This is a genomic window from Blautia sp. 210820-DFI.6.14, assembly GCF_020558815.1.
GTDB lineage: Bacteria > Bacillota > Clostridia > Lachnospirales > Lachnospiraceae > Blautia_A > Blautia_A obeum.
On the sequence record NZ_JAJCKS010000003.1, the window covers coordinates 115,343 to 173,013 of the forward strand.

The window sequence follows — 57,671 nt, forward strand, 5'->3', positions numbered from 1 at the left end:
GCCAGTTTTCTGGTGAGCATGGTCATGGCAGTGTATTTTCTTGTGCGTTACTTTGCGTTTGGTGTGTCGGTTGAAGGCTGGACATCCCTGATGATGGTGATGCTGGCATTTTTTGGACTGATTCTTTTGTCGATTGGGATCATGGGAATCTATCTGATGAATATTCTGAACGAAGCAAAGAAAATGCCACATTATGTTGTGCGCCGGGAGGACACGGACTGATGAAAAAAGAAATCGGAGGCTATTTTGAGCTGGAAGATTTTGGAGGTAAAGAGTATTATCCGAATCTTTATAAAGTAAATCTGGGAAGAACAGCACTTCGGTGGCTTCTGGAAGGCCGCGGTTATACAAAAATATATCTGCCGGTATTCTTATGCGAGTCGGTAACGGAAGCCTGCGAGCAACATGGAATCCGGATCAGCCGTTATCAGTTGGATGCGGAGTTAAATGTTTTGCTTCCCCGGAAAAAACTGGGAGAAAGTGAATGTCTGTATCTGGTCAATTATTACGGTCAACTGACAGATGAGAAGATCCTGGCATATCAGAAGATTTTTGGAAATATTATTGTGGATCATACGCATGCTTTCTTTCAGAAACCGCTGAAAGGTGTGGATACCCTGTATTCCTGCAGAAAATTCTGGGGAGTCAGTGATGGAGCATATCTTTCCACAGATGCAGTGCTTCCGATGGATAAGCCAGTGGATCATTCCAATAAAAGAATGGGACATATCCTTGGGCGGTACGAAGAAAATGCAGGCGTCTACTATCAGGAGATGCTTCAGAATGCAGCTCGGTATGAAGGCATGGAGATTCGACGTATGTCCAGGCTGACAGAGAATCTTCTGGGAGCAATCGATTATGAGACGGGAAGACGTAAGAGAGAGGAAAATTATCGTATACTTTCCGAGGCACTTCCGTCAGAATTTATTTTTACCCGGGTGACACCGGAGGGGCCATTTGTTTATCCGTATTATCATAAAGAAGGCCTTAAGTTAAGACGCTGGCTTGCAGAACATAAGATTTTTGTACCGACCTACTGGAAAAACATTCTCGAAGAATGTACAGAGAGCAGTCTGGAATATCAGTGGGCGGCAGATGTACTGCCTCTGCCATGTGACCAGCGTTATGGAAAAGAAGAAATGCAATATATGGCAGAACGGATCAAAGAATGGGAGGCAGCCGGAGAATGAAGCACAGATTACTGATACTTGGTACACTGGGCGAATTTGTACAGCTTGTTAAAAAATCAAAAGAACGGGGATATTATACGATCGTCTGTGATGGTTACCCAGATGGACCGGCAAGACAGTATGCAGATGCATCTTACGTGATTCCTGTTACGGATATTGATGCAGTGGCAGAGCTTTGCCAGAAAGAAAAGGTTGATGGAATCATAACCTCTTTTTCAGATCTGCTCATGGAATGCATGGTCAAAATTGCAGAGAAAGCGGGATTGCCCTGCTATCTGAAACCGGAACAGCTTTGCTGGTACAGAGACAAATCAGCCTGTCGGGAACTGCTTTCGAAGCTGGGGCTTCCGACGCCTGGATTTGTGAAAGTACCGGCAGCAGAACAGAATGAATATAAACTTGCCGAAATAACAGCAGGGCTTAAATATCCATTGATCAGTAAACCGCTGGATAAATATGGTTCAAGAGGAATTTTCATCATTAAAGATCAGGAGCAGCTTGCAGGAAGTGTTCGTAAAACCGCAGAGTTTACAGATCTGGATGAAATTCTGATTGAAGAATATAATGATGGATTTGAATTTAATATGATGACCTGGGTTTCTGATGGAGCGGTGAGAGTCATCAGTATTGCAGACAGAGAGAAAACACAGTTTGCGGAGGGAGAGCTTCCGGAGAGCACACGAAATGTGTATCCGAGCTGCCTGATCGATAAGGTGGAAGAACCGGCGGTTTCCCTGCTGCAGTCGTATATTGAGTATACCGGACAGAAGGAAGGACCGCTTTCCATGCAGTTTTTCTGGAAAGCAGGAGAGGGAATCCAGGTCTGTGAGATTGCTGCACGTTTCTTTGGCTATGAGCATGAGCTGACTGATATGGTATATCGCTTTAACATGGAAGAACTTTTGCTGAATTATGTTTACGATAACGAGTATGTTACAAAGATGTTGGAAGCGCAGGATATCCGTAAACCATTGATGCATGGAGCTGTTTTGTATTTTCATGGGAGACTGAAACAGATTCAGGAACAACAGGCTGCATATGAACTCGCGGAAGATAAAGCGGTTGTAAAACCGTGGATTTTCTATGAGGCAGGAGAAGAAGTTGTGGCATACGGTCCGAACCCGTATCTTGCATTGTATTATATAGAGGCAGGCAGTCGAGAAGAACTTGATGAGATATCAAGAGATTTTTTTGAGAAAATGAGTATGACGGATCCGGATGGAGAAGAAATTGTTTTTCAGAATAAGATACCCAAGTATTCTTTATAAAGAAAAGTAGAGGAGTCAGATGATTTATTTTAACAGACCGGCACTTGTCGGTAATGAATTAAAGTATATTCAGGATGCAGTAGCGCAGGGCATGCTCTGTGGTGATGGAAAATATACGAAGCTTTGTTCAGCATGGATGAAAGAACGTTTCCAGGTAAATCAGGTTTTCCTGACAACATCCTGTACGCATGCATTGGAGATGGCGGCATTCCTGAGTGATATCCAGCCAGGGGATGAGGTCATCATGCCATCGTATACATTTGTTTCCACTGCGGATGCTTTTGTACTTCGAGGTGCAAAGATTGTATTCGTTGATATCCGTCCGGATACGATGAATATAGATGAAAATCTTATCGAAGATGCGATCACAGAGAAGACCAGAGCAATCGTTCCGGTCCATTATGCCGGTGTTGGCTGCGAGATGAATAAAATTATGGAGATTGCACGCAGACATAACCTGAAAGTTGTTGAGGATGCAGCACAGGGAGTGGATGCTTATTATCATGGAAAGGCACTTGGTACGATTGGTGACTTTGGCTGTTACAGTTTTCATGAGACAAAAAATTTCACTATGGGTGAAGGTGGTGCTCTGGTATTCCAGAAGAATGAATATCAGGAAAAAGCTGAGATCCTGCGTGAAAAGGGAACGGACAGAAGTAAATTTTTCCGAGGACAGATTGATAAATATCGATGGATTGATTATGGATCATCCTATCTTCCGAGCGAGATGAATGCGGCATATCTGTATGCACAGCTGGAAGAGTGTGATAAGATCAACAGGAAACGTCATCAGGTTTATGATGGATATCATGAGAGACTGGAAGATCTGGAAAAACAGGGAAAGATTCAGAGACCGGTCGTTCCGGAGGGATGTGTACACAATGCACATATGTATTACATTAAGGTGAAAGATATTGCTGTACGTACAAGACTGATCGCTTATCTCCGTGAAAATGGAATTGCACCGGCTTTTCATTATGTTCCATTGCATAGTTCTCCGGCAGGTGAGAAGTTTGGAAGGTTTCATGGAAAAGATGTTTATACAACGAAAGAAAGCGAACGCCTTTTGAGGCTTCCGATGTTCTATGATCTTTCAATGGATGATGTGGATTATATTGCGGAAAAGATCAGAGAGTTTGAGTTTTGATGGAGGAAGGTAAGTTGAAACGTAAGAAAATAAGTGCAGAGACAACTGTGGAAATCCTTTTTTTCCTGTTTCTGCTGGTGTTTTATCTGATGTGGGCACGTGTACAGCCTATGGGTGCCGGGCCGGATGAGCAGATGCGCTATCAGATTGCGGATTATATTTATAAGCATGGTTCACTTCCGGTAGGGGATGACCCGTCGGTACGAAATGTTGTATGGGGAATTTCTTATGCATTTTCTCCGATTCTGTCTTATATGATCGCAGCTGTTTTTATGAAAGCAGTAAGCCTTGTGACGACAGCACCGTTTGCGTTGCTTCTCGCAGCCAGATTTGTAAACATTCTGTTTGGACTTGGAACAGTTTGGCTGGTACTTGATATGGGAAAACGGTTGTTTGACCGTAGAAAAGCATGGATAGCTGCGGCTTTTGTAGGACTGCTGCCAGGTTCTTTGTTTGTATTCACTTATGTTAACTGTGATGCACTGGCGGTATTCTCAACGGCAGTGATCGTGTATGCATGGGTGCGGTATCTGGATGAGGGATGGATATACAAAAACTGTGTGATCCTGGCATTGGGTGTGGCAGCATGTGCATTGTCCTATTACAATGCGTACGGATTTATTCTCTGCAGCATCTTTTTCTTTGGGATAACTTTGTTTATGGAGGCGAAAAGGAAAGGAAAGTATACGGATTTTGTGAAAAAGGGACTTCTTGTCTGTGTGATCGTTCTGCTGTTGGCTGCATGGTGGTTCATTCGAAATGCAATTCTCTATGACGGAGATTTTATTGGTATGAATGCATCAACGATCTGTGCGGAAAAATATGCGAAAAAGAATTACAAGCCATCCAATAGACGTACACCGCAGATGGCTGGATATTCTTTACTGGATATGTTGAATTACGGTTTCCCGCAGGAAGACGGATTTTCCTGGGTAGAGCTTGTCAGTGGAAGCTTTGTCGGTCGTTTTGGAAATATGGATGTGTTTATGCCGAAATGGCTGATCAACAATTATCTGGACTTTATTAAAGCGGGATTTCTTCTGATATTCCTGCATCCGGTGAAGACTTTTGCAATCCGTGTGAAAAAACAGTGGAGTGTGAAGGGGATTTTCAACTGGTGCATGCTGGCTGCGATGATCATTCCGAATATATTGAATGCATATTATTCTTATGCATCGGATTATCAGCCACAGGGACGTTACAGTCTGCCAATGATCGTGCCGCTTACGTATTTCATGGTAATGGGATATGGAAATCTTTTTGATGTGCAGATTAAGAAAGAGAGCCTGCGTAAGAAGATTTATGCTGTAATCTGTGTGGCACTGGCTGTACTGGCAATTTTTGTGTTCTTTGGCGTGATCTGGCCGGAATATAAGGATGTGCCGTTCAGTATCAGGGCGTTTATATATGGTTCATAATGTATAAAGAATTCCCGGTGACGGGAAGTAAAATGATTGAACTCCAGAGAGGGATGAATTTTCTCTGTGAGTTATCCTCTGTACTTGTCTCAGTTCAGAACTTCTGAGATATCAGGATATACAAGAATTTTGCTAAGGGCGATACAGAAAAGAGCTGAACTCGCTGCGCTCAGACAGCAGCATTTTCTGTATCAACGCAAAATCGTGTATAATCCGATATCTTTACGAAGTTCTTCAGGCGAGACAGATACAGAGGATAATCACAGGCAGTTCTTCCTTTACTGGAGTTTTTTGTTTTTATTTCAATTTCACCGGACTTTATTGTGGGTAGTGTGGCGGGGGTCGAGATGGCAGTGGAAACAGGAAACGCGCAAAGTGCGAGGGATTAATTTTTTTTATAAAGTTTGTTGAAAAAATACAAGAACAAATAGTGCTATAACTGTAAAGCATAGTGAGGTAGAATTTTAGACAAAAAAAGAATGCAGGAGATGGGACTTGAACCCACACGATCTTGCGACCACAGGCACCTGAAGCCTGCGCGTCTGCCAATTCCGCCACTCCTGCATTTCATATATCAGATGTCATTCACGACAACTGCCTAATTAGAATACATCATATGTTACGAAATGTCAACAGCTAAATTCAAAATATTTGCAAAATAAAATGCTAACTCTGGACATGCGCCATTTTTCTTCTCCTGCTTATTATAAAGCAGGGGGGATGTGACTTGGAATATAGGGGAATTGATGTTTCTTCCTGGCAGGGAGTAATCGACTGGAAAAAAGTGGCTGATCATGGAACTGAATTTGCAATTATACGCATCACGGAAGTCGGAAATGCTATAGACCGTTATTTTGAACGAAATTATGCCGGATGCATGGAATACAGAATTCCAACAGGTGTATATAAATTTTCTTATGCATTGTCAATCGATGAAGTACGAAGAGAAGCAGAAAAGGTAATTGAAGTTTTAAAGGGGCGGAAATTACAGTTCCCAGTATTTCTTGATCTGGAATACAGCAATCAGCGTAGACTGGGAACAGAAATGATCGCACGTCTGGCAGAAGCATTTCGAAGGATCATTGTAGATGCCGGATATCGGTTTGGAATCTATTGTAATCTGGATTGGTATCGTAATGTGATCAGTGAAGAACTCAAAAAATATGATTTCTGGATCGCACGATATCCGGTGGATGATAATGGTACATTAATTGAGAGATACCGGCCAGATATAGGCGTAGGATGGCAGTATACCAGCAAAGGACGCATTCCGGGAATAGAAGGATATGTAGACAGAGATGTTTTTTACAAAAACTATGTAGCAGAAGAACCTTCTGATAAAGAAAAGCTGAGTAAAGAACCCAAATTTGTAGGGAAAGTTACAGCGTCTGCGTTGAATGTACGTACCGGAGCCGGAACGGAATATCCGAATCTAAGAGAATATCCACTGTTGAAAAGAGATAATCTTATAGATGTATGTGATACACGTGAGGCTATCGATGGAACAAAGTGGTATTATGTGCGAATTGCCGGAAAATATTTTGGGTTTGTGGCGGCGAGATATATAGAAAGACAATAAAAAAAGAATGCAGGAGATGGGACTTGAACCCACACGATCTTGCGACCACAGGCACCTGAAGCCTGCGCGTCTGCCAATTCCGCCACTCCTGCATTTCACTATAAATCAGTCAGTCTCGTTGACTGCCTAATTATCATACCTCATAGAAAAAGAAATGTCAACATAGAATTTGAAATTTTTTAAATTATATTTTCAACTTAGACAATTTACCAAAACAAAGTTTTTTAGAACAACTTAATTATTTTTAGCACTTTAACCTGTTGAAAAAAGGAAACGCTTATGATACAATCTTGAAGATTTAGATAAAAACAGAAAGGGAGATTATATGAAAGCATTTCTGATATTAGAAGATGGCCATGTGTTCAAAGGAACCAGTATTGGTTCAACAAGAGAAGTCATTAGTGAGATCGTTTTTAACACATCCATGACCGGATATCTCGAAGTAATGACTGACCCATCGTATGCAGGACAGGCTGTCTGCATGACTTATCCTTTGATTGGAAATTACGGAATCTGTTATGAGGACCAGGAATCCAGGAAACCTTGGATCGATGGTTTTATTGTTCGTGAATTATCCCGTATCCCAAGTAACTTCAGAAGCGTGGATACGATTCAGCATTTTCTTGAAAAGCATGATATACCTGGTATTGCCGGTATTGATACTCGTGCTCTCACAAAAATTCTTCGTGAAAAAGGTACCATGAATGGTATGATCACAGTCAACGAAAATTATGATTTAGATGAAATAATCCCCCGTTTAAAAGCATATACAACTGGAAAAGTAGTTGAAAAAGTTACATGCAGTGAGAAGGAAGTACTGAAAGGAAACGGACCGAAGGTTGCTCTTATGGATTTTGGTGCAAAACGCAATATTGCACGTTCTCTGAATGAAAGAGGCTGTCAGGTAACGATTTATCCGGCACTTACATCTGCTGAAGAAATCCTTGCAGACCATCCGGATGGAATCATGCTCAGCAACGGACCTGGAGACCCGAAGGAATGCACTACTATTATAGAAGAAATTCGCAAACTTTATGCGTCAGATGTACCAATTTTTGCAATCTGCCTCGGACATCAGCTGATGGCACTTGCCACAGGCGGTGATACACATAAAATGAAATACGGACACAGAGGAGGCAATCATCCGGTTAAGGATCTTGCAACAGGACGTGTTTATATTTCATCTCAGAACCATGGATACGTGGTTGATGCGGAAGCCCTTGAGAAAAAAGGTATTGCAAAACCTGCATTTGTCAATGTAAACGATGGTACAAACGAAGGAATGGCTTATGAAGGCAAAAACATCTTCACGGTACAGTTCCATCCGGAAGCCTGCCCTGGACCGCAGGACTCCAGCTACCTGTTTGACAGATTTATGGAAATGATGGGAGGAACAGATCATGCCGAGAAATAAAGATATACATAAAGTTCTTGTAATTGGATCCGGTCCGATTATCATCGGCCAGGCAGCAGAGTTTGACTACGCTGGTACACAGGCATGCCGTTCTCTGAAAGAAGAAGGCATGGAAGTTGTTCTTCTGAACTCCAACCCTGCTACGATCATGACAGACAAAGACATTGCAGATAAAGTTTATATTGAGCCTCTTACTGTAGAGGTTGTAGAGCAGCTGATCCTTAAAGAAAAACCGGACAGCGTACTGCCGACACTGGGTGGCCAGGCAGGTCTGAACCTTGCAATGGAACTGGAAGAAAAAGGTTTTCTCAAAGAACATAATGTGCGTCTGATCGGTACCACAGCAGAGACGATCAAGAAGGCTGAAGACCGTCAGGAATTCAAAGACACCATGGAAAAAATCGGTGAGCCGGTTGCTGCTTCTAAAGTCGTAACAACAGTAGAAGATGGTGTGGCTTTTACTAAAAAGATAGGATATCCGGTCGTTCTCCGTCCGGCTTACACACTTGGTGGAAGTGGCGGTGGTATCGCTAATAACGAATACGAACTGAGAGAAATCCTCGAGAATGGTCTCAGACTTTCCCGTGTAGGAGAAGTTCTTGTAGAACGTTGTATCACGGGATGGAAAGAAATCGAATACGAAGTAATGCGTGACAGTGCAGGAAACTGTATTACTGTCTGCAACATGGAAAACATTGACCCGGTTGGTGTACATACAGGTGACTCTATCGTAGTTGCTCCGTCTCAGACACTGGGTGACAAAGAATATCAGATGCTTCGTACATCAGCACTGAATATCATCACAGAACTTGGTATCACAGGTGGATGTAACGTACAGTATGCACTGCATCCGGAAAGCTTCGAATACTGTGTTATCGAGGTAAATCCTCGTGTAAGCCGTTCTTCTGCACTGGCAAGTAAAGCTACCGGTTATCCGATTGCCAAAGTTGCAGCGAAGATTGCGCTTGGATATACACTGGATGAAATCCCGAATGCCATTACAGGAAAAACATATGCAAGTTTCGAACCAATGCTTGACTATTGTGTAGTTAAAATTCCGAGACTTCCATTTGATAAATTCATCACTGCCAAGAGAACACTGACTACTCAGATGAAAGCTACCGGTGAGGTTATGAGTATCTGCCATAATTTCGAAGGTGCACTTATGAAAGCTATCCGTTCTCTGGAGCAGCATGTAGACAGCCTGATGTCCTATGACTTCACAGGCCTGGATGAGGATGAACTGATTGAAGAACTGGCAGTTGTAGATGACCGTCGTATCTGGAAGATTGCGGAGGCAATCCGAAGAGATATTTCCAAAGAATATATCCACAGAATCACTAAGATCGACAGATGGTTTATTGACAAAATTGCAATTCTGGTAGAGATGGAACAGGCTCTGAAGACACAGCCGCTTACAGAAGAACTTCTTCTTGAAGCAAAACGCATGGAATTCCCGGATTATGTGATCGCAAATCTTTGCGGAAGAACAGAAGCAGATATCAAAGCTCTTCGTCAGGGTTATAAGATCACAGCAGCTTACAAGATGGTAGACACCTGTGCAGCTGAGTTTGCTGCCGCAACACCATATTACTATTCTGTGTATGGCGGCCCGGATACAGAAAATGAAGCAGTTGCTGCCCATGATAAGAAAAAAGTTCTTGTTCTTGGTTCTGGACCGATCCGTATCGGACAGGGTATCGAATTTGACTTCTGTTCTGTACATTGTACATGGGCATTCAAAAAAGAAGGCTATGAGACAATTATTGTAAACAATAACCCGGAAACTGTCAGCACAGACTTTGATATTGCAGATAAGCTGTATTTCGAGCCATTGACACCGGAAGATGTGGAGAACATCGTAAATATTGAAAAACCGGACGGAGCAGTTGTGCAGTTCGGTGGACAGACTGCCATCAAGCTTACAGAAGCACTGATGAAGATGGGAGTCAAGATCCTTGGAACATCTGCAGAAGATGTTGATGCTGCAGAGGACCGTGAGCTCTTTGATGAGATCCTTGAAAAATGTGAGATCCCGAGACCGAAGGGACAGACTGTATTCACAGCAGAGGAAGCTAAAAAGGCTGCCAACGAGTTAGGATATCCGGTACTTGTTCGTCCTTCCTATGTTCTTGGTGGACAGGGCATGCGTATTGCAGTCAGTGACGAGGATGTAGAGGAATATATCGGAATCATCAATCAGATTGCACAGGAACATCCGATTCTGGTTGACAAATACCTGATGGGTAAAGAAATCGAAGTCGATGCAGTTTGTGATGGAGAGGATATCCTGATTCCTGGTATCATGGAGCATATTGAACGTGCTGGTATCCATTCCGGAGACAGTATTTCCGTATATCCGGCACAGACGATCAGCCAGAGAGCAAAAGATACAATTGCTGAGTATACACGTCGTCTTGCAAAAGCACTTCATGTAGTTGGTATGATCAATATTCAGTTTATTGTATGTGGCGAAGAAGTATATGTTATCGAAGTAAATCCGCGTTCCAGCCGTACAGTACCATACATCAGTAAGGTAACCGGAATCCCGATCGTACCGTTAGCAACGAAAGTGATCCTTGGATACAAACTCAAAGATATGGGATATACGCCAGGGCTTCAGCCGGAAGCAAAACATATCGCGATCAAGATGCCGGTATTCTCCTTCGAGAAGATCCGTGGCGCTGATATCAGCCTTGGACCAGAGATGAAGTCCACAGGTGAATGTCTTGGTATTGCAGAGAACTTCAACGAAGCTCTGTACAAAGCATTTATCGGAGCCGGAATCAAACTTCCGAAGTATAAGAACATGATCATCACTGTCAAAGATGAAGATCAGCAGGAAGTTGTTCCGATCGCAAGGCGTTTTGAGGCACTTGGATACCGTATCTATGCAACAAGAGGCACAGCAAGAGTCCTCAAAGAAAATGGAATCAAGGCAATCCGTACTAACAAACTGGAACAGCCGGCGCCGAACCTTATGGACCTTATTCTGGGACATAAGATCGATGTTGTTATTGATACACCTCCACAGGGTGTGGAACATCAGAAAGACGGTTTCGTGATTCGTCGAAATGCGATTGAGACAGGCGTTAATGTCCTTACCAGTCTGGACACCGCAGAGGCACTTGTAACCAGTCTTGAGAATACAGACCTTCACAATCTGACACTGATCGATATTGCAACGATCGCAAGCAGATAATCGAATAAAAATGATTTACTGACCGGAGAAGCCGCAGAAGTTTCTCCGGTCTTGTATGTTGCAGAAAAGAAAAGTTAACCAAAACTTAAACTTTGAATTAAAATGTATGGAAAGGTTTACGAACCACCGAAACTGTAATATACTGATACATGAAAAATAAAACAGAGAGGAAAAAAAACATGAGTGTTTTGGAGTTTATAAAAGTTGTGATCCTCGGCATCGTAGAGGGTATTACTGAGTGGCTTCCAATCAGCAGTACCGGTCATATGATCCTTGTAGATGAGTTTATCAAGATGGATATGACCACAGAATTTAAGGATTTTTTTCTGGTAGTCATTCAGCTGGGGGCAATCCTTGCGGTTGTTGTCCTGTATTGGAGTAAGCTGTGGCCATTTTACATACGACAGATACCCAAGAAGAAAAAAGCACAGATTGCACGTAAGAATCCGTTTTCTCGCATTGTGCTGACTTTTGTGGAGAAGTTCTGTGATAAGGACAAATGGATCCTGTGGTTTAAGATCCTGGTAGCATGTATTCCAACGATCGTGATCGCACTTCCGTTCAATGATTATATTGAAGAGAAATTTAATAACTATGTAGTGGTTGCAATTGCCCTGATCGTGTATGGTGTGATTTTTATCATTATAGAAAATTACAATAAACGAAGAAAACCAATCTGTACATCTCTTGAAGATCTGAGTTTTACCACGGCATTCAAGATTGGTATTTTTCAGGTATTATCTGTTATTCCGGGAACATCCCGTTCCGGTTCCACGATTATTGGAGGTATCCTTGTTGGTACTTCAAGAACGGTTGCAGCAGAATTTACCTTTTTTCTGGCAATTCCGGTTATGTTCGGAGCGAGTCTGCTGAAACTGGTAAAATTCGGCTTCACATTCACTCCGGCAGAGGTTCTTACACTGGTCACCGGTGTTGTGGTTGCATTTTTTGTTTCTATTATCGCCATCAAATTCCTGATGGGATATATTAAGAAACATGATTTCAAGGCTTTTGGCTGGTATCGTATCGTACTTGGTGTTCTTGTGCTGGGCTATTTTGTAGGAAAAAATTTCCTTGGATAATTGAATATAGAAATGAATCAAATTCTGACCAGGCTGCTGTAAAATATTGTTATGGCAGCCTGATTTAGTTGCTGTTCACTCCGTTCACAGCACTTGGCCAAAATGCATTTTAAATCACCTACGGTGATGGCATTTTGACCTGTATGTCTCGGGATTTTGTCATATATATGACAAAACACCTCGCGGAATATTGACTTATGAACACTGATTTGACTTTTGGGAACATACATGGGATAATAAAAAGAACTATAGAAAATAAAAAATGAAATAGAACGGTCTTCAGACCGGAGAGGATGGTAAATAATGAAAGCAAAACATATAATGCTCGTACTTGGCATGACAATGATACTTACCTTTACAGGATGTGGTTCTTCAAAACCGGTTGTTGAAGTGACACCGACTCCGGCAGCAACACCGACACCGACAGAAGTTCCGGTAACAGTAACACCGGTACCGACATCCACACCGGCTCCGAAAGTGATTGGAGTTAAGACTTCTCAGGCGAAATATATTTATATGACCAATGGTCTGCAGGATGATCTGAGAGAAATCTATCTGATGACATCCGGCGGAGATGACTGGGGCAAGAACCTGATTCCGGCAGAAGCTTCTGTAAAAGCATCTGAACAGGTACAGATGTTCTATACTCCGGATGACACAGCTGTTTCTTCAGACAGTACAGATGAATCAACAGATACAACAACTACAACTGTATATGATATGAAGATCGTTACTGCAAAAGGAGATGTTTACCAGATTTACAGCATTGATCTCAGTGATATGGAAAAAGCATCTCTTGCTTATGATGAAGAAAGCTCCACAGCATATCTTACATACACAAGTCTTGCAGACAAGTCTGAAAAAGATACAAAGGGCAACTCACAGCAGACAGCATCCTCTGATGAATCCGATGACAGTGATACAGAAACTTACAGTAGTGATGACAGTAGCGATGACAGTAGTTATGACAGTGGCTCTTCGGACAGTAGTAGCTATGACAACAGCAGTGATGACAGCAGTGACGACAGCAGTGATGACAGTAGTTCTTCGGATAACGGTAGTTATGATGATGGCAGCGGCTATGATGACAGTGACGACTATGATGACGGAAGCGATGATTATGTTGATGAGGGAAATGATTCAGATTCCTATGACAGTGGCAGTGATGACTGGAACTACTAAAATATTTTGAGGTTCTATAAAAAATTTCTATTGCAAATTGCAGCTGTTAAATTGATTTGAATTTTTATTACAGTTAAAATATTAGCATGAATATTGAACAACATTTGAGAGAAAAGAAGGGAGATATATTCATGAAGAAAAAAATATTAACTGTAATATTGGCTGGCGTTATGGTAGCAGGAATGAGTGCAGGAAGTGTACAGGCTGCAACAACAGAGGATGCAAGTGGTGATCTGTATGTATTTATTGCAGCAAGCCTTGCAAATGTAATGGATGAGATCCAGAAAGATTTTAATGAAGAGTATCCGGATGTTAATATTCTTTTCAATGCAGACAGTTCAGGTACATTACAGACACAGATCGAAGAAGGTTCCAGATGTGATATCTTCTTTTCAGCAGCAACCAAACAGATGGATGCGCTGGTAGGTGAGGAACTGGCCAAGAAAGACTCTGTGGTAGATCTCCTGGAGAACAAAGTTGTTCTGATCAAACCAAAGGATGGCGAAACAAAAGTTACAGGTTTCGAAAATATCACAGATGCGAAGAACATTGCGCTTGCGGGCGAGGATGTACCGGTTGGACAGTATTCCCGTGAAATCTTCAAAAACCTTGGCATCGAAGACGATGTTAACAAGATGGAGATCAATGAAGGCAAGAATGTAACAGATGTGCTTGCATCTGTCAGCGAGGGAAGTAACGAAATCGGTATCGTTTATGCAACAGATGCTGCATCCGTTGCAGACAAAGTAGATGTTATCGCAGAAGCTCCGGAAGGTTCTCTGGAAACACCGGTTCTTTATCCGGTGGGACTTACTGTAGACGCAGAGGCATCTGACGAAGAAGCAGCTGCTGCAGATGCGTTTCTTGAGTACCTGCAGACGGATGATGCCATGAAAGTATTTGAAGAGTATGGGTTTGCCGCATATAAAGCAGATGATAAGAAAGAAGAAACTGCAGAAGATGCAAAGGAAGACAAAACCGAAGAAACAGATACTGCAGAAGAAGCTAAATAATTATCGATTACATATAAAAGGGGCGGCATATATGTCAGCCCCTTTTTGTACATACAAAAGGAAAGAAAAGAATGGAATTTTTACAGGAAATAAACTGGAGTCCATTGTGGATTTCTTTAAAGACCGGAGCAGTGGCTACGACAATTGCCTTTTTTCTGGGAATTTTCTGTGCACGTAAGATTATGAAGATGAAGCCGGTATCGAGAGCAATATGGGATGGAATCCTGACTATGCCACTGGTGCTTCCGCCGACAGTTGCTGGTTTCTTTTTGCTGTTGATCTTCAGTCTCAGGAGACCTTTCGGAAAATTTCTCATGGAGAATTTTGATTTTAAAGTGATACAGACATGGAAAGGCTGCGTGATCGCTGCTGCAGTGATTGCATTTCCACTGATGTACCGAAATGCAAGGGCTGCTTTTGAACAGGTGGATGTGAATCTGATCTATGCAGGACAGACACTGGGAATGAGTGATCGCAGAATTTTCTGGAAAGTGATCGTTCCGGCGGCTGCGCCGGGAATTGCATCCGGAACTGTTCTGGCATTTGCAAGAGCAATTGGTGAGTATGGAGCGACTTCCATGCTTGCAGGAAACATTCTTGGTAAGACTCGTACAGTGTCCGTTGCAATTGCAGCAGAAACTTCGGCTGGAAATTATGATATAGCCGGGTTCTGGGTTGTGGTAATCGTAGTGATCTCGTTTGTGATCGTGGCACTGATCAATATTGTCTCAGGGCGGGGCATGAAGAGTAGAAGGTGGATCTGATGGCAATACAGGTAAATATAGAAAAGAATTTTAAAGGCTTTTCTCTCAAGTCAGTGTTTGAGAGCAATACATCAGCAACTGGAATCCTCGGTGCATCTGGAAGTGGAAAGAGTATGACACTTCGTTGTATCGCAGGAATTGAGACGCCGGACAGAGGCAAAATCGTAATCAAAGGAAGAACAGTTTTTGACTCAGAAAAGAAAATCAATCTGAAGCCGCAGGAGCGTCGGATTGGGTACCTGTTTCAGAATTATGCATTGTTTCCGACAATGACAGTAAAAGATAATATTCTGTGCGGTTATCGTGGTGAGAAGGGACAGAGAGAAGAAAAAGCCAGAGATTTTATGAAAAGATATCAGTTGGAGGGACTGGAAAACCGTTATCCATCACAACTTTCCGGTGGACAGCAGCAGAGAGTTGCTCTGGCAAGAATGATGATCGGTGAGCCGGAAGCAATCCTTCTGGATGAACCTTTTTCTGCACTGGATGGATATTTGAAGGATGTATTGCAAAAAGATATGCAGGAATTTCTAAAACAGTATCAGGGAGATATGCTGATGGTCACACATAGTCGAGATGAGGCCTTCAGATTTTGCAATGAGCTGATGCTTCTAAAAGATGGCAAGACACTGATATTTGGTGATACAAGAAAATTATTTGAACAGCCACAGCTTCTGGAAGCAGCAAGACTGACCGGCTGCAAAAACAGTTCGAGAATTGAACGTATGGGAGAATATCAGGTATTTGCTCTGGACTGGGGAATATCTCTTCGTACAGAGCAGAAGGTGGAACTGGATATGACACATATCGCAATCCGCGGTCACTGGATTCGTCCGTCAGAGAAGGCGGGAGAAAACTGCCTGGTATTTGAAGCGGCAGAGTATGTGGAGACAACCTTTGAACATCAGTATCTGGTGAAAAGTCCGGGAATGGAAGACGGGGCAGTTCTCTGGTGGATGCGTCCGAAAAAAAGTTTTACGGACGAGCATGATAAGAACCTGCCGAAATATCTCTATCTTCCACCTGAACACCTGATGCTCCTGAAATAAAAACGACTCCCCCTCAGGTTCTGTTCTGATATCGCAGATACCGGGACACAAGCATGGCAAGCTTAAAGGTCATAGCATCTTCGAAGGTACGGAGATCAAGTCCAAACCGTTTCTGTATCTTTTCAAAACGATACACAAGCGTATTCCTATGCACATACAACTGTCTGGATGTCTCCGACAGATTCAGATTATTCTCAAAGAAAGTACGGATGATCGCCAGTGTCTCTCCGTCGATGGAATCCAGTGATTCATCTCCGAAAATTTCCTGGATGAACATTTCACAGATGGAAACCGGAAGCTGGTAGAGCAGTCGTCCAATACCGAGAGTGCGATATCCGAAGACATTGCGTTCGGCATAGAAAATTTTACCAATCTCAAGAGCGGTGCGGGCTTCTTTGTATGCATTGGAAAGATCTTTCAGGTCATTTGCCGTGTTGCTGTAAGCAACCCAGGCCTGTGTCATGGCTTCTGTGCCCAGCATATCTACAAGCATATGTGCAATATTTTCCAGATCGTCATATGTTTCTGTAGATGTCAGTTCACGGACGACGATAATGCCACGATTATCGATAGAAGTGATGAAATCATGCGTGCGTGCAGAAAATATATTTTTGATGGTAGCCAAGGCGTGTTCATCCTTGGACTGACGGGTTTCAACGAGAAAGACAGCTCTCCTTGCACTGGAAGAAATATGAAGTTTGCGTGCCCGGTTAAAGGCTTCTACATCTGTATAATCTCCAAGGAGCAGTTTCTGCATAAAGGCATTTTTGTCATTTTTTTCGGCATAACTTTCCAGGATACTCTCAATCTGGCAGACAGCCAGTTCGCCAATCGTGGAAACAGAATCTTCGCTTCCCCACACAATGAGAAGAAGCTGTTCATTTTTTTCTGTTATTTTGTAGAGACAGCAGGTGGCATTTGACAGACAAAGAGCAGTGCTGTTTCGGAATTCTTCCAGTTTGGATTCTGCTGGAAGGCGGCGGTCACAGGTGGTGACCAAAATGGAATTATCTTCCTGAAGAAGACAGAAATCGAAATGACTGATGCGTTTCCAGTCATCCATATATTTTTGTAGTGTTCTCTGTACTGACATTGAACCATCCTTTCTGAAAATAGTTTTCTGAAAAAAAGACCCGGGGTAAATTGCCCCGGGTCTGATATTCTGATTGAATCTTAGTTTGTGATAACCAGTTCTGTATCTTTGTCAAAGAAATGAGTTTTTTCCATATTGAAATCGAATTTAACCGGATCACCTGTTTTTGCTTTTGTGCCTGGATCAACACGAGCTGTGATCTGAGTTCCGTTTACATCGAAGTACAGGAATACTTCTGCACCAAGAAGCTCGTATACTTTAACAGTAGAAGACATGGAACCGTCAGCTCTGTCTGCAACATCTTCCGGACGGATACCCATAACAACTGTTTTTCCTACATAGCCGCCATCTTTAAGAGCTTTTGCTTTAGCAGCCGGGATAACCAGTTCGTCTTTGCCGATTACTGCAACGATATCGGAGCCTTTTTCTTTGATTTCAGCATCCAGGAAGTTCATCTGCGGAGATCCCATAAATCCTGCTACGAACAGGTTGCCTGGTTTCTGATACAGGTTCTGAGGTGTATCTACCTGCTGAACAACACCGTCTTTCATAACAACGATTCTGGTACCAAGAGTCATAGCCTCTGTCTGGTCATGTGTTACATAGATGATTGTAGCACCCAGTCTCTGATGGATCTTGGAAATCTCGATACGCATCTGTACACGAAGTTTTGCATCCAGGTTGGAAAGCGGCTCATCCATAAGGAATACTTTAGGGTTACGAACGATAGCACGTCCCATAGCAACACGCTGTCTCTGTCCACCGGAAAGAGCCTTCGGTTTACGATCAAGAAGTTTTTCCAGGTCAAGGATTCTTGCAGCTTCACGAACTGCTTTATCGATTTCATCTTTCGGGACTTTACGAAGTTTCAGTCCGAATGCCATGTTATCATATACGGTCATATGAGGATACAGAGCGTAGTTCTGGAATACCATTGCGATATCACGGTCTTTTGGCTCTACATCGTTCATAACTTTATCGCCAATCTTTAAGGTACCGCTGGTGATTTCTTCCAGTCCGGCTATCATACGAAGTGTAGTAGATTTACCACATCCGGAAGGTCCTACGAAAATGATGAATTCTTTGTCTTCAATCTCAAGGTTAAAATCTTTAACGGCTTCAAAACCGTTTGGATATGTCTTATTAATGTGCTGTAAAGATAAACTTGCCATTATTTTTCCCTCCAAAATATTATGTAAGTTTTTTGCTCTTGTTTTGAACTGTTATCAGTATACTGAATTTGCAGTCAGGAATAAAGAGAAGAACCATACAAAGATTTCGGAGGTTTCTTGACAGATTGACGAAAAGCCGGGGAAGCTTTGTCAAATTGTCAAATACGGCGCTCGTTTATGAACATACCCTGCAGAGGTTTTGCGTTAAACTGATACTGGAACCATTTACATTTACACAGGAACAGGTAGTAAATATTGAGTCCACAATCATGAAGCGTTTCGTAGTTGCCCTGTCCTTTGGCAATGATCAGATCAGCAGATTCAAGTGCCTCACGGGCTTCGCTGCTGATATGGGGAAGCCAGGTGCCGCCGACTTCGTTTCCATTTCCGATTACGGTGGTCAGTTCGGTAAGCCCTATATCCTGTGCATCTTCCATTGTCGCATCATTGATTACAGGAAAACCTCTGACGATCACGGTGATATCTAGTTCCGGACAGAGTTCTTTAAGAAGTATGATAACCAGTTTGTCAAGAACGATTTCTCCGCAGTTATCAGTCAGATAGACAAGGCGGGAGGCAGCGCTTAAGTCCTTTCGAAAATGCAGGTATTCCTGCGCATTAAGAGGTTCTTTGTTGTCTTCTTTGAGAAGAGACAGAACTGTATCGGAATTTACATTTGACAGAGCTGCAAAATCAATATAGTTGCCAATACGGGCATAAAGAAGTGCAGTTTCCAGCGGATCTTCAGAATTCCGGATGGTCTCTTCAAGAGAAGCTTCCATATCCAGCATAAGCTGATTGTATTCTTTTTTGACAGAAGTGTAGTCTTCCACAGGCTGTTCCCAGAAATCACGGAACATTTTTTTTAATTCGACAGAAACGCTGGGGGCACAGTCTTCTTCTGCAATATTTGCCATACGGTCCATGACTTTCTTCATATATTCTACCTTTTTGTCCATGTCCTGAAAGGGACGGATATTCTGTTCCTGTTTGCCGACAGCACAGCACATACAGAATGGATTGAATTTCATGCTGTTACCTCCTAAAATTATGATTTGATACAGGTAGTTTCTATTATAAAGCTTTTGTCGAAACATGGCAAGATTGACGGAGAATGACAGATATGTTTAACCTGAATGAGGCGCGATGGTACAGGGCACTTATGCGAATGTGCGTCATCATATAGAGGTATTCACCTGCGAGATGGCACTGGATGATATAGATCAATAGAGGCAACGGTTTACCAGGGATATTACGAGAAGATTAGGCATTGATTTTCTGCAATATCGTTTCCAGTAAATCTCCCTGGAGATAAAAGGTTGTCTCAAAATGAAGATACGATAAGGATACCTTATCCCACAACAATAAGATTTTTGCAGGGAATTCCTCATCAGCGTCCCAGAACTGGAACAGGACAGAGAAATCTCCCATAACAGGCATTTCAAAAGTCAGATCAGCCCCGGCCAGTTGTTTCTGTAATTTCCCTCCCAGACAGAGGCAGGCCTGGCTGACGGCATTTACTTTGCCGGAGAATGCTGCTTCATATTTAGGGGTAAACACATCTCCGGACGGACTGCTGCCGGTGGGAATAAATCTGGTTACAGGCTGCCACTGTCCTGTAAGTGGAGGCAGCGTTTTATCTTCTGAGTAGCAGAGCAGGTCGTAGATCGTCATAACAATTGTATATTCTTTGCAGATTTTCCAGATGCCTTCGGCCATATATTCGATGGAACCATCTGAGCGGCTGATCCGATATTCTGTTCCGATATAATTCAGGTACAGGTATGCGTGGTCATTTTTTAATTTATATTTCTTTATCAGCATATCCTGATCATATTTCAAAAACAAATCTCTTCCGATATATATCTGTTTTTCGTAATTGTCTGTAAGATTTTTTTCCATATAAGTACCCCTTTGTCTGAGTAATATTATTTTTGAAATTTTTATGGTAAATGGCGGGCTGTAATTCCTTTCAGAAAATTATAACAAATTATGAATGCCTTCACAATCTTCTATTTTCTGCATACTCTAACAGAAGAAGTCTGTAAAGGAGAATCTGCATGAAAAATAAAAAATGGATCTCACTGGCGGCAGCAGTTGTTCTGGCGGTGACTGCACTGCCAATGGGAGTATTTGCTGCGAAGAAAGACAGCACGGAAGAGAAGCTTACAAAGGTTACACTGAATGAAGTGGCACATTCAATCTTTTATGCACCACAGTATGTGGCAATCGAAGAGGGATATTTTAAAGATGAGGGGCTGGATCTGACACTTGTGACCGGTTTTGGAGCGGATAAGACAATGACTGCCGTAATATCCGGTGAGGCAGATATCGGATTTATGGGAGCGGAAGCATCTGTCTATGCCTATCAGGAGGGGGCTACGGATGCTGTTGTAAACTTTGCCCAGCTGACTCAGCGAGCCGGGAATTTTCTTGTAGCAAGAGAAGAAATGCCGGATTTTAAATGGGAAGATCTGAAAGATAAGAAAGTTCTTGGCGGGCGTAAAGGTGGCATGCCGGAAATGGTTTTTGAATATATTCTCCGTAAAAACGGACTGGATCCGCAGAAAGATCTGACGATTGACCAGAGCATTGATTTTGGTTATACAGCGGCGGCTTTTACAGGCGATACTTCCGCAGATTTTACGGTAGAGTTTGAACCGTCTGCGACTGCTCTGGAAAAAGAAGGAGCCGGATATGTTGTTGCTTCACTTGGCGTAGATTCCGGTTATGTTCCATATACTTCCTATAGTGCAAAGACCAGCTACATGGAAAAAAATCCGGAAATCATCCAGAAATTTACAAATGCTCTTCAGAAAGGAATGGAATACGTCCAGAGTCATACGCCGGAAGAGATTGCAGAAGTCATTGCTCCGCAGTTTGCAGAAACTGACCTCGATACAGTCACGGCTATTGTAAAGCGTTACTATGACCAGGACACCTGGAAATCTAATCTTATCTTTGAAAAAGAAAGCTTCGAACTTCTGGAAGACATTCTGGAAGATTCTGGTGAACTGAGTGAACGTGTATCCTATGAAAATCTTATAACAACAAAATATGCCCAGGAGGCAGCTGAAAAATAGTAAGTTAAATTTTACGCATCATTTTGTAGTAAACCGGGATCAGCAGGGCGCAGGCTCCGATCCAGGCGAGAGGGCTGGCAATGCAGACGGAAGTGTATCCGATCATACCGGAAAGTCCTACGGTAGCAGTAATACGCATAACAAGTTCTATCATGCAGGCTGCAAATGGTGCACGTCCGTTCTGCATACTCTGGATGGAAGTACGATAAACGGCAAGAAGACCGAGGATAAAGTAAAACGGTGCAACGATAGTCAGATACATATCGGAATAATGGTAAATTTCCTTTGTCGGATTGGACAGGAACATCTGCACGATCGGGTGGCGAAGAAGCAGGATACCAATACACATGATCAGATTAAAAGTTTCTGTCTGGATCAGACAAGCCCGTACACCCTGACGGATCCGTTCTCTTTTGCCTGCACCGAAATTCTGGGCAACATAATTGGAAATTGCAGTCATCATAGCATTATTTACAAGCACCGAAAGCTGATCGGCTTTGGAAGCTGCTGTATATCCGGCAACAGCAGCAGTACCAAGAGAATTCACAACTGTCTGCATGGCAAGCTGCCCGATGCACATGACAGACATCTGAAATCCCATAGGAAAGCCTGTTTTCAGATGCAGGCTGATGGTTCCGCTGATGTCATGAAAATCTTCGCGGCGTAAATGCAGTACCGGGAAGTTTTTCAGGCCGACGAGCAGACTGAACAGGGCAGAAAGAAACTGAGAAAGAATCGTAGCCCAGGCAGCACCGGCAACACCCATATGGAATGGTACAATAAACAGGATATCCAGAAAGATATTCAAAACAGAAGAAAACACCAGAAAATAAAGCGGTGTTTTACTGTCGCCCAGCGCACGAAGCATATTGGAGATCATATTATAAAAAACAGTTGCGCCCGTTCCGAGAAGAACGACAAACATGTAATCGTAAGCTTCGCCGGAAATATCCTCCGGAATCTGCATCCACCTGAGAATCTGGTGAGCCAGCAGGCAGCAGATCAGAGTCAGGACTATGGTAAAAATAATACTGAGCAGTGTGGATACAGCAACACTTTTGCGCATGCCTTTTTCGTCCTTTGCACCACACCGTTGGCCAAGGCAGATACCGAATCCACCGGTAAAACCATTGATAAAGCAAAAGACAAAATAGATAATGATACTGGTGGCACCGACTGCTGCAAGGGAATCAGCACCAAGCGTTTTGCCGACGATCACAGAGTCAGCAAGTGTATAAAAAAGCTGAAAAAGATTTCCGAGAATAACCGGAATTGCAAATTTTAACAGTGACCAGAATGGATTTCCGACAGTGAGATCCATTTCTTTTGATTTCGGTCTGGACATAAGAACATCCTCCTTAGAATTATTGCGTGTTTTTTACTGCACGCCCAATTATAGAGAAACTGATAGTAAAATGCGATTCTGGTATTGCTGTTTATGATACAGATATTGACCAGATCAGCAAATTTATTTATGATAATAAAGAACATTTTTTGACATGAAAGCAGATAAAAACTGGAGAGGGTAAAATGGCAAAAAGAACAATCCTGGTAGACAGTGCAAGAAGAGAACTTGAAAAGCATGGAACAGAAACTTTTCCGATGACAGTGAACCACGATGATCTCTGGTCATTTGAGGGCAAAAATGTGCCGATTCACTGGCATAATGATCTCGAAATCAACCTTATAAGGGAAGGAGAGGCCGTCTTTCAGGTATACCAGAAAAGCTACAGGGTCAGAACGGGAGAGGGATTTCTGCTGAATCGAAATGTACCGCACAGCTGCAGTTCACCTGGAAATGAACATGTACGTTACAGTACGATACTTGTAAGACCAGACTTTCTGTATGGCGATTTTGGAAGTGATGTTGAGCGAAAATGTTTTCAACCATTTCTGCAAAATTCAGCGATACCCTGTATTTATTTGACTGGATTTGATGAAAATGGAAAAGAAATTCTGCAGAAATTAAACCAGGTAGAAGAAGCTTTTGACCGGAAACGATTCTGCTATGAATTAAAGATCAAGGGACTTCTGTGTGAAGCATTTGCTATGATCCTTTATGGGCACAGACAGGAATTGACGAAATTCGTCCCGGCAAATCTGCAGGAACTGGAACGTCTGGAAAAAATGCTGAATTATCTTAATATGCATTTTACAGAAGTAATTTCTCTTCAGGACCTGGCAGATCAGGTGCATTTGTCAAGAGAAGTCTGCTGCCGCCTTTTCAAAAAAATGACAGGCAAAACTATCACCGGATATCTGGAAGAATACCGTGTCAACAAAAGCTTTTCGCTGGTGCAGAGTGGACAGTATTCTATGACACAGATCACAGAAATGGTGGGATTCAGTAATCCAAGCCGTTTTGCCAGTGCATTTCGTAAGCGATTTGGATGCAATCCGGGAGAATATAATTCTGTGAAACATTGATAGATTCAAAGGGGATTCCAAAGGAAATCTCACGATTACAGGATGGGGAATGTTGATTGGTGGAAGTGTACTTTTTTTCTTGATCAGGGCGTGGATTTTCCCGACAAATCTGGAGCTTCCAGCCTGGATCATCATTGCAGTTATTGTTATTATTGGCACAGCAGTTGGTTTTTCTGTGTTTCTTGAGAGTGTGAAATATATAGGTCCGGTGAAATCTACACTGCTTGGCTGTCTGGAACCTGCATCGGCAACGTCTGCAGGAAAAGAAAGAAAATGGAGAATTGTTTACAGAAGAAGTAATTAAAAATATTATCGAAGAATTTTCTTTATCCGATGAAGAAGCGGAGAAATATATGAAAATGTATTGGTAATACAGCCTATACGAAAAGTATAGGAGAAAGGGCATATTGCCTTTTCTCCTGTTATTTTATAAGCGGGGAGAGCTGCTGGGATTCATTTATCATTTGGGTAAGTATCTTTGATTTGGGGTGGCTGATAATGATATAGCGCTTCATAGGATTCCAGTTCATCCTCGTTCACCGGCCCGGATGGAATCAATCCAGTGCAGTCCTGAGTGGATGCTGCATTTGAGGGAAAATCACAGGAATCAATGATTCCCTGGCTCGTAGGAGTCTTTGACTTTTCAGAAGAATTTTTTGACATAAATAACCTCCATGGTATACAAATTCAGACTTAAAAAAGTCTTGAAGATTAGTATATCCGGGAGGTTGTTTTTTTATTATGGTATTTTGCGGTTGTAAAAAACTCTCGATATAGTACAATTGGTTCCAAAGAAAAAGGGGAATGACAAATAGAAAAAAGGAGGAAGACATGATGACAAGAATTGGACAGATGATATTCAATGATGGATATGCAAAAGGATTTAAAGAAGGACTTGCAGAAGTGAGGGGTAGAGAATATGGAGCGTGAGGTTGAACGTATATGTCTGCTTCTATCGAAGCTTTTAGATGAAAATCGTTTGGATGACCTGTTGAGAATAATAGAAGATGATGAATATATGGAACAATTGATGCGAGAGTTCAATATTTTATGAAAAAAGTATTTTCACAAGATTTTAGTTCATTCGCCAATAAATTTTTTGATACAAATCAAATAGAACCTATGTTATAGTGATAATAGAAAGAAAGGATGGCAAACGGTGGAACAAAATAAAATTAAACCGGATACCATACTAAAGAATTTTTGGAAAGACAATCATCATTTTGCAGATTTATTTAATGCCGCGTTGTTTGAAGGTGAACAGGTATTAAATCCTGCAGATCTTTTGGAAGTGGACACAGATGTTTCTTCAATTCTAAGATTTAATGGTCATGCTGAGACAGTACAGAAAGTATTGGATGTTGTAAAGAAAACAGCATATGGTATTGATTTCGTAATCTGAGGATTAGAAAATCAGGAAAAAATTCATTATGCAATGCCACTTCGACACATGATAGGAGATGCATTCTCTTATTTGAAAGAGTATCAGGAAATTGCGGCAAAAAATCGTAAAGATAAAAACTTTGCGTCTTCAGATGAATTTCTTTCCAATATGAAAAAACAGATCGTCTGCATCCAGTAGTAAGCCTATGTGTTTATTATGGAGAACATCCATGGGATGGACCTTTGTGTCTGGTAGATATGTTGGAGCTTCCAGAAAAAATCAGACCTCTTGTATCGGATTACAAGATGAATTTAATTGAACTAAGGACAAGTGGAACACTCCAGTTTCATAATCAGGATGTTAATACAGTATTTGATATTAGTCGAGCTATATACGAATGCGATTATGATAAAATAAATACTGTGTATGGGAGAATGCAAATTACATCAGAACTGGGAGTTGTGATTGGTGCGATTACACAGTCACAGAAGCTGATAGACCATGCTTTGAAATTGGAACAAAATGGAGGTCAGGTTAATATGTGTAGTGCATTGGAAGAGTTAGAAAAAAAGGCAGAACAAAAAGGGATGATTAAGGGGACGATCAAAACTTGCAAAAAAATTAAATTAAGCAGAGAAGAGACAACTAAGAATATTATCGAAGAATTTTCTTTATCCAATGAAGAAGCAGAGAAATGTATGGAAATGTATTGGTAGCATGTGGCATATGGTAATAGAAGAGCCCGGAGGGATGACCTCCGGGTTCTTCTATTGTGCCTCCAGAGCATTAATGTAACCTTCCAAATAAGAAGTGATACGCTCTTTTCCAAGGGAATCCAGTTTTCTGTACAGGTTGATCAGACGTGTTTCATCCTGGGCCAGACTGTTGGTTTCAATACGCTCATATCTGGTATCAGAAAGACCAAGAATATAATCAATAGATACGCCAAAGATATTTTGCAGTTTGATAAGAGATTTTACACTGGGATAATATTTTTCCATTTCATATGCGCTTATTGTTTCCTGAGACACTTCCAACTCAATACTGAGTCGGATCTGTGTGATTTTTTTTTCCTCCCGTAATTCTCGTATACGATTCATTTTTTTCTCCCTTACAACTAGGCTCATATTTAATCATATTATACAAGCTGAACTTGTACACATTAGAAGGCGAAACTATACTTTGTATAAGCTGTACTGGTGAGAATATGAATACAAGTACAACTTGTATAAAATAGATGCTGATGCTATAATAAAAAATAATTAATTCAATGTGATAAAGTGATAAGAAAAATATTTAAACAGGGAGGAAAATGCGTATGAAATGCCCAAAATGTGGAACAACAGTCAAGGATGATGCCAAGTTCTGTTTTGCCTGTGGAGCCAAACTGGAACAGCCAAAGGCATTGGCTGAACCAGAGAAAATAGAAGTACAGCATGTAAAGATGAAGCCGGAGGCACCGAAAGCTAAGAAAAAAGGTAACAACAAGAAGGTCGGTAAGATTGTGGTCGCAGTCGGAGTATGTGCGGCAGTTGTAGTGGTGGGAGTTAATATTGTTCCGCGGCTGACACAGACAGATAATCCGTGTGTGTATTTGTCAGATGGTTCTTATAATCTTCTGACAAAAATGAAAAAAGACAGTGGAGTGGATTTCGCGGATGGTGTATCAACTGCCGTGTTTGAGAACTCACCATATACGATTAAAGGTCGGACTCAGTTTTCACCAAGTGGAAAGTATCTGTATTTTTATAATAATTATGATGGTAACGGTGGAACTTTATGCAGAATCAGATGGGATAAGATAAAGAAAAACTCTTCAGGCAGTCGTGATTATGAAAATATTGAAACAATAGGTTCAAATATATCGGATACTTATAATATATATAGACTGATCTCGGATGACGAAGTAATTTATAAGGATACATCTGACAGCCTTTATTATTATAACGGAGAAGAAACGACAAAGATTGCCAAACAGGCTGCAGATTTCTGGGTAGATGAAAACGGCAGAATTGTCTATACAAGAAAAGATGATGAGAGTGGTGAGGTTTGTACCTTATTTGGTGTTACTACGAAAGAGCCGGATAATAAAATTAAACTGGCTTCAAATATTGCGTGGGTGGTCTGTGCGGATGATTTAGATAATATTTTTGTGCGTACGAATTCCGGAGAGGATAATATGGGAGTCGGCGTTGCCGGATTTGACCGAGATTTCCAGGTGCTCAGTAAAAACTCAGAGGTTCTGTCATATAAAGATGATTGTATTTATTATACCGATGATAGTGGAGATTCTCTCAGTTTGTATGATTATGTAGAAGGAACAGATGTGATAGATACATTAAAAGAACCTGTGGAAGAAGACTATCAGATTACACAGGATAAGTACGAGATGCTGGATGAGTACAGTACATTAGAAGACTACGAGGCTATTTATACATCGTGTACAAAGGAATCCATGTTCACACCAGATGGAGAAAATCTGGAGGATCAGCCGGAAGCGGAATTTCAGGCATTTGTAAAAAAATATAAAAATCTTGAAAATGAAGATGGATATATTCAGGTTACAGACGAGATTAAAGATGAACTGAAAAATCTGGCGGCTCTTTATGGAGAAGGCTATGAAAATGAATGGCAGGAGTTATGTTTCGGGAAGAAAACAGAAACAGTGACAGACGAGGATGCATATAACGAAGCATGGGATAGATACTACAAATTGTATTCTGCGGAAGATTTATGTGCACAGCTTAAAGATGAAAATAATGCATTTCCATTGAAAATATTGTATTGCTACAAAAACGGAGAAACCAATGTAATTAGTAAAGATGTCCTGCAGGCGTATAGTTTAAGCAACTCTATTATATATAATACGAAAGATATGGTTCAGGAGAAAGTTAAATTAGAAGATATTAATGATATCAGTGATGTAAGAGAACTGTTCTGGATTGATTATGGCAAACAGAATTATTTTATCAGATTATCTGATGATAAACAGCTTCAGATGTCAACAGAAGGTGCGAAATACTGCAAAGATCAGATGGATACAGACTGGGGATCCATTTCATTTGCAGGAAACAGTGTTTATATAAATGTCGAAAATGAAAAAACAGGTATTGCGTCTATAAAGGGAGATACAATAGGAGCTTTTGATACGATAGCAGAGAAATCTACAACGCTTAGTGCTACAGAAACAGAATGTTATTATGTGACAACAGAAAATCCAGATGACTATTATGTTGATTTATATTCTGACAAAGATGGAAAGAGTACGCTGCTGGCGCAGGATATTACTTTGCAGTCAGTTTCTGTTTATGAAGATGGACAGATTCTGGCAAGTACAAGTCCATACAATAATAATGGATATGAACTCAGTACACTTGGAAAGAAGGGAAACATGAGTTATCTGGCTGATGACGTCAGTGCTTATTTACGTCTGGATGAAAAAAATCTTTTGTATATTTCAGATGGTGATCTTTACCTTTACGATGGTGAAGATACGGAACTGCTTGCCTATGATGTTGACTGTATGTGGAGCAGAAAATCAATGAATACGAAATTTACGTATTGATTAATTGAATTGGTATAATCTGGGAGAAAAAAACTATGAATAAAAAATTACGAAAAAACCTGGGTATCTTTCTTATTTCTCTTTCCTCGGCCACAGTACTGTTGGGGTCGGGAAGTGAAATCGAAGCCGCAAAGCGTAAAGATTATTCTTTAAATGGGGATAAGAATGAAACTGAAGATGAGAATAAAGATTTTGAAGAGCAGGTAAAAGAGTTTTATGAAAATAATATCCGGACTTATGTAGAGAAAATCGACGAGGCAAGCGCATTCCATAATGGAATGGCCGAGATCAAATTCTGGGTCGGAGATATGTCCTATCGAGGTTTTATTGATACAGAGGGAAAGATGAAATTTTATATTCCCCTGGAATCTGGAAATTACAGTGAAAACACAGGCCTGGACAATGGATATGTGACGCATTTTATCAATGACACCCTCTTCGTGATCGACTCGGAGGGAAATATTTTAAGTCATTATGATAAGAATCAGGTAGTCTGCTATGGCGGCGGATATACCTGGGTCAGAGAAGACAGCAGTAATGACTGGAATGATGCCGGAACCTGTAAATATACCTTTTATGATCCAAGTGGTGCAGAAGTACAGGATGTAAGCTTTTCGGTCAGCAATGATCAGAGTTATCAGGAGTCATTCCGCTATCATGGGGATGGTGCCTTCTCTTACCAGACAATGGAAAATGAAGTCAACGATACATTTTGCTTTTATTTTACGGGAAACGCACAGAAGCAACAGTACAATACATCATTTATGCGAGACAGAGATGACCAGTTTGAGAGCGGTTATGTGTTGGATCTTTACCAGGACGAAGACGGAATGTGTCATATAGAACGGATGAGTAATCAGGGCGAATATCAGGACATCGTGATTCCAAAGGAATGCAGTACAGAGGACGGTGCCAGCTGGTACATACGTGGAAAATCAGAAAATTACATTCTTCTGAGCGATTCTACAGGAACACTGGTTGCATATGACATACAAAACAGTGCATTTCAGAGATACACAGGACAGTATGCCGGTTCTCTGAACTGTGATTACAGCGGACTGCAGGGAAATGTGATCGCTGTAAAAATCTATGGAAAAAATGACAAAGATTATGTAGGTCTGATCAATATAGAGAATATGACAGAAATTGGAGAACCGATAGAGACCAATGATTTTCAGCTAGCAAAAGAAGTACTGATCACTTACTGGGATGATAAGAAAGTCATGTATGATCTGAATGGAAATGAAACGTTTACCTGTGGTTATTATGCAGACGTTTACAGTGCAGGTGAAGGTGCTACAGTCATGAGTGATGATTCAGGTTACCACTATGTAAAGAGTGATGGCTCTGATTTCTTCCCGGACGGAATTGATTATGACAATGCCCGAAATCTGGACGTGGATCTGCGCAAACAGACAATAGGATAAAACAATTACGTAATTTTGCTGTATGGGAAAGAAGGAAACAGGTATGAAAAAAACAATATTGGTGTCTGCAGGATGGATACTTGCAGCCGGTATGATTGGGACAGCACTTCCCGGACAGGCAGTCCTGGCAGCGAAGAGAGTGACATCCGAAAGTGGGGAGACTTCATCGGAGGGGAAAAGCAGTGCCAATGCTGGGCAGAAGGCAGGCAAGATTGAAGGACTGAATTATATTGGTGGCAAGACTTATACCCTTAATCTACAGTACTCCAAGGAAAATAGCATGACAGGAGAAGCGGTCGGAGAAACTGGAGTTTTGGCTGCGGTTTCACGTGATTTTGATTACGACGGGGCAGACGAGATTTTCAGCGTTTCATACAAAGACAGTACGAATTCTCCAACCGGACGGGCAATTACATTTTCCATTTTGAAAGAAACAGATGGGGGATGGAAAACGGTATCCGAACAGGAAATGCTGTATCTGGACTATCAGGGAAACTATCGTGAAATGAGTGGAATGAGCGGAGGCACAGCGTTCAGTGAAGTTTCTGTTTTTCTGCGAAGACTGGATGAACAGTATCAGTTTTTCTATGAAGTTTACGAGGAAAGTTCTGTTGCAACGGGCCAGTCCTGGAATATCCAGGGATTTTATCTGGACGGTGACGAACTGAAAAAAATGGAGACATCGACAGACATATTTTACGAAGGTTCCCCGATCAGTGAGTTATGGGATTCAAAGGCTGCTGCAGAATCAGGAGAAGACTGGGCATTAGAGAATGCCAATATCATAGATGCATACGAAAACCTCATTTTTTCAGATCCTAATATCAGTTTTGATCATATGACGGTAGATCAGAATCAGGGAATGTATCAGGTCTTGCGAATGAAAAAGGGAAGTCTTGTTTCGGATGAAGAAAGAAGCCAGTGGATTTCTGGATGTTATAACGGAGATGAAGCAAGGTCAATGAAATGTTACTCATACAAGATTAATGATCTGAGCAATGAAATTCCAAATATTATCCAGGGTTATCGGACGGATGTAATCTTTGATGAAAATGGGACAGCGGAATCCTCTGCGGCAGATACAACAGATACAACATCAGAGTTCATTATTCCGGACTCCGACAGCCGTTACCTCAGCCGCGAGGAACTCAGTAATATGAGCCTGCAGCAACTGAATTACGCCAAGAATGAGATCTACGCGAGAAAAGGAAGAGTTTTTCAATCGCCGGAATTGCAGAATTATTTTGGAAGCAAATCCTGGTATCACGGCTCGATTGCAGCAGATGACTTTAAGGATTCTACCATGCTTAACGATTATGAGAGAGCAAATACAGAGCTTCTCAGTAAGGTGGAGCATGAGCTTGCACCGGATGGCTATCAGCTTGATAAATAAAAAGATAAAAGACAATATGTCTGTAATCTGTATTTGATAAGGAATGGAAGAGAAAGAGATGCTTACAGAGGAGATAACACTCAGACTTGTAAAAGAAATAAAACGTTTTCTTCTGGAAGATGCACTTGCCCTGAGCAGATCCAGTGATGAGCAGCTCATGGTCAGAATCAAGGAAATCATAGACCATAAGCTCGTTCATTACGAGATCACCCCGCAGGAACGGGAAAAGATTGCCAGAAGAGTGTTCAGTTCCCTGCGAGGACTTGGGATTCTGGATGAGCTTCTGAATGATGACAGCATTACAGAGATCATGATCAATGGACCCGAAAATATCTTTGTTGAGAAGGATGGACAGATTTATCGGTATCGTCGGCAATTTGAAAGTGAACAGCATCTGCTGGACATTATCCAGCGAATCGTAGGAGAAGCCGGCAAAGAAGTCAACCAGGCAAATCCTATTGTGGATACGAGAATTCAGAAGGACGGATCGCGTGTAAATGTGGTTCTTCCACCAATCTCGCTGGCTGGTCCGGTCGTGACAATCCGTAAATTTTCCAAAAAACCGATGACGGTGGAAAAACTTCTGGAATATGGTTCGATCACACCGGAGGTAGCAGATTTCCTGCAGAAACTGGTAAGAGCAAAATACAATATTTTTATCAGTGGGGGAACCGGATCCGGAAAGACAACATTTCTGAATGCACTTTCCAATTTTATACCAGGGGATGAACGAATCATAACGATTGAGGATTCTGCGGAACTGCAGATTCGTAATATATCCAACCTGGTCAGTCTGGAAACAAGAAATGCAAACACATCGGGCAGAGGAGAGATCACAATTCGTGATCTGATTCGCTCCGCTCTTCGAATGCGTCCTGAGAGGATCATTGTGGGAGAAGTGCGAGGAGCAGAAGCACTGGATATGCTTCAGGCAATGAACACAGGACATGACGGATCTCTGTCTACCGGTCATGCAAACTCTACAAGAGATATGCTAAGCAGACTGGAAACGATGGTACTGCAGGGAAATGCAGGCCTTCCGCTTCCGGCGATACGGCAACAGATTTCCTCCGCACTGGACATTGTAATCCACTTGTCGAGACTCAGGGACAAGTCCCGAAGAACGATGGAGATTACCGAAATTCTGGGATGCAGCGGAGGCGAATACCAGTTGAATCCGCTATTTGTTTTTCAGGAAACACAGGGCAGTACGCTTCATAAGGTTCAAGGGAGACTGATGCGGACCGGAAATTCATTAAAAAATGATTATAAGCTGAGACTGCAGGGAATGAGCAGTCAGATTTAGGAAAAGTATGAAGAAAGAGAAAAGTCGCAGAAACAAGCGAGAAAAAAAGAGTAAAAGAAAACAGAAATATATTCCACAGAAAGCATTATTTGGAAATGGTGAAGATTACTATATTTACCGGATGAGTTTTGTGGAAAAGCTGACAGGCGGGGCGCTTGGTTTTCTGGTCGGAGCATTTGTGTGCATGACATTTTTCCGAAACTTCCTTTTGTCCGGGATAGTGGGAATACTTCTGATATTACCGGGTATCGGCAAATATCGGGAATTTCTGAAAGCCAGAAGACAGAAAGCACTTCTGATCCAGTTCCGTGACATGCTGGAGTCTCTGACTGCATCATATTCTACCGGAAAAAATACGCAGGGAGCTTTTGAAGATGCATATGGAGACATGGCAGATATTTATGGAAAAAAAGCAGACATTGTGCACGAGATTGAAATGATTGTGAATGGTATCTACAATGGTCAGAATATAGAAGCGTTGCTGAAAAATTTTGCAGAGAGAAGCCATCTGGATGATGTAGAAAGCTTTGCAACGATTTTTGAAGTGTCCAGCCGTTATGGTGGAAATCTCAAAAAAGCAGTGGGAGATACCTATCGGATCATCAATGAAAAGATCGAGATGGAAATGGAGATAAGGACACTTCTGACTGCAAACAAGAATGAGCTGAACATCATGCTGCTGATGCCGTTGATCATCATGGTTACACTCAGCGGGATGGGAAGTATGTCCATTGTACAGAATACACCGCTCAATGTCCTGACCAAAGTTATTGCACTGGCACTGTTTGGAACAGCATATTACATTGGCAGAAAAATTATAGATATCAAGATATAGGGGACAAAGATGAATGATTATTTTCAGTTGATTCTTATGATAATATGTACGCCTTTTGCATTGGTATGGATTTGTCTGGCAATAACAAAGGGAAAGAAATATGCTACGTACACCAAGAGTACATTTGCCAGAGAATTTCAGATGAGCAAATTGTTCTGTGTCGGATTTGCACTGATGCCGATTCTGCATATGGGAACAAAGACCAGACGTGCAAAGCTGAAAATCAAAGAGATTGCAGAGATCAAGGGCAAGAAGTATGCGGAATATTACTATTATATTTTGCAGGGCGCCAAGATCACATATGCATATACTGTGTTCCTTGTATTTATGCTTCTTTCGGTCCTGGCGGGAAGTGTGGAGGCGGCACTTCTGGGAGTTATCTTCAGCGTGCTGGTAGTCATGTATATAGACCTATCTTTGCAGGACAAGCTGACAGCCAGAAGGCAGGAGATCCTGATGGATCTTCCACAGGTGTTGTCCAAGCTTACGCTTCTGGTCAATTCGGGAATGGTTCTCCGCGATGCATGGAAAAGAACAGCGATTACAGGAGAGCGTGCATTATATAAAGAAATGCAGAACACCAGTCTGGAGATTGACAATGGAATCATGGAAGCAGATGCATATCGCAATTTCGCAGATCGTTGCAGTGTAAAGGAAGTGCGCAAATTTACGTCGCTGATCTTACAGAACCTGCAGAAAGGTAATGAAGAGTTGGCACTGTTTCTGGGAGACATGTCGACAGAGATGTGGGAAATGAAGAAAAATGAGGTGAAGCAGAAAGGCGAAAAAGCCAATTCAAGACTTCTGCTTCCGGTATTTCTGATCTTTATCGGAATTCTGATACTGATCCTGGTTCCGGTAATGAGCGGATTAGGATAATAAAAGGCAGATGCCGTTTATTATAAATAACAGACATTTCATGAAGGAGGAAAAGAGAATGTTAGAAATGTTGAATAAAATGTGGATTGGAGCAACTTGTAGATTACATAATTTTGTGGAAGATTTCAAGCACGAAGAAAAAGGTGCGGCAGAGATCGTTGCGATCATTCTGGTGATCGTAGTGGTCATTGCGGTCGTAGTTGTTTTCAGAGAAAGAATCATGGATCTTGTAAGTAATACGTTTGATGATGCTGATAAAGTGAAAGATATATCATTCCTTGAAATCGGAAATCTCAAAACACTTCTGTGAATCAACAGAAACAACGTGGCGCCATCATGGTAGAAGCTGCACTGTACTTCCCGATCACCATAGCGGTGGTCATGGCGGTCATCTATCTGGGACTTTTTAAGATGCAGGAAAGCTATTTCTTTTTTCAGGTAGAGAGGGCGGCAGCGCAGCTGGCAAAAGAAATTGCATATCCGGGTTATGAAGGTTTCACTGATAAAGAACCTCTTTCCGATGGGAAAGTAGATTTTTCGTGGGAAGAGCCTTCGGACGAACAGGTACAGTCCTATTATGAAGCGTACAATGGTTCACTGACAAAGATCTATCGTCTCGGTGCGGGCAGTAATACAAAAGAACGACTGGCAAAATACCAGGAATCTTTATGCAAATACAGCACATTACTTTCCGTGGGAACAGCGAAAGCAAGTATCAGGGTGGAGAATAAGTTTATGTCACAATCAGTATTCGCTGAATTGCGATATGAACTTCCGACGCCTGGAATTCTGAGATATTTGGGGATGAAAGATACGATCAGCCTGTATGCGGCAGCATATCAGCCGGTCCTGAACACGACAGATTTTGTGCGGAATGTAGATTTGGCCTGGGATCTTGGAAAGTTTTTTCTGGATAAGCTGGGCATCGATACAGACAAATTTGTAGAGAATTTTAATAAAGTAAAAGAAATAATCTTTTAAACTGGAGGGAGATATATGCGATTTTTCTGTGGAAAAAACCGGGGAGCAATTTCTGTCTTTCTGACACTGATTCTGGTACCGGTTCTGATATTCAGCGGAATAATAGTAGATATCTCCCGCCTTTATGCAGCAAAGACTGTGATTTCAGGCGCGGGGGACCTCACAATGAATGCGGCGCTTGCACGCTATGATAAACAGTTGAAGGATTCATATGGCCTGATCACAATGGCAGATGATCCATCATCCCCGTCGATGAAGACATACCTGGAACAGAGTTTTCTGGAATCATGTAATGCATCTGCACTGAAAGATACCAAATCCACGGATCTTCATTCCATGATCCAGCTGGAACTGGGCACAGAAGGCGTGGAAGTACAGGGAGTGAAGAATTCTTCTCTGGCTGATACGCAGGTTCTTCAGCAGCAGATTCTGGAATACATGAAATTTCGTGCACCGGTATATATGGTCAGCGATATTCTGGAAAAATTCAAAAAGATGCCGTTGAAAAATATGAATGAAAAGAAAGACTATATCGAAGCAAAGACAGACTATGCAAAAAAAGCCAAAGAACTTGGAGAACCATCTGAGAACGCCAAAACGGCAGTAGATGCACACAGTGCTGCGATACAGGGTGTGCAGGGAATGGCTTCAGAGATTTCAGAAGCAATGAATATTCTGGTACAGCAGTCTGTATTTTATCTGGCATCAGAGTCTTTACAGAAATATCTGGATAATGAAGCATTAGCACCTGTAGGATCCGGTCAGATCAGTTCAGCGGTGATTCGGCAGAATCTCGCCGGTGCAATAGTATGGGATCGGTCAGAAACTGTTTTTGATGAAATAAGGTATGCAGATCTTGTTGCAGCTGTTTCTCTGCTTCAGAATTCTGGAATTGTAGAGCAGGCGATGAATAACGATGAAAGTTTTACGCAGGATGAATGGAATGCTTATGTAAACATAGATACTGTAATACAGCAGAGCATTGCAAATCTTAAGAGTATTTATGAAGATGCAGAAAAAGATTATATAAATAAGATTGAAAATTACAAGTCTGAGCTTCAGACGATGATAAATACAGGAAACGAAGGAATCACCCAGCTGCAAAAGCTGGAAGATGTGTGGGTCAATAAAGTGCAACCGGCGGAAAAAGCGTGTCAGGAACGCAAAGATGCCCTGCAGAGCAAAGGGGAAGATATATCCGAACTGAATGAGCTTGAAGAGGAAGAAAACATCAAAATCAATACAGACGATCTGGAAGATATGCTCAATTGTCTGGAGAGAAATACAGAGGAGGCGGAAGGCCTTTTGGAAGAAGCCGAAAAGATGATACAGGTAACGGATCATATAAAAGCAGCACAGATCAACAGCACAGAGGCATGCTCGATTTTTGAACGGGGTGCTGCGGCTGCGGTGAATACATTCTGGGATGATAATGCAAATTTTGGAATGCCGTTACAGGGTAATTACTATTATACAGATCCAAAGGAATGCAATTTTTATAAAGAGTATCTTTCCAAAGTCGGAACAAAATCAGAAGATGAGACGGAGCAGAATGCAAAAGATCAAAAGAAACAGGATGCAGAAGATGCACAGGGAGAATATGATCAGATCCTGGAGGGACTGAATGCACTGGGAAAAGAAAAAAATCTGAAAGATTTTTCCGGCCTTTCTTATCCGGATGAGTTCCCAAGTGGACAAAATAAAATTGGATCGGATATTCAGTCGGCACAGACGGTAAAGAAACTGAACTTGGACAGTGATGATACGACGGTGAATGATGGGGCAGGAAGCCTTTCTGCCATAACGGAATTACTGAAAGGATTGGACAACCTGTCTGGAGAACTTTTGGAGCGTGCCTATCTGATGGAATACATGAGCGAAATGTTTAATTGCATGACGACAAAAGAAAACGATGTTTCACTCAGCAACGACAAACTGAACAGCCATTATATTTATAATGGAGAGATAGAATATCTTCTTTATGGAAATGAGAGTACGATTGTCAATAAGACAGAAGCGACTGCAGTGCTATATTCACTGCGTCTGGCAATCAACAGTGCCTACGTGTTTTTTGACAAGACATTGAATGCCGAGGCGAACAGCATTGCCAGCGGAATATCTGCTGCGACCGGACAGGCATGGCTGTATCCGATCATTAAATATTCCTACCTGTTCTGCTGTGCAGTCGTCTACTCCGGTCAGGACTTATCCAGTCTGATGAAAGGGGACGAAGTCGCTGTATGGAGAGCAAACGACAAAGTGAAACTCAATTATAAAGAATATCTGAAACTGTTTCTGCTTGTCTCCATGATCAGTGAGAACAATGAAAAGAAACTTCTGGTCAGGACAGCGGACTGCATTCAGCTGAATACCGGAAAGAGTCTGAGCAGCAAATATACGATGCTGACGCTCCGGGCTGATGTGAAGGCAGAGACGACATTTTTACCAAAAGTTCCAGCACTTCTCGGAAGAAGCAACTCCGATGAAGAGAGTCAGAAGACGATAAAATATCAGGGAATACTGGGGTATTAGGAGCAAAGATGAAGAAAAGACAAAAAGGTTCTATCACAGTAGAAGCAACGTTGTTTCTGCCATTATTCTTTCTGGCATTTGTCAGTATTTACAGTCTGATATCGTTTACCAGAGCACAGCTGATTGTACAGTATGCGGCAGATCAGGCGGCAAAAGAAGTGGCACAGTACAGCTATATTCTGGAAAAGATCGGAATTCTGGATTCTTTGGACGGACTGAATTCCAGGTCAGAGGATTTTGAAAAAAATATAAAGTCTATTGAAGAACAGCTGCAGACAGTTCAGCAGGCAGGAGAAAATGCCCTGAACGGAGAAGATCCTGTAGGTAATACGATAGAAGCCGGAAAAGCAGCGAAGGATGTCTATGGTACGGTCAGTGGTTATGTGGATGATCCGGAATCGTTTATTTCCGGGGTACTGACAGTGTTCAAAAAAGATGCAATCAATGGCATTTCTACATACATGGTTAATACGGTGGCAAAATCCTGTGTCATGAAACAGTTATCTGTTGCCGGAGGCGGACAGGATCCGTTAACTTATGCGGAAAAACTTGGGATTTCGGATATGAATATGTCAAAGACTGTCTGGTGCCAGAATAAGACGAGAGATATCAAGATCATAGTCGATTTTAATATGAATAATCAGGTACCCTTTTTTAGAATGAAGCCGAGACATTACAGAGTCTGTGCTTCTACACGGGTCTGGTCAGGAGTGTGATGAAGGAGAATATGATGGAAACCGTTATAAATACTACAGCAAAAAAGAAAAAGATATTTTTTCTGGCGTTTCTTCTGATAGAAGTGGTGAGCTGCTTTTTGTTTTATAGGTACGACTACCACTGGACGAAGATTCTTCGATATTTGTGCCTGACAGGATTTATGCTGGTCCTGGCAGTGATCGATCATGAAAAATCAATCGTGCCAAATAAGCTGCTGGTAGCAATGCTGGTCATTCGTGCAGTGCTTCTTGTTATCGAGGTCGCTGTATATCCGGTTTACTGGAAAGAAAAAATGATTTCTGCAGTGGGTGGAATGCTGGTTGGTCTGATACTGTTCCTTCTGGCTTATGTTCTTTCGAGAAAAAGTATTGGACTGGGCGATGTAAAACTGGCGGCGGTACTGGGATGGTATCTCGGGTTATCTCTGATCTGGTGGGATCTGGTAGCCGGACTTTTGCTGGCAGGAATCTATTCCGTGGTACAGCTGGCACGCAAAAAACTGAGTATGAAAGATTCCATTCCGTTGGTACCGTTTCTTGCAGCGGGAACGATCTTGATTTTACTGCTTGGATTTTAGGAGGAAGCTATGAAAAAACTGGTTGTTGTGGCAATGATCTTTTTGCTTGGGACTGCCTGGTGGAGTACGATTGACAATTTCGGAGTAAAAAAGGCGGAATACAGACAGCACATTGCAGCAGCTGAAAAATATGAAAAACAGCAGATATATTATGATGCAGTTCTGGAATACAAAAATGCACTGGAAGAAAACCCGGATCAGGGTGATCTGTGGATAAAAATTGCACAGGATTACAGAAATCTGGGTTCAGATGATGAGTTCGAGGAAGCCTGCAATCAGGCGATCAGTCTCGAGGATGATAAACATGAGGCGTTATTTATGCTTACGGATTATTATCTGGAAGAGGGACGAAGAGAAGATGCGATCGCACTTCTGAAACGGCAGGCAGAAAAGACAAAATACAATGGTGATATCAAAGAAAAATTACAGTCACTGGCAGGAGAAGTGCAGACAGTCAGTGCAGATTATGATGAGATCTCGACAGAGTGCAGTGGATATATGTATGTAAAATCCGGAGATCTGTATGGATTCTTGAACAGCAGCGGACAGGAAATCCTGCGGCCGGAATATCAATCAGTCGGATTATTTGGAGACTGGGGAGTTGCACCGGTTCAGAAAGATGGGGAAAGTTACTACATTGATACAAATAATTATAAACGCCGGCAGCCGGAGGAAGCTTATCAGTATCTGGGAACAGAGAAGCAGGGCATTATACCGGCAGAGAAAGATGGAAAATGGGGATATCTCAACAGACAGTTTCAGCCGCTGACAGAGTTTATCTATGATGCTGCAACACCGATTCTGGATGGTTTTGGTGCAGTGAAGCAGGGAGAAAGTTGGGCGCTGATCGGGGATGACCTTCAGATGGCTACAGATTTTGTTTTTTCAGATGTGTTGCAGGATGAATGGGGCTTCTGTTCGAGAAACGGAGTGGCTTTTGTAAAAAGTGGTGAGCAGTACATTCTTGTGGATGCAGAAGGAAAGCAGCTTGGAAGTGAAAGTTATGAAGCAGCGTATCCATTTGTATCCGATCAGCCGGCAGCAGTCATGCAGAGCGGCAAATGGGGATTTGTTTCTATAGATGGCAGTAAGACACTGGAATGTATGTTTGCGGGGGCAAAGAGTTTCTCGGGAATTGGATATGCACCGGTCCAGACCGACGATGGCTGGGGATATATAAAACAGAATGGAGATATTGCAGTGCAGCCTCAGTTTGAAGATGCCAAAGCATTTAACAGCAGAGGAATCGCACCGGTAAAAACAGACGGAAGCTGGAAACTGATTCAGCTGGATATTTATTAGGAGGGACAGCAATGGGATTTTCATTTGATTTTACGGGAGAAAGAAATGTGATTGTATATCAGGCGGAGGCTGGTATGGTATTGGATGAAAATATATACAGATTGTTGAGAAGCGAGCTGATGGAAGAATACATCCTGTCGTTTGAAACAGAAAATACCAGTAGGGAATGTCGGTTTTATTATGACATTACCGGATGCACGAATATGAGAGCCTGGATGGGAGAACATGGATTTCTGGAAAAAAGAAAAATGAAAAAGAAGATTGAAGAGATGCAGAAGCTTCTGACCCGAAATGGAATTCCGAAAGAAATGATTGAACAGGAAATGCAGTATATGTTTGTGAATGATGAGGACGAAGAGGTTCGGCTTGTCTGCATTCCGTTAAGGGAAAATACATATATGGAAACAAAGCGCGGAAAAGCAGAAGACAGCGGATTACCACCACTTCCGAAAGAAATTCCGGTTCCGCCGGAAAATGGAGCAGGCTTCCAGAATTATACAGGTCCGGCAGTACAGAAGAAACCGGAAATGGACAGCCGGAATGAGGTCAGTCGGAATACAGAAAATTGGAATACAGAAGACTGGAATGCACAGGAAGAACTGTATGTTCCGCAGAAGAAGCATTTTTCACATCATACGGAAAATTCACAGCACATGGAGCATTTACAGGATATAGAACCTTTGCAAGACATAGAACCTGTGGACCAGAGATTTTTCAGAGAAGAATCTTTTGCAAAAGAAGACAGCGAGTTCCAGAGGGAGGAACCCGTACAGCATTTTGAGAAACCCGCCGACAGAGATGATGAAGAAGAGGATGGCACAGTACTTTTGTATGATCCGGATGATGAGGGAACAGTTCTTCTTAAAGTACCTCCAAAGATCAACGCCAGACTGATACGCCGTAATACGGGCGAAGAATTTGTGATCAACAAAGAAAGAACCAAGATAGGTAAAAAGGCAGCAGTCGTGGACATCTGCATTCAGGGAAACAAAACGATCAGCAGGGAACACTGCATCATTACATTTGAAGAAGGGGTATTTTTCCTGGAAGACTGTCATTCACTGAATCACACTTATCTGAATAAGACTGAGCTGGAGCCGGAGATTCCGGTCAGACTGGAAACAGACAGTGAAATACAGATGTCAGATGAACTGTTCGATTTTATCATTGAGGAGGGATAAAGATGAAATGTCCAAACTGTAATGGAGATATTAAACTGGGTGAGAAATACTGCGGTCGATGCGGAAATCCGGTTCCCGATGAAAAGAGCGGAAAAGACGAAAAGAAAACCGGAAAGAAGAATGCGAAACAAAACAGAAGCTCCGGGAAAAAAGAAAAGTCAGGAAAAAATGGAAAGAAAGGTCTCTTCCTGCCATTGGGACTTGGCATTCTGTGTGTATTGATCATTGTAGTTGTAGGCCTCGTGGTAACACCTAAGCAGACAACGGCAGGTAAATTACAGGAAAAAATGGATCTTGGAAATAATTATCTGGAAAAAGCGGATTATGTAAAAGCAAAAGCTGCTTTTTCAGAAGCACTGGAAATTGATGAGAAATCACCGGAGGCAGCACTTGGTATGGCAGATGCCTATAATGGACAGAAGAAACCGGATCAGGCACTGAAATATCTGAAAAAAGCTTCCCAGAATGTAAAAACTGCATCTGAGGAAAAAGATGCGACCCATGTGCCGAAAGATACTGCAGATTTCTCCAGTCATTATGAGAAATCGTGCAACGAGACTGCTGACCAGTATAAGAGTAGTAACAATATATCGAAACAGCAGGAAACAAAAGAAGTTATAAAAGAATTTAAGACAATCGTTATCTATGTGCCGGAAAAGAATCCTTCAACTGCTACGCCTGTCCCGGCTAAAAAGGAGACGAAAAAGACTTCGAAACAGACGGCGAAACAGAAAACCAAAGAGAAGGTGACTCCAGAAGAAACAAAAGATTCCGAAGATCCGCTGGGACCAACGGAGAAAAAGGCAGATGACGCTGGCAAGGCGGTCGTTACGACAGAACCTGAAGAAGAACCGACAGTTACGCCGGAAAGCCCAACCCCAACACCGGAAGAAGCGATAGCTGTTCCGGAGGATGAAGTAACACCGACACCAACAGAAGTAATGCCAACACCAACAGAGATAACACCGACTCCAACGGTTTTAACCCCAACACCGACTCCTAAAGAAGAATTCGGCATACCTGTTGCAGAGGAAGAATATGTGTATGATCCGGCAACAGATACAGGGACTTATGTTCCGGTAGGGGAAGATACCGGGGACAGTGGGCAGACAGTAAATAAGCCTGATACATCGGCCAATACTTCAATAGGAGAAATTCCGACGACAGAAACACCAGTGGCGGAAGTACCGGCAGCAGAAACTCCGGCTCAGGAGGAAGCAAAAGAAGATTCTGCAGAAGGAGAAAATGCAGATGAAAAAAATGCAGATGGAGAAATGGTAGAAACGGAAGTTACCGTGGAGGAAGACGGAGAGGAGTCGACAGCGGAGGCTGTGGACGAAAAAGAAATTCTTGACGACTATTCGGATACAATTCTGGAAAAGACTCCAAGAGTTGATTTAAATGGCAAAGATATTCCATACACATATGGAGATGTATCTGCGGTAAATGCAGCACTGAATGGGGTGTTTGGCATGCAGAGATCAGACCTGGATAAAGATGGAAAACCAGAATTGCTCGTGATCGCAATGCAGAATGGGAAGATGACATTTACGGTATACAGAGTTGTAGATGGAGAGGTCAAAGCAGATGCAACAGTGAATGCCACTGATGGAATCGGAACAGCACTTCCGGAAGCTGATTACGGATTTACGCAGGAATGCTTTGGCAAAGAAGATGACGCTGGATGGACAGTAGGTTTTGCATCTTATGTATACGGAACAGATGCAGGTGACGGAACTCCGACTACAAAGTTCAGCATAGAGGCTTATAAGCTTCATGCGGATGGAACGACCATACAGCTGACGGAAGAAGATGCGGCCTCACTGGTGGGAATAGACCTGACAGGAGATCTATCAACGGTATTTGATCCATTGTCTGATGGTCTGGCTACAACGGAGAATGGTCTCCAGGATCTGGTATCGATCGTCGGAAATCTGAGTGCCGGAAGTGAAAATCTTGGCATTAATGTAAAAGATCATACAGTATTTGAGCAGTAAAGGGGAAGGTCATGCTGAAACATATACCGGAGACATACGAAATTATTGGCAAAATAGGATCTGGAAAAAGTGGTGATGTGTATAAGGCGTATCATAAAAACCTGCGTACTTATGTTGTGCTGAAAAAGGTAAAAACAGAGCTTCGAAATCTTGTAAACAATCGTGCAGAAGTAGATGTACTGAAAAATCTGCGTCATTCCGGGCTTCCTCAGGTCTATGACTTTCTGGAAGTGGACGGAGATGTGTATACTGTTATGACTTTTGTAGAGGGAAACAGTTTTGGACAGTATCTGGACAGCGGCAGAGAATTTGAAGAAAAATCTGTGATCATCTGGGCGAGACAGATCTGTGCCACGCTTTGCTATATGCATGAACAGAAGCCACCGATCGTACACGGGGATCTGAAACCGGAGAACATCATGCTGCGGCCGGATGGAAATATCTGCCTGATCGATTTTAATATTTCTGCCAGTCTGGATGGCGGTGATGCCTGGGTGACCGGATATACGAATGGATATGCGGCACCGGAGCAGATCGAAGCCATGCGGTATAACCAGAATGAACTGGATTCGTCCCACTGGAAAAAAGCAGATCCACGCTCGGATCTGTACAGCCTTGGGGCTACGCTCTATCATCTGCTCTGTGGAAAGAAACCGGCGGTGGATGAAGACGGCTATGCAGAAGATATTCAGGATATGGGGCGAAAGGTCAATACAGTTTTTGCAGCGATCATCATGAAGTGTCTGGAACCGAATCCGGATAACCGTTATCAGAGAGCAAGAGAACTGCTGAGTGATCTGGAACATATGTCTCTTAAAGAAAAAAGATATAAACGTCTGGTACTGAATCAGAAGATTATTACCGCTTCTGTGGCATGCTTGATGCTGCTCTGTGCAGCGATTGCAGTCATGGGATATTTAAGGATAGGGACAGATACCCGGAAAGAATATGACAATCTGGTATCGCAGGAGAAGCAGTATCTTGCGGAAGGCGACTATGAAAAAATGGAAGTCTGCTATCAGAAAGCATCAGATCTGATGCCGGACAGTCTGGATGCATATTACCAGAAGGCACTTTCCTGCAGCCAGAGACAGCAGTATGGTGAATGCATTGATTTTATCAATTCCAAAATCCTTGGAAATGAGAAGATCGCGAATCGCGAGGAAGATTTAAATAATGTCTATTATCTCCTGGGGGATTGTTATGCGAAGCAAGAAGATTATGCAAATGCCTGTGCAAGCTATGAGAAGGCGCTTCAGATTGCCCCGGATAATGGCAGTTATTACAGAGATTATGCAATTGCGCTTGCCTGTAGTGGAAATATAGAAGAAGCCAAAAATATTCTCAGTTCAGCAAAAGAAAAAGGACTGGATTCTGTTGAAGCAGATTATGTGCAGGGAGAGATCCTTTTTAATACGGAAGATTATTTAGGAGCGCGACAGATTTTTGAGGCATGCATTGACAAAACAGAAGATTCCTATGTGAAAATGCGTGCGTATATAATGACAGCAAGATGCATTGACAAGATGGAGAGCGGCACGACAGGAACACAGGAAAAGATTCGTCTGTTGGAAGAGGCAGAACAGGAACTTTCCGGAGATGGAAATATCGGAGTGCTGGAAGAACTTGCACAGGCTTATTGCGATGCAGGCGCAGAAGGCGATGATACTTATTATCAAAAAGCAATCGAAATATTTAAGCAGATAGAAAAGCAGGGAATGAGTGATTACGATACGGAATATAATCTCGCAGTCTTATATCAGAATGTAGGTGATTATTCCAATGCAGCGGAAACACTGGATAACATCCTTAAGACGTATGGGGAGGATTACCGTACATATAAGAGCCTTGCTTATCTGGAAGCTTCCAAACAGAATTCACTGGCGGTTGACCTCAGAAATTACAGCAAATTTGGAGAATATTATAAGAAAGCAGATGAGTTATATCAGAAAGAGTCTGCTTCCAATGCAAATGATGCGGATATGGAGCGACTCCAGGAACTTTACCAACAGGCAGTAGATAACGGATGGCTGTAATCTGAGAAATCAGGACAAAAGGCAGGGAGAGAAATGATAGTAGGAAAAATGATGTTTGCAGGAGGTCTGGCGGGAGTGATCTGTTGTATGGTTGCATTGTTGGTACTTCCGAGAATTTTTGAAAAGCAGAGAAAAAAGCTTCTGGAAAAACTGGAAGAGGAAATATGAGAAAGGAGAGAGAAAGATGAAAAAGAGTAAAGTAGCGATTCTGCTGGCAGCGGCATTGACTGTGTCCTGCATGAACGGGATGATGGTGCCGGCAAATGCGGCAGATCTTATTGTATCGTGCAGTGTAGTGTATGCCGGCGGAATTCGACTCAACAAGTCTAAAGTTCAGTTATATGCAGGCGGGAAAACAACGATAACAGCTGTTGGAGGAAATTCAAAAGTAACATGGACTTCCAGTAATTCTAAGATTGCTAGTGTGAGCTCACGTGGGAAAAGAGCTGTGGTAACCGCCAGAAAACCTGGGAAAGCTGTGATAACAGCTAAATATGGAAAGAAAAAACTTAAATGTACTGTGACAGTAAAAAAAGCCAAAACAGTCATAAATAAGAGTACTCTTAAAGGAACCTGGGAAGTTGATGTGCCGATGACAGTGAAAGTAAATAAAACTTCTATACGCTGGATTTATGGTTCGGCATTTTACTATGGAAATGCAATGAAATTTGCAAACAATGGAAGCTTTCTGTATTATGTCGGAGCCGGAAATGGTGGAAAAGGAAGCTATAAAATTGGCAGCAACAGTATCACTTACAGTGTAAGAACTTATGAAGAAGGCAGCCTGGAAAAAGGAACGATCAAGGTCATTAAAGGGAAGAATATACGCTTGATGACGAGATATGATATTTATAAGATTTACTGGAAGAAGAAATAAAAGTTGGATTTTGCTTCAAATCGAGAGTGTAAAATAAAGTGTGTAAGTTACTGGTAACAAAACTTACGCACTTTATTTTTTTATGTAATAGGAGCGTGCCCAGCAAAGCTGGGGCACACCAGTCGGTGAAAGTCCGACTATGGTAATCACCAGTGAGCCATATAGTCAAATCCGGTGCGTTGTAGTAATACAGGGTACTAAGCGGATGGGTAATGTAGCTTCATAAGAAGTGCTAACAATCATGCAGACCGCAACATAAAGTGAATCCTGCCGTATCGTAAATAAAACTTCTCTCAAAAGAGGAGAAAAGAGGAAGTCGAGCCTTGTCCTAATGGGCGAAGACCATGGAAATTGGGAAGAAACTGGAAAAGCACCAACGAAAATCCTCCGGTATATGGGGAACGGTATGTATGAAAGGTGTGCCCCGGAACTGGGGAGACCCTACTTATCACCAGACAGGTAAAGAAGAACCGTATAAGTAGAAGACGAAATCGGATTCTTGATAAGAGGGAGTCGGAGAGGAACATAGTACCAAAGACAGTTATGAAACAAAACATAGCCAAGGGAAGGTTCCTTACTTCATTCAAGTTTGTAGAGAGGGTAAGTGTGAGAGAATGTCATGAAGACTAATAACTCCAAAGAAAAAGTACGACAACTTCAAAACAAACTATATCTAACAGCCAAGAAATGCCAAAAACGAAGATTCCATGCGTTATATGATAAGGTATATTGGGACGATGTGCTGATTGAAGCATGGAAAAGAGTAAAAGCCAATAAAGGTTCCAGTGGAGTTGATGGTATCAGAATAGAAGATATAGAAAAGATGGGAATCGAGAAGTATCTAAAAGAACTCAAAAAAGAACTGATAGAGGGAAAGTATATCCCATCTCCAGTGAAAAGAGTGATGATACCAAAACCAGATGGAAGTGAAAGACCACTTGGGATACCGACAGTAAGAGACCGGATTGTACAAATGGCAGCAAAGATAGCCATAGAACCGGTATTTGAAGCTGATTTCAGAGAATGTTCATATGGATTCCGACCAAAAAGAAGTGCAAAACAAGCACTGGAAGTAGTAAGGAAAGCATGTAATAACAAAGGCTACTATGTTGTGGATGCAGATATAGAAAAGTTCTTTGATAATGTAAACCAAGACAAGCTGATGATACTGATAGAACAACGCATATCAGATCGAAGAATACTGAAGCTGATAAGACAGTGGATGAGGTCTGGGATTTTGTACGGAAGTATACTGACGATTTCAGAACTCGGAACAAGTCAGGGGTCAGTCATTTCACCACTACTGGCAAATATATATTTAAACACACTGGATAGACTATGGGAAAAGTATGGACGTACCCATGGGATTCTTGTAAGATACGCAGACGATACAGTAATAATCTGTAAAAACAAGAAAAGTGCGAATCATGCACAAAGCCTGTTGCAATATATCATGGGAAAGCTGGACTTAAGATTACATCCAGTAAAAACGAAAATAGTAAACATGTGGGACGGAACAGAAGGATTCGACTTTCTTGGACTGCACCACAGGAGATTTTCAAAAATAAATAAGAAAGGGAACCGATATGGAGAGACATATCAATACCCAAGCAAGAAAGCCATGAAGAAAATGAAGCGGACTGTCAAAGAGAGTATAAATCAGAGATACCTGTTGGTAAAAACAGAAGAAGAATTGATAAAAGTTCTAAATCCTAAAATAACAGGATGGAGAAACTATTATAAAACAAGGAATGACAGAAAGTGGATGCGGGCAATAGACTGGTATATTTTATGTACATTTTGCAGATGGAATAATAAGAAACGTCAGCAGACGCGAAAACTAAAAGGACTGTATGCAACTAAGATACGATTACAGGAAAAAGGCTTACAACTAATGGAGGCATGACGTAATGCTGTAGAAAGAAGAATGTCGGAAAGCCGGATGAGGGAAAACCTCACGTATGGTTTGATGAGGGGAAAGAGGGCAAAACCCTCTGACCTACTTTACAATTACTCTGTAATGTTCCTATTACATAAAAACGCTCCGCGAGGATGCGACCAGATGCATGAGGAATATGTCTGCTGAAGCAGACTGCATCTGGCGCGCAAAGCGGAACAAGTCCCTCAAAGATTGAGGGATTCAGGGAGTTTGAAGCGGACTTGTCCGCTTTGTTATATATGCGGGAAGAGCTGCTGGGCTTCATTTATCATTTGGGTAAGTATCTTTGATTTTGGGTGGCTGATAATGATATAGCGCTTCATAGGATTCCAGTTCATCCTCATTTATCGGCCCGGATGGAATCAATCCAGTGCAGTCCTGAGTGGATGCTGCATTTGAGGGAAAATCACAGGAATCAATGATTCCCTGACTCGTAGGAGTCTTTGGCTTTTTAGAAGAATTTTTTGACATAAATAACCTCCATGGTATACAAATTCAGGGTTTATAGAAGTTCTGAAGATTAGTATATCCAGGAGGTTGTTTTTTTATTATGGTATTTTAGGGTTGTCAAAAATTGTTTTAAATAGTGCAATTAGTTCTGGTAAAAAGAAAAGTTCCCTGGATACATATTGATGGTGTCTGGGGACTTTTTACTGTGCATCGGATGGTTTGACAGCTTCGTTACTGTGCCATTCTCCGCGGAATTCTTTAAAATTTCAGCAAAAACCATCAATTCTTTACATTGACGATTTACCTTCTAATATGGCAAAATAAGTATAACGGACGAAGTAGGACTGCCGGGCGTGAAACACCGCCTGGTTTTCCGTGTTTACAAGAGAAATAGAGGGAGGAAAGAAAATGGCAAAGAAAAGAAAATGCGGCGTGCTGCTTCCAATCAGCAGCCTGCCTTCAAAATATGGAATCGGATGTTTTGACAAAAAAGCATATGAATTTGTAGATGCACTGAAGGCTGCCGGCCAGAGTTACTGGCAGATCCTGCCGCTGGGGCCGACCAGCTATGGAGATTCTCCATACCAGTCCTTCTCCACTTTTGCTGGAAATCCATATTTTATCAGCCTGGAAGAGCTGATAAAAGAAGGGGTTCTCACCAAAAAAGAATGTGACAGTGTTGATTTTGGAGATAATGAGTCAAGTGTTGACTATGCAAAATTATACGAAGGCCGTATGATTCTTCTTCGAAAAGCATATGAAAGAAGCAATATTTATATGGATCCAGAATTCCGTAAGTTCCAGGAAGAAGAGGCATGGTGGCTGAAAGATTATGCACTCTTTATGGCAGTGAAGAAGCGTTTCGGCGGTGTACAGTGGAGTGAATGGGCAGAGGATATCCGCCTTCGCTGGCAGAATGCACTGGATTATTACAGAGAAGAAATGTATTTCGAAATTGAATTTCAGGAATATATGCAGTTTAAATTCCGCCAGCAGTGGATGAAACTGAAAGCTTATGCCAATGAAAAAGGAATCCAGATCATTGGTGATATTCCAATCTATGTAGCAATGGACAGTGCGGATACCTGGGCAAACCCATGGCTCTTCAAACTCGATGAGAAGAATTGCCCGACACAGGTGGCCGGATGCCCTCCGGATGGATTTTCCGCGACTGGTCAGCTCTGGGGAAACCCGCTGTATAACTGGGAAGTGCATCGCAACTCCGGATATGAATGGTGGATCAAACGAATTGCCAATTGTTTCCGTCTGTATGATGTTGTAAGGATTGATCATTTCCGTGGATTTGATGAATACTATGCAATTCCTTATGGCGATGCGACAGCAGAAAACGGATGGTGGGAAAAAGGACCTGGAATCGATCTGTTCCGTGCAATTTCCGCAAGTCTTGGTGACAGGGAGATCATCGCAGAAGACCTTGGATATATGACAGACAGTGTTAAGAGACTGGTAGAAGAGAGTGGCTATCCGAATATGAAGGTTATTGAGTTTGCCTTTGATGAGCGTGATACCGGAAATGCCAGTGACTACCTGCCACACAACTATCCAAGAAACTGCGTTGTTTATACGGGAACACATGATAATGAAACACTGCTTTCCTGGCTGGAGAATATCACTCCGGCAGAGAGACGGCAGGTGCGTAAATATCTGAATAATTTCAAGGACTCCGGTAAGGAACTGTGTGACGACCTGATCTGTCTGGTAATGCAGAGTGTTGCGAATCTCTGTATCGTGCCGATGCAGGATTATCTGGGACTCGATAATTCCGCACGAATGAATCAGCCATCCACACTTGGAAAGAACTGGAAGTGGAGATTAAAAGAAGGACAGTTCACGGCAGAACTTCAGAAAGAAATGCTGGAACTGGCAACACGCTACGGAAGAAGATAATAAAGATCATTCAAGAACGTCAGGCAACTGGCGTTCTTTTTTCTTCTGTAAATGATACAGATGACAATAAAATTATATTATGCTAAAATGAGCACAGAAGATTGTAGCTATTCGGAAACGAGGAATAATAGAATGAAAAAATCCATAGAAAAAATAACATATTGTTTTGTAATAATAGCTGCATTGTTTGTATCATTTGTGTCATTTGTTGAGCCTCTTGTTATGAAAGATATAAATATAACAAAAGTAATACTGGTGTTGCTATGCTATGCAGCAGTATTTGCAGGAAGCCTGACACTGTTCCGGCGATTATCGGAGAGAACACTGTACTACCTGACCATAGCAGGGATATTCGCAGCGGTTATTGTGCAGACATATATTGTTTTTCATATGCGACTGGTTCCGGAAGTGGATCTGAATCATATTTATGATTATTGTGTAGATATGGTGGAGACAGGGAAAATCAGTTTTGGCGAATCGAAGTACTTTGCTTATAATACAAATAATATTCCACTGGCAATCGTAATCTACTATGTATTCCGTATGGCAGCATTTACAGGTATGGATTACCGGATTGCGGCTGGATTGTTTAATGTGCTGTTGATCCTTGTTATGTATGTATCTGCATTCCTTATTTTAAAAAAAGTTACTACGATTCGAACAACCGCGGTATATATGGTATTACTTCTTACGAATCCTTCTTTTTACGCATACGCGTCTTATTATTATACTGATACGATATCAGCCGGACTGGTTATGGCCGGTGTAGGTTTTATTATATACGGCTGTTACAAGAAAAAAAATCACTGGAAGATGATACACTTTCTTGCTGCCGGATTTCTGATCGGGTTTGCAACCTGCATTCGTGTAACCAGCATTTTTATAGTACTTGCGGTTGGCGTCTGGATCTTGCTGAATAAGTATTGGAAAAAGTTACTTACATTGGGGATTCCACTGGTATGTGGTTTGCTGATTTTTCAGTTGGCATGGGGTGGAGTATATCGTTACCATGTAGACATGGATACTTATGATTCGGCGATTACGATTGAGCATTTTCTGATGATGGGAAGCCATGGCAATGGAACGTACAATGTAAAAGATATGAGGTTTACACGCAGTTTTCCGACACATGAAGAAAAAGTGGAAAATAATAAAAAGGTCTATCTTGAACATCTTCGTGAGAATGGAGTGCTGGGGAATCTGAAGCTTGCCATAAAGAAAGAAGCAATTGTATGGGGAATCGGTACACATGGATATACTCAATACACAAAAAATGTAGTGGAAAAAACAACCTGCTATGACTGGCTCGTTGGTAAAAGATCCGGTTTGTTCAGAACATATATGCAGGCTTACAATATAGTATTGTATGTTCTGATCCTGTCTGGCGTGTGTTGCACATTTCGTAAGAAAAAAACAGACAAATACAGCTGGATCCTGGCAATCTACTGGTGTGGTGCGCTTGTCTTTTATATTTTCTGGGAGGCGCATCCGAGGCAGTCAGTAAGTATATTGCCTTTATTGACTATGCTGGCTGTTCCATGGATAGAAAGAAGTTGTATTGTCCGTGATTAAGATTTATACTTAAGATATTTTCAGAAGATTAAAGGAGTAATTCTCATGCAGACAGCCAAAGATTATTTGCATGTTTTTCTTGATATGGGCGATGCACTGTTAAACAGCGGTGCAGAGATCTTCCGGGTGGAGGATACACTGAATCGAATGGGCTATGCCTGTGGTGCTACTCAGATGAATGTTTTTGTGATCACATCCAGTATTGTCATTACGATGGAATTTCCGGGAGACGGAGCGCGTACACAGACTCGCCGGGTACGGGAAGATGGCGGAAATGATTTTACCAAGCTGGAGCAGTTAAATGACTTGAGTCGTCGTTTTTGCAGGCAGCCTGTTTCTGCCACAGAACTTCGAAAAGAATTTGATAAGATCAATGCAGACAGACCAAAGCCACTCTGGAAACTTTTTGGAAGCCTTCTGGCGGCCAGTAGTTTTGCACTTTTTTATGGTGGAAGTATTTCGGATGCGATTGCGGCAGGACTTGGGGCTGTTTTGATCTGGGCATTACAGCAATATTTTCGACCAGTGTGTATGAATGAAGTGACGTTTCAGTTTGCTGCTTCTTTTCTGACAGGATGTGTTATTTGTGGACTTGTTTTGCTTTGTCCGTTCCTTCATATGGATAAGATTATGATTGGGGACATTATGCTTTTGATTCCAGGTCTTATGTCAACAAATGCTATCCGGGATGTGCTGATTGGTGATACACTTTCCGGAATTATCCGTCTGATTGCGGCATTGCTTCTGGCGGCCGCACTGGCACTTGGATTTATGGGGGCAATTCTTCTGTTTAGGAGGCTGGGGCTTTGAACACAACAATTGTAATACAGCTGATTACCGGAGCCCTTGGTTCCGTGGGATTTGGAATTCTCTTCCATATGAAAAAGAAATACCTGCCTTTGGCAGCAGCTGGTGGATTTATAAGCTGGATGGTGTTTCTTCTCGGAAAAGGACTTTGGGGAAATGTCTTTCTTCCGTCATTGCTGGCAGGCTTTATTGTAGATGTGTATGCGGAAATTCTTGCAAGAATCTGTAAAGAAACGTCTACATCCTTTTTTGTAACTTCTGTTATTCCGTTGATTCCCGGAAGTACACTTTATTACTGCATGAACAGTATAGTGGAAGGGAACACGGTACAGGCACTGGAATATGGAAGGGATACTTTTCTCTTTGCATTTGGAATTGCAGCGGGAATGAGTATTGCGTGGGCAATCTGCTATTTCCTCAGAAGTATAAAGAAGAAATAGAATCAGGGCTGCGGTCACTGTCAGGTGATTGCGGCCCTGTAAATTTATCTCAGTCGAGAAGACTCCCACCTCTTTCAGGTGGGTGAGTAATAGCAAATTTGTCTCAGTGGGAGTCCAATCTCTGACTGAGATAAACGCTCCGCGAGGATGCGCAGTGATTCTGTAAAGAATATGTCAGCTTATGCTGACCAGAATCACGCGCCAAGTCTCACGGATGTTCGACTTGAAAATATTATTCAGCAAGATAATAAACAGAAGAGTATGGCGGCAGGGTCAGGACGATCTTGCCGTCTTTTATTGCCTTTGTGGCACTTTTACGTTTCTGGGTTCCGCCATAAACAGTGAGATTGCTGTTCAAGAGTTCTTTTAATTTCTGTGCATCAGAAATGTGCAGTTCATATACCTGTTCCTGGTCGGAAAAGTTAAAAAGAGAAATCATACGCTCTTTTTTGCTGCAGCGTTCAAATACATAGATGCAGCATCCTTCCTGATGGCAGTCGATCCATTGGAAACCATCTGCTTCATAATCTTTTTCCCAGAAAGCAGAGTGTTCCAGATACAATTTATTCAGGTCATTCATGAAACGGGCGAAGCCAGCATGAATTGGATAATCCAGAAGCATCCAGTCCTGCTCACGTTTTTCATCCCATTCACGGAACTGTCCGATTTCATTTCCCATGAAATTCAGTTTTTTGCCTGGATGTGCATACATGTACATATACAGAGAACGCGCCTGTGGGAATTTGTATTCATAGTCGCCGCTCATTTTCTGCATGATCGTTGCTTTGCCGTGAACAACTTCATCGTGAGACAGTGGCAGCAGGAAACGGGCATCATAGTAGTACATCATGGAGAATGTCAGTTTGTGATAGTTTTCCGGGCGGTATTCCGGTGCGGTACGGAAGTAATTCAGCGTATCGTTCATCCATCCCATATCCCATTTATAATCAAAACCAAGGCCGCCCTGATCGACCGGATCGGTTACTTTTGGGAAAGAAGTGGAATCTTCGGCTGCAAGAATTACAGAAGGATGCATGCACTTCAGTCCCTGATTCATATACTGCAGGAACTCTACAGCATTGAGGTTGACGCCTCTTGCAGGATCACCCTGCCAGTAGATTGCACGGCTGATCGCATCCATACGGATACCATCCATATGGAATTCGCTGATCCAGTAGTTTGCACAGGACTGCAGGAAGCTTCGGGTCTCGCCGCGAGAATGCATGAAGTTGCAACTTCCCCATTCACTGACACCAACCGCAGAGTTCGGATATTCATAAAGTGCGGTCCCATCGTAATTCGCAAGACCATAGGCATCTACGGCAAAATGAACCGGAACAAAATCCATCAGTACACCGATGTTATGTTTGTGACAGGCATCTATGAATGCCTTCAGTTGATCAGCTGTTCCGTATCGGGAAGTCGGACTGAAAAATCCGGTTGCCTGATAGCCCCAGGATTCATCACATGGATATTCATTCAGAGGCATGATCTCCAGGTAGTTATAGCCGTTTTTTACCAGATATGGAATCAGAATATCAATCATTTCTTCATAGTTATACCAGTCGTCTGCTTTGTCAGAAGGCTTGCGAAAAGAACCAAAATGAATTTCATAAATGTTCAACGGTTTCTTTCGGCAGTCGCTACGGCTTTGCAGCCACTGGCTGTCTTTGAATTTGTATTTTGACATGTCACGAATGATAGAGGCACTGCCTGGGCGAAGTTCCATGCCAAATCCATACGGATCGCAATGATCGACTGGATTACCGTTACGGTCATAAATCTTATATTTGTACATCTGACCGGATTTTGCCTGTGGAACATAGCATTCCCAGAAATTACCGTCAGAAACTTTGTTCATTTCCCATTCCTGCCAGTCATTGAATTCTCCGATCAGAGTGATGCGGGAGGCTGAAGGTGCAAAAGTACGAAAAGTTACGCCTTTTTCTTCAACATGGGCACCAAGATATTTATAAGCGTCAAAAATTTTTCCTGTATAAAATCCATAAAAATCCATCATATTCTCCTTGTAGATAATAGACATTAGTTGCTTTTTTGAGTATACTAAAAGGTAAAAGTGCGGAGTAATCCGCAGGTATTATAGTTACTTTATACTAAAGAAACAGGGGGATTGTCCACCGACGATTTGGCATAAGCGGTGGATAACCGACGATTTATAAAATCTGTCGGAAAAAGGAGAACAGGAAACATGGATATCAGAATAGAAAAAACAGAGAGAGCGATCCGAAATGCATTTCTGGAATTGCGTGCAGCGAAGCCACTGGAGAAAATTACGGTGAAAGAGCTGTGCAGCCTGGCATGCATCAATAAATCAACTTTTTACAGTCATTATGAGGATATTTATGCACTTTCACAGATGCTGGAGTCAGAGACGATCACGACAGTGATCAAAAATATTTCCAGTCAGCAGGAATCACCGTTTAAAGATCCGGATGTGTTCACAAGAAATTTATATATGGCGCTGGTATCGAATCATTCACTGATCAATATTTTGTTTTCCGGAACAGAAAAAAGTCATCTAGGTGACTGTCTGGAAACAGAATTGAAACGGCTGATTGTGGAAAAATATCCGCAGTATGAGACTGATCCGGAGAAAGATATCATGCTTTCCTTCTGTATTCAGGGATGCTTTCATGCGTATCTGAATAATCAGAAAAATGATCTGGATACACTGATCCATGTCAGTGAGACGATTGTGCGAAAACTGGCCCCTTTGTATATAGAAGAAAGAAGAGAACATGAATGAAAAAACTGGTTATTGGAATTCTGGCACATGTAGATGCCGGAAAGACAACTCTGTCAGAAGAACTTCTGTATCTGTGCGGTGAGATCCGTAAGATTGGCCGTGTAGATCATGGAGATGCTTTTCTTGACACATATGAACTGGAAAAAGAACGAGGGATTACGATTTTTTCCAAGCAGGCGCTGCTGAAAACAGAAAATATGGAAGTAACGCTTCTGGATACCCCGGGACATGTGGATTTTTCAGCTGAGATGGAACGTACGCTACAGGTCCTCGATTATGCGATTCTGGTGATCAATGGAATGGACGGTGTGCAGAGCCATACGATGACTTTGTGGAGACTTCTGGAGCGATATCAGATTCCGACATTCCTGTTTGTCAATAAGATGGATCAGCAGGGAACAGATCACGATGCATTGCTGAATGATCTGAAGCAGCATCTTCATGAAAATTGTGTGGATTTTGGGAGAACACAGGATACAGATTACGGAATGTATGAACTTACTCCAGAGCAGCTGGAAAACATTGCGGTCTGTGAGGAAGACCTTCTGGAAACATACCTGGAAACAGACATCGTCGAAGACCGTGATATTGTACGACTGATCGTACAGCGAAAAATCTTCCCGTGTTATTTTGGTTCTGCACTTAAAGAAAAAGGCGTTAAGGATTTCTGGAATGGTGTACAGCAATATACAGCAGAACCAGAGCGTCCGACAGAA

General features: G+C 42.0%; 51 protein-coding genes and 2 tRNA genes (2 of these 53 running past the window's edge). 42 read left to right on the plus strand and 11 right to left on the minus strand.

Going from position 1 to position 57,671, the window contains the following annotated elements; all coding sequences use genetic code 11:
• The 5 genes in view from LI112_RS04425 to LI112_RS04445 are tightly spaced (at most 19 nt apart) and all read left to right on the plus strand, a layout consistent with a single transcriptional unit that may run on beyond the window.
• A protein-coding gene (locus tag LI112_RS04425; protein WP_005422747.1) for a glycosyltransferase family 2 protein crosses the window boundary here: on the plus strand, positions 1–222 show its final stretch. It extends 711 nt beyond the left edge of the window; only the last 222 of its 933 coding nucleotides appear in the window; its start codon lies beyond the left edge, outside the window; the stop codon is at positions 220–222.
• The gene (locus LI112_RS04430) at positions 222–1,190 is read left to right on the plus strand and encodes a hypothetical protein (protein WP_055055666.1); all 969 of its coding nucleotides are present in this window, start codon (positions 222–224) and stop codon (positions 1,188–1,190) included. The genes LI112_RS04425 and LI112_RS04430 overlap by 1 nt, the downstream gene beginning before the upstream one ends.
• Positions 1,187–2,458, plus strand: a complete 1,272-nt coding sequence (locus LI112_RS04435) for an acetyl-CoA carboxylase biotin carboxylase subunit family protein (protein WP_227190291.1) — start codon at positions 1,187–1,189, stop codon at positions 2,456–2,458. Before LI112_RS04430 ends, LI112_RS04435 begins: the two co-directional genes overlap by 4 nt.
• A gap of 19 nt (positions 2,459–2,477) precedes the next feature.
• Positions 2,478–3,605 carry a dTDP-4-amino-4,6-dideoxygalactose transaminase gene (rffA, locus tag LI112_RS04440; protein ID WP_005422754.1) on the plus strand — a complete coding sequence of 376 codons (1,128 nt, stop codon included), beginning with the start codon at positions 2,478–2,480 and terminating at the stop codon, positions 3,603–3,605.
• A 14-nt stretch (positions 3,606–3,619) separates the two neighbouring features.
• Positions 3,620–5,023 carry a glycosyltransferase family 39 protein gene (locus LI112_RS04445; protein ID WP_227190292.1) on the plus strand — a complete coding sequence of 468 codons (1,404 nt, stop codon included), beginning with the start codon at positions 3,620–3,622 and terminating at the stop codon, positions 5,021–5,023.
• Positions 5,024–5,503: 480 nt separating this feature from the next.
• On the opposite strand, the gene LI112_RS04450 is transcribed toward LI112_RS04445, so the two are convergent.
• A tRNA-Leu gene (locus LI112_RS04450) sits at positions 5,504–5,587 on the minus strand.
• A 163-nt stretch (positions 5,588–5,750) separates the two neighbouring features.
• On the opposite strand from LI112_RS04450, the gene LI112_RS04455 reads away from it, so the two are divergent.
• Positions 5,751–6,602: a GH25 family lysozyme gene (locus tag LI112_RS04455; protein ID WP_227190293.1), complete on the plus strand. Its 852-nt coding sequence runs from the start codon at positions 5,751–5,753 to the stop codon at positions 6,600–6,602.
• A gap of 8 nt (positions 6,603–6,610) precedes the next feature.
• Here the strand turns inward: LI112_RS04455 and LI112_RS04460 are convergent.
• Positions 6,611–6,694, minus strand: a tRNA-Leu gene (locus LI112_RS04460).
• 233 nt (positions 6,695–6,927) lie between these two features.
• On the opposite strand from LI112_RS04460, the gene LI112_RS04465 reads away from it, so the two are divergent.
• From LI112_RS04465 to LI112_RS04495, 7 genes are all read left to right on the plus strand, one after another.
• On the plus strand, positions 6,928–8,016 hold the full coding sequence (locus LI112_RS04465; RefSeq protein WP_005422125.1) for a carbamoyl phosphate synthase small subunit: 1,089 nt from the start codon (positions 6,928–6,930) through the stop codon (positions 8,014–8,016).
• A complete protein-coding gene (gene carB / locus LI112_RS04470; RefSeq protein WP_227190294.1) occupies positions 8,003–11,218 on the plus strand; it encodes a carbamoyl-phosphate synthase large subunit in 3,216 nt (1,071 codons plus the stop codon). Before LI112_RS04465 ends, carB begins: the two co-directional genes overlap by 14 nt.
• A gap of 179 nt (positions 11,219–11,397) precedes the next feature.
• On the plus strand, positions 11,398–12,300 hold the full coding sequence (locus LI112_RS04475) for an undecaprenyl-diphosphate phosphatase (RefSeq protein ID WP_227190295.1): 903 nt from the start codon (positions 11,398–11,400) through the stop codon (positions 12,298–12,300).
• Positions 12,301–12,603: 303 nt separating this feature from the next.
• Positions 12,604–13,482, plus strand: coding sequence for a hypothetical protein (locus LI112_RS04480; RefSeq protein ID WP_227190296.1), 879 nt, complete (start codon positions 12,604–12,606; stop codon positions 13,480–13,482).
• A 131-nt stretch (positions 13,483–13,613) separates the two neighbouring features.
• Entirely contained in the window at positions 13,614–14,495 is an 882-nt protein-coding gene (modA, locus tag LI112_RS04485) for a molybdate ABC transporter substrate-binding protein (protein ID WP_227190297.1), read from the plus strand.
• A 71-nt stretch (positions 14,496–14,566) separates the two neighbouring features.
• On the plus strand, positions 14,567–15,259 hold the full coding sequence (modB, locus tag LI112_RS04490; protein ID WP_227190298.1) for a molybdate ABC transporter permease subunit: 693 nt from the start codon (positions 14,567–14,569) through the stop codon (positions 15,257–15,259).
• On the plus strand, positions 15,259–16,308 hold the full coding sequence (locus LI112_RS04495; protein WP_195967012.1) for a sulfate/molybdate ABC transporter ATP-binding protein: 1,050 nt from the start codon (positions 15,259–15,261) through the stop codon (positions 16,306–16,308). Before modB ends, LI112_RS04495 begins: the two co-directional genes overlap by 1 nt.
• Before the next feature lie 13 nt (positions 16,309–16,321).
• Here LI112_RS04495 and LI112_RS04500 read toward each other — a convergent pair whose 3' ends face one another.
• The 4 genes from LI112_RS04500 to LI112_RS04515 form a co-directional block, all read right to left on the minus strand.
• Complete coding sequence (locus LI112_RS04500; protein ID WP_005422117.1) at positions 16,322–17,401, minus strand: CdaR family transcriptional regulator; 1,080 nt, start codon at positions 17,399–17,401, stop codon at positions 16,322–16,324.
• 80 nt (positions 17,402–17,481) lie between these two features.
• Positions 17,482–18,573, minus strand: coding sequence for an ABC transporter ATP-binding protein (locus LI112_RS04505; protein ID WP_227190299.1), 1,092 nt, complete (start codon positions 18,571–18,573; stop codon positions 17,482–17,484).
• 158 nt (positions 18,574–18,731) lie between these two features.
• On the minus strand, positions 18,732–19,604 hold the full coding sequence (locus LI112_RS04510; protein ID WP_044924766.1) for a DUF89 domain-containing protein: 873 nt from the start codon (positions 19,602–19,604) through the stop codon (positions 18,732–18,734).
• A 232-nt stretch (positions 19,605–19,836) separates the two neighbouring features.
• Positions 19,837–20,475, minus strand: a complete 639-nt coding sequence (locus LI112_RS04515) for a DUF3786 domain-containing protein (protein WP_118393168.1) — start codon at positions 20,473–20,475, stop codon at positions 19,837–19,839.
• Between the two features lie 158 nt (positions 20,476–20,633).
• On the opposite strand from LI112_RS04515, the gene LI112_RS04520 reads away from it, so the two are divergent.
• Positions 20,634–21,656, plus strand: a complete 1,023-nt coding sequence (locus tag LI112_RS04520; RefSeq protein WP_117591977.1) for an ABC transporter substrate-binding protein — start codon at positions 20,634–20,636, stop codon at positions 21,654–21,656.
• A 4-nt stretch (positions 21,657–21,660) separates the two neighbouring features.
• On the opposite strand, the gene LI112_RS04525 is transcribed toward LI112_RS04520, so the two are convergent.
• On the minus strand, positions 21,661–23,001 hold the full coding sequence (locus tag LI112_RS04525; protein ID WP_118051107.1) for an MATE family efflux transporter: 1,341 nt from the start codon (positions 22,999–23,001) through the stop codon (positions 21,661–21,663).
• Positions 23,002–23,186: 185 nt separating this feature from the next.
• Between LI112_RS04525 and LI112_RS04530 the strand changes: the two genes are divergently transcribed.
• Together LI112_RS04530 and LI112_RS04535 are read left to right on the plus strand one after the other, a co-directional pair.
• Positions 23,187–24,083 (plus strand): AraC family transcriptional regulator, encoded by an 897-nt coding sequence (locus LI112_RS04530; protein WP_055066560.1) that lies wholly within the window; start codon positions 23,187–23,189, stop codon positions 24,081–24,083.
• A gap of 34 nt (positions 24,084–24,117) precedes the next feature.
• Positions 24,118–24,387 carry an EamA family transporter gene (locus LI112_RS04535; protein WP_227190316.1) on the plus strand — a complete coding sequence of 90 codons (270 nt, stop codon included), beginning with the start codon at positions 24,118–24,120 and terminating at the stop codon, positions 24,385–24,387.
• Between the two features lie 149 nt (positions 24,388–24,536).
• On the opposite strand, the gene LI112_RS04540 is transcribed toward LI112_RS04535, so the two are convergent.
• The gene (locus tag LI112_RS04540; RefSeq protein ID WP_117591970.1) at positions 24,537–24,746 is read right to left on the minus strand and encodes a hypothetical protein; all 210 of its coding nucleotides are present in this window, start codon (positions 24,744–24,746) and stop codon (positions 24,537–24,539) included.
• 496 nt (positions 24,747–25,242) lie between these two features.
• On the opposite strand from LI112_RS04540, the gene LI112_RS04545 reads away from it, so the two are divergent.
• Entirely contained in the window at positions 25,243–25,485 is a 243-nt protein-coding gene (locus tag LI112_RS04545) for a hypothetical protein (RefSeq protein WP_005422066.1), read from the plus strand.
• Between the two features lie 287 nt (positions 25,486–25,772).
• Complete coding sequence (locus tag LI112_RS04550) at positions 25,773–26,183, plus strand: hypothetical protein (RefSeq protein ID WP_330588545.1); 411 nt, start codon at positions 25,773–25,775, stop codon at positions 26,181–26,183.
• A 51-nt stretch (positions 26,184–26,234) separates the two neighbouring features.
• On the opposite strand, the gene LI112_RS04555 is transcribed toward LI112_RS04550, so the two are convergent.
• On the minus strand, positions 26,235–26,567 hold the full coding sequence (locus LI112_RS04555; RefSeq protein ID WP_044924754.1) for a helix-turn-helix transcriptional regulator: 333 nt from the start codon (positions 26,565–26,567) through the stop codon (positions 26,235–26,237).
• A gap of 218 nt (positions 26,568–26,785) precedes the next feature.
• Between LI112_RS04555 and LI112_RS04560 the strand changes: the two genes are divergently transcribed.
• The 18 genes from LI112_RS04560 (at position 26,786) to ltrA (ending at position 48,978) form a co-directional block, all read left to right on the plus strand.
• Positions 26,786–29,032: a zinc ribbon domain-containing protein gene (locus tag LI112_RS04560; protein WP_044924751.1), complete on the plus strand. Its 2,247-nt coding sequence runs from the start codon at positions 26,786–26,788 to the stop codon at positions 29,030–29,032.
• A 35-nt stretch (positions 29,033–29,067) separates the two neighbouring features.
• The gene (locus tag LI112_RS04565; protein ID WP_005422059.1) at positions 29,068–30,459 is read left to right on the plus strand and encodes a hypothetical protein; all 1,392 of its coding nucleotides are present in this window, start codon (positions 29,068–29,070) and stop codon (positions 30,457–30,459) included.
• A 43-nt stretch (positions 30,460–30,502) separates the two neighbouring features.
• A complete protein-coding gene (locus LI112_RS04570) occupies positions 30,503–31,852 on the plus strand; it encodes a YARHG domain-containing protein (protein WP_227190300.1) in 1,350 nt (449 codons plus the stop codon).
• 58 nt (positions 31,853–31,910) lie between these two features.
• A complete protein-coding gene (locus LI112_RS04575; protein ID WP_227190301.1) occupies positions 31,911–33,158 on the plus strand; it encodes a CpaF family protein in 1,248 nt (415 codons plus the stop codon).
• 7 nt (positions 33,159–33,165) lie between these two features.
• Positions 33,166–33,993 carry a type II secretion system F family protein gene (locus LI112_RS04580; RefSeq protein WP_055056780.1) on the plus strand — a complete coding sequence of 276 codons (828 nt, stop codon included), beginning with the start codon at positions 33,166–33,168 and terminating at the stop codon, positions 33,991–33,993.
• Positions 33,994–34,002: 9 nt separating this feature from the next.
• Positions 34,003–34,872, plus strand: a complete 870-nt coding sequence (locus tag LI112_RS04585; protein ID WP_005422053.1) for a type II secretion system F family protein — start codon at positions 34,003–34,005, stop codon at positions 34,870–34,872.
• A gap of 58 nt (positions 34,873–34,930) precedes the next feature.
• Complete coding sequence (locus LI112_RS04590) at positions 34,931–35,182, plus strand: Flp1 family type IVb pilin (RefSeq protein WP_055056778.1); 252 nt, start codon at positions 34,931–34,933, stop codon at positions 35,180–35,182.
• Positions 35,183–35,208: 26 nt separating this feature from the next.
• Entirely contained in the window at positions 35,209–35,853 is a 645-nt protein-coding gene (locus LI112_RS04595; RefSeq protein WP_005422047.1) for a hypothetical protein, read from the plus strand.
• A 15-nt stretch (positions 35,854–35,868) separates the two neighbouring features.
• On the plus strand, positions 35,869–38,385 hold the full coding sequence (locus LI112_RS04600; RefSeq protein ID WP_227190302.1) for a DUF5702 domain-containing protein: 2,517 nt from the start codon (positions 35,869–35,871) through the stop codon (positions 38,383–38,385).
• Between the two features lie 8 nt (positions 38,386–38,393).
• Entirely contained in the window at positions 38,394–39,101 is a 708-nt protein-coding gene (locus LI112_RS04605) for a TadE/TadG family type IV pilus assembly protein (RefSeq protein ID WP_055056776.1), read from the plus strand.
• Positions 39,101–39,679 (plus strand): A24 family peptidase, encoded by a 579-nt coding sequence (locus LI112_RS04610; protein WP_055056775.1) that lies wholly within the window; start codon positions 39,101–39,103, stop codon positions 39,677–39,679. Before LI112_RS04605 ends, LI112_RS04610 begins: the two co-directional genes overlap by 1 nt.
• A 9-nt stretch (positions 39,680–39,688) precedes the next feature.
• On the plus strand, positions 39,689–40,981 hold the full coding sequence (locus LI112_RS04615) for a WG repeat-containing protein (RefSeq protein WP_055056774.1): 1,293 nt from the start codon (positions 39,689–39,691) through the stop codon (positions 40,979–40,981).
• Between the two features lie 11 nt (positions 40,982–40,992).
• A complete protein-coding gene (locus tag LI112_RS04620) occupies positions 40,993–42,162 on the plus strand; it encodes an FHA domain-containing protein (RefSeq protein WP_055056773.1) in 1,170 nt (389 codons plus the stop codon).
• A 2-nt stretch (positions 42,163–42,164) separates the two neighbouring features.
• A complete protein-coding gene (locus LI112_RS04625) occupies positions 42,165–44,159 on the plus strand; it encodes a tetratricopeptide repeat protein (protein WP_055056772.1) in 1,995 nt (664 codons plus the stop codon).
• 11 nt (positions 44,160–44,170) lie between these two features.
• Positions 44,171–46,195 carry a serine/threonine-protein kinase gene (locus LI112_RS04630; protein WP_055056771.1) on the plus strand — a complete coding sequence of 675 codons (2,025 nt, stop codon included), beginning with the start codon at positions 44,171–44,173 and terminating at the stop codon, positions 46,193–46,195.
• Between the two features lie 33 nt (positions 46,196–46,228).
• The gene (locus LI112_RS18145; RefSeq protein ID WP_005422033.1) at positions 46,229–46,363 is read left to right on the plus strand and encodes a hypothetical protein; all 135 of its coding nucleotides are present in this window, start codon (positions 46,229–46,231) and stop codon (positions 46,361–46,363) included.
• Positions 46,364–46,379: 16 nt separating this feature from the next.
• Positions 46,380–47,072 carry an Ig-like domain-containing protein gene (locus LI112_RS04635; protein WP_055056770.1) on the plus strand — a complete coding sequence of 231 codons (693 nt, stop codon included), beginning with the start codon at positions 46,380–46,382 and terminating at the stop codon, positions 47,070–47,072.
• Between the two features lie 619 nt (positions 47,073–47,691).
• On the plus strand, positions 47,692–48,978 hold the full coding sequence (ltrA, locus tag LI112_RS04640; RefSeq protein ID WP_055056769.1) for a group II intron reverse transcriptase/maturase: 1,287 nt from the start codon (positions 47,692–47,694) through the stop codon (positions 48,976–48,978).
• Between the two features lie 294 nt (positions 48,979–49,272).
• Here ltrA and LI112_RS04645 read toward each other — a convergent pair whose 3' ends face one another.
• The gene (locus tag LI112_RS04645) at positions 49,273–49,482 is read right to left on the minus strand and encodes a hypothetical protein (RefSeq protein WP_055056768.1); all 210 of its coding nucleotides are present in this window, start codon (positions 49,480–49,482) and stop codon (positions 49,273–49,275) included.
• Between the two features lie 387 nt (positions 49,483–49,869).
• Here LI112_RS04645 and malQ point away from each other — a divergent pair, with 387 nt between their 5' ends.
• From malQ to LI112_RS04665, 4 genes are all read left to right on the plus strand, one after another.
• A complete protein-coding gene (gene malQ / locus LI112_RS04650; RefSeq protein ID WP_227190303.1) occupies positions 49,870–51,369 on the plus strand; it encodes a 4-alpha-glucanotransferase in 1,500 nt (499 codons plus the stop codon).
• A 132-nt stretch (positions 51,370–51,501) separates the two neighbouring features.
• Entirely contained in the window at positions 51,502–52,941 is a 1,440-nt protein-coding gene (locus LI112_RS04655; RefSeq protein ID WP_117739104.1) for a hypothetical protein, read from the plus strand.
• A gap of 45 nt (positions 52,942–52,986) precedes the next feature.
• Complete coding sequence (locus tag LI112_RS04660; RefSeq protein ID WP_005421864.1) at positions 52,987–53,751, plus strand: threonine/serine exporter family protein; 765 nt, start codon at positions 52,987–52,989, stop codon at positions 53,749–53,751.
• The gene (locus LI112_RS04665; RefSeq protein ID WP_022388677.1) at positions 53,748–54,188 is read left to right on the plus strand and encodes a threonine/serine exporter family protein; all 441 of its coding nucleotides are present in this window, start codon (positions 53,748–53,750) and stop codon (positions 54,186–54,188) included. Before LI112_RS04660 ends, LI112_RS04665 begins: the two co-directional genes overlap by 4 nt.
• Positions 54,189–54,420: 232 nt before the next feature.
• Here LI112_RS04665 and glgB read toward each other — a convergent pair whose 3' ends face one another.
• On the minus strand, positions 54,421–56,205 hold the full coding sequence (glgB, locus tag LI112_RS04670) for a 1,4-alpha-glucan branching protein GlgB (protein WP_227190304.1): 1,785 nt from the start codon (positions 56,203–56,205) through the stop codon (positions 54,421–54,423).
• Positions 56,206–56,397: 192 nt separating this feature from the next.
• Here glgB and LI112_RS04675 point away from each other — a divergent pair, with 192 nt between their 5' ends.
• Both LI112_RS04675 and LI112_RS04680 read left to right on the plus strand, forming a co-directional pair.
• The gene (locus LI112_RS04675; protein WP_005421870.1) at positions 56,398–56,955 is read left to right on the plus strand and encodes a TetR/AcrR family transcriptional regulator; all 558 of its coding nucleotides are present in this window, start codon (positions 56,398–56,400) and stop codon (positions 56,953–56,955) included.
• On the plus strand, positions 56,952–57,671 hold the 5' end (the start) of the coding sequence (locus tag LI112_RS04680) for a translation factor GTPase family protein (RefSeq protein WP_227190305.1). 2,061 nt of this gene lie beyond the right edge of the window; the window shows 720 of its 2,781 coding nt (coding positions 1–720); it begins with the start codon at positions 56,952–56,954; the stop codon falls past the right edge of the window. Before LI112_RS04675 ends, LI112_RS04680 begins: the two co-directional genes overlap by 4 nt.

Bases quoted from the DNA above. Each gene is read 5' to 3' on its own strand.
- LI112_RS04595 (WP_005422047.1), top strand. From the start codon at position 35,209: ATGGTAGAAGCTGCACTGTACTTCCCGATCACCATAGCGGTGGTCATG.
- LI112_RS04620 (WP_055056773.1), top strand. From the start codon at position 40,993: ATGGGATTTTCATTTGATTTTACGGGAGAAAGAAATGTGATTGTATAT.
- LI112_RS04550 (WP_330588545.1), top strand. From the start codon at position 25,773: ATGAATTTAATTGAACTAAGGACAAGTGGAACACTCCAGTTTCATAAT.
- LI112_RS04530 (WP_055066560.1), top strand. From the start codon at position 23,187: ATGGCAAAAAGAACAATCCTGGTAGACAGTGCAAGAAGAGAACTTGAA.
- rffA (WP_005422754.1), top strand. From the start codon at position 2,478: ATGATTTATTTTAACAGACCGGCACTTGTCGGTAATGAATTAAAGTAT.
- LI112_RS18145 (WP_005422033.1), top strand. From the start codon at position 46,229: ATGATAGTAGGAAAAATGATGTTTGCAGGAGGTCTGGCGGGAGTGATC.
- carB (WP_227190294.1), top strand. From the start codon at position 8,003: ATGCCGAGAAATAAAGATATACATAAAGTTCTTGTAATTGGATCCGGT.
- LI112_RS04510 (WP_044924766.1), bottom strand. From the start codon at position 19,604: ATGAAATTCAATCCATTCTGTATGTGCTGTGCTGTCGGCAAACAGGAA.
- modA (WP_227190297.1), top strand. From the start codon at position 13,614: ATGAAGAAAAAAATATTAACTGTAATATTGGCTGGCGTTATGGTAGCA.
- LI112_RS04630 (WP_055056771.1), top strand. From the start codon at position 44,171: ATGCTGAAACATATACCGGAGACATACGAAATTATTGGCAAAATAGGA.
- LI112_RS04570 (WP_227190300.1), top strand. From the start codon at position 30,503: ATGAAAAAAACAATATTGGTGTCTGCAGGATGGATACTTGCAGCCGGT.
- glgB (WP_227190304.1), bottom strand. From the start codon at position 56,205: ATGGATTTTTATGGATTTTATACAGGAAAAATTTTTGACGCTTATAAA.
- LI112_RS04515 (WP_118393168.1), bottom strand. From the start codon at position 20,475: ATGGAAAAAAATCTTACAGACAATTACGAAAAACAGATATATATCGGA.
- LI112_RS04475 (WP_227190295.1), top strand. From the start codon at position 11,398: ATGAGTGTTTTGGAGTTTATAAAAGTTGTGATCCTCGGCATCGTAGAG.
- LI112_RS04500 (WP_005422117.1), bottom strand. From the start codon at position 17,401: ATGTCAGTACAGAGAACACTACAAAAATATATGGATGACTGGAAACGC.
- LI112_RS04575 (WP_227190301.1), top strand. From the start codon at position 31,911: ATGCTTACAGAGGAGATAACACTCAGACTTGTAAAAGAAATAAAACGT.
- LI112_RS04495 (WP_195967012.1), top strand. From the start codon at position 15,259: ATGGCAATACAGGTAAATATAGAAAAGAATTTTAAAGGCTTTTCTCTC.
- LI112_RS04585 (WP_005422053.1), top strand. From the start codon at position 34,003: ATGAATGATTATTTTCAGTTGATTCTTATGATAATATGTACGCCTTTT.
- LI112_RS04605 (WP_055056776.1), top strand. From the start codon at position 38,394: ATGAAGAAAAGACAAAAAGGTTCTATCACAGTAGAAGCAACGTTGTTT.
- LI112_RS04675 (WP_005421870.1), top strand. From the start codon at position 56,398: ATGGATATCAGAATAGAAAAAACAGAGAGAGCGATCCGAAATGCATTT.
- LI112_RS04555 (WP_044924754.1), bottom strand. From the start codon at position 26,567: ATGAATCGTATACGAGAATTACGGGAGGAAAAAAAAATCACACAGATC.
- LI112_RS04655 (WP_117739104.1), top strand. From the start codon at position 51,502: ATGAAAAAATCCATAGAAAAAATAACATATTGTTTTGTAATAATAGCT.
- modB (WP_227190298.1), top strand. From the start codon at position 14,567: ATGGAATTTTTACAGGAAATAAACTGGAGTCCATTGTGGATTTCTTTA.
- LI112_RS04560 (WP_044924751.1), top strand. From the start codon at position 26,786: ATGAAATGCCCAAAATGTGGAACAACAGTCAAGGATGATGCCAAGTTC.
- LI112_RS04600 (WP_227190302.1), top strand. From the start codon at position 35,869: ATGCGATTTTTCTGTGGAAAAAACCGGGGAGCAATTTCTGTCTTTCTG.
- LI112_RS04540 (WP_117591970.1), bottom strand. From the start codon at position 24,746: ATGTCAAAAAATTCTTCTGAAAAGTCAAAGACTCCTACGAGCCAGGGA.
- LI112_RS04625 (WP_055056772.1), top strand. From the start codon at position 42,165: ATGAAATGTCCAAACTGTAATGGAGATATTAAACTGGGTGAGAAATAC.
- LI112_RS04505 (WP_227190299.1), bottom strand. From the start codon at position 18,573: ATGGCAAGTTTATCTTTACAGCACATTAATAAGACATATCCAAACGGT.
- LI112_RS04520 (WP_117591977.1), top strand. From the start codon at position 20,634: ATGAAAAATAAAAAATGGATCTCACTGGCGGCAGCAGTTGTTCTGGCG.
- LI112_RS04435 (WP_227190291.1), top strand. From the start codon at position 1,187: ATGAAGCACAGATTACTGATACTTGGTACACTGGGCGAATTTGTACAG.
- LI112_RS04480 (WP_227190296.1), top strand. From the start codon at position 12,604: ATGAAAGCAAAACATATAATGCTCGTACTTGGCATGACAATGATACTT.
- LI112_RS04465 (WP_005422125.1), top strand. From the start codon at position 6,928: ATGAAAGCATTTCTGATATTAGAAGATGGCCATGTGTTCAAAGGAACC.
- LI112_RS04580 (WP_055056780.1), top strand. From the start codon at position 33,166: ATGAAGAAAGAGAAAAGTCGCAGAAACAAGCGAGAAAAAAAGAGTAAA.
- LI112_RS04645 (WP_055056768.1), bottom strand. From the start codon at position 49,482: ATGTCAAAAAATTCTTCTAAAAAGCCAAAGACTCCTACGAGTCAGGGA.
- LI112_RS04525 (WP_118051107.1), bottom strand. From the start codon at position 23,001: ATGTCCAGACCGAAATCAAAAGAAATGGATCTCACTGTCGGAAATCCA.
- LI112_RS04635 (WP_055056770.1), top strand. From the start codon at position 46,380: ATGAAAAAGAGTAAAGTAGCGATTCTGCTGGCAGCGGCATTGACTGTG.
- LI112_RS04430 (WP_055055666.1), top strand. From the start codon at position 222: ATGAAAAAAGAAATCGGAGGCTATTTTGAGCTGGAAGATTTTGGAGGT.
- LI112_RS04615 (WP_055056774.1), top strand. From the start codon at position 39,689: ATGAAAAAACTGGTTGTTGTGGCAATGATCTTTTTGCTTGGGACTGCC.
- LI112_RS04660 (WP_005421864.1), top strand. From the start codon at position 52,987: ATGCAGACAGCCAAAGATTATTTGCATGTTTTTCTTGATATGGGCGAT.
- malQ (WP_227190303.1), top strand. From the start codon at position 49,870: ATGGCAAAGAAAAGAAAATGCGGCGTGCTGCTTCCAATCAGCAGCCTG.
- LI112_RS04565 (WP_005422059.1), top strand. From the start codon at position 29,068: ATGAATAAAAAATTACGAAAAAACCTGGGTATCTTTCTTATTTCTCTT.
- LI112_RS04590 (WP_055056778.1), top strand. From the start codon at position 34,931: ATGTTAGAAATGTTGAATAAAATGTGGATTGGAGCAACTTGTAGATTA.
- LI112_RS04610 (WP_055056775.1), top strand. From the start codon at position 39,101: ATGAAGGAGAATATGATGGAAACCGTTATAAATACTACAGCAAAAAAG.
- ltrA (WP_055056769.1), top strand. From the start codon at position 47,692: ATGAAGACTAATAACTCCAAAGAAAAAGTACGACAACTTCAAAACAAA.